The sequence below is a fragment of the Microvirga sp. 2YAF29 genome (assembly GCF_052114605.1).
Classification (GTDB): Bacteria; Pseudomonadota; Alphaproteobacteria; order Rhizobiales; family Beijerinckiaceae; genus Microvirga.
Genome location: NZ_JBFRFB010000001.1, coordinates 57,672 through 114,430, shown reverse-complemented (window position 1 = coordinate 114,430; position 56,759 = coordinate 57,672). Strand labels below are relative to the sequence as shown.

Here is a 56,759-nt window from a genome sequence, read left to right as displayed (position 1 = left end):
GCCTGACACCCGCCGCCTCCCCGCGGGCGGATCGGTGCAGCGCGTGCGGTTCGCCGCGCCTGCTCAGGCATAAGGAACGGGACATCCTGTCCATCGCCCATGTGGATTGCGATGCCTTCTTTGCGGCAGTGGAAAAGCGGGACGATCCCAGCCTCGCCGACAAACCGGTCATCATCGGCGGCGGCAAGCGCGGGGTGGTCTCCACCGCCTGCTACATGGCCCGCACGTTCGGCGTGCGCTCCGCCATGCCCATGTTCCAGGCGCTCAAGCTCTGCCCCCATGCGGTAGTGATCAAGCCGAACGGAGAAAAGTACCGGAAAGCAGGGCATGAAGTGCGCGACCTCATGCTGGAGCTGACACCGCTGGTGGAGCCGGTCTCCATCGACGAGGCTTTCCTCGATCTTACGGGCACGGAACGGCTTCATCACGGCAGCCCGGCGCTGACCCTCGCCCGCTTCGCCCATAAGGTGGAGAAGAAGATCGGGATCAGCATCTCGGTTGGCCTCTCCTACAACAAGTTCCTGGCAAAGATCGCCTCCGACTTCGAGAAGCCGCGCGGTTTCTCGATCATCGGACGCGACGAGGCCGCTGCCTTCCTGGCCAATAAGCCGGTCGGCATGATCCCAGGAATTGGCGCCTCGGCACAATCCAGGCTCGCCAAGGTCGGCGTGACGCAAATCGCGCATCTGCGCGACATCCCGCTTAAAACCTTGTTCGAAGCTCTCGGGCGGGATGCCCAGCGCCTCTCGCGCCTTGCCTGGGGTGAAGACACCCGGCAAGTGACACCGGAGCGCGAAACGAAGAGCATTTCGGCAGAAACCACCTTCGAAACGGATCTGCGCTCGTTCGACGACCTGGAGCCCATTCTGTGGCGACTGTCCGAGAAGGTGTCCCGCCGGCTCAAGATTGCGGGCCTCGCGGGCCGCAGCGTGACGCTGAAGCTGAAGGACAAGGAATTCCGTCTGCTGACGCGTACCCGGTCGGGCTTTCCGCCGACCCAACTCGCCGCCCGCCTGTTCGATCCCGCCCGCCAGCTCCTGAAAGCCGCCTGCGACGGCACCGCCTACCGCCTCATCGGCATCGGCGCGGCGGATCTCTGCGACGGGGCGGAGGCCGACCACGGCGACCTTGCTGACCAGTCGGTCGTGCGCCAGGCCCATATGGAGGCGGCCATCGACAAGATCCGCGACAAATTCGGCGCCGGCGCCCTTCAGAAAGGCATCGTGCTGAGGAAACCTCAGCGCTGACAGGCCGTGTTGGGCTGCATGCTGAGGCTCTTCAGGTCGCCCTTGAGGGCGAAATCCCCGTAATCGATCTTGAGTGCGCGGGTAATGCCGTTCTCGTAGAGCTCGAACGAGATCGTATAGATCGGGGTCCGGTCAGCGTTGCCCTCCTCGTAATAGCTGAGGGTCATGGGCCAACGGTCCATCTTGGCCAAGCCGTCCTGCTTCGCAGCCTCCTCGAGATTGGTGGCGGCACCCGGTTCGATCTTGCGCCCGATCAGGCCGAGCGTGTCATAGACTTTCTTGCCATCGTCCGAGCCGTCATAGACCTTGACCGAGAGGGTGGTCTCCCCCTTTTCGGCAGCTTCGATCAGGCGCTTCATATGTTCGGTCGGAAATATGGGCTGGCCCTTCGCCTCGAAGACCTCGTTGCGCGGCTGCTTGAACTTCACGTCGAGCGAACCGTCGGGGCGCAGCTGCGCGTCGCCATCGACCCCGTCTCGCACAAGTCCCTGCGTGGTGGAGGTGGACTTGAAGCGCATGGAGAGGCCGTTGCCTGCCTCGAAGGTCGCTGTCTGGGTATCGAGCGTGCGCGAACCCGCTTCGGTGCTGTCGAGAACAGTCACTTGGCGATATTTCATCGTGTAGCCGTCGCAGGCATCGCCGCCGAATTCCATGGCGATGCGCCCCCTCGCCGTCTCGACTCCCTTGGAGCCCGTGGAGCGAAGTAGAGAAAGATCGTAAATGGCCCTATGGGGCGTCAGCAGGATCGGTGCTTTCGCCGTTTCCGCAGCGGCGGGAACGAGCATCGAGATGAAAAGGCCGGTGGCGACGACGGTCGAGCGCATGTGTTCTCCAAGTCCCCCATCCGGCGCAAGATAGGATCGTCCTGCGGACAGGGCAATGTTCAGTCTTGCGTCCTTAAGTGGCATCAGCCACTAATCCCCACACTGTTACAAGCGGAGGACTCACCATGAGCGCAGTTGACAAGAAACTCGAAGCCCTGGGCATCACCCTTCCGACGCCCGCAGCGCCCGTAGCGAATTACGTGCCCTTCGTGCGCACCGGAAACCTGATCGTCATTTCCGGCCAGCTCTGCTTGGGGATGGACGGCAAGCTCGCCGATGCCCACAAAGGCAAGCTCGGCGCGGAAATCTCAGCCGAGGTCGGTCAGCAGGCCGCACGTCTCTGCGCCATCAACCTGCTCGCTCAGCTCAAAGCCGCCGTCGGCGACCTCGACAACGTCGTCAAATGCGTGCGCCTCGGCGGCTTTATCAATGCCGTCCCGACTTTCGCAGGCCTCGCGCCGATCATGAACGGCGCTTCGGACCTGATGGTCGAGGCTCTGGGCGATGCTGGCCGCCATGCCCGCTCCACCATCGGCGTCGCGGAACTGCCGCTCGATGCCTGCGTCGAAGTCGAAGGAATGTTTGAAGTCAAATGAGCACTCCGAGCTGGCTTATCGCGAAGCCCATCGCCCATCGCGGCCTCCACAACAAGGCAAACGGCGTCATCGAGAACACTCTCTCGGCCGCTGAAGCCGCCATCGCGCACGGTTTCCCCATCGAACTCGATGTTCAGCTGACCGCTGACAACGAAGCCATCGTGTTCCACGATTTCGAACTCGACCGGCTCACCGGCGAGACGGGCCTCGTCATTGAGCGCAACCTTTCCGCTCTCACGGGCATCGGCATTTCCGGCACCATGGGCGGCGACAAGATTCCTTCGTTGAAGGACTACCTTGCCAAGATCGCGGGGCGCACGCCGCTGGTGATCGAGATCAAGAGCAAGTTCGACGGCGACATGCGCCTGACCAAGCGGGCCATCGAGATCCTCAAGGACTATTCAGGCCCCTTCGTCGTGAAATCCTTCGATCCCGAAATCGTGGCCTATCTGCGCCAGAACGCGCCCAACATCACGCGCGGTTTCATCGGCGAGCTGGAATACGCCTCCAAGGCCGACAGCTTCCTGACGCCCGAGAAGAAGCACAGGATGGCGAACCTGCTGGATTTCGCGGAAATGCAGCCGCAGTTCCTGTCCTGGCGCGTAAAGGACCTGCCTTGCGCCTCGACCCATCTCAGCAAGCTCCTCGGTAACCTCCCGGTCATGACCTGGACCGTGCGCAGCCCCGAGGATCGCGCCAAGTCGGAGAAGCACGCGGACCAGATGGTGTTCGAAGGCTTCATGCCCTAAAGGTTGCAAGGATCTCGCCGAGCCATTAGCTCTTATGTCTAACGGCGAGATCCTCTTATCCGTGAAGCTCCAGGTCAAAATCGCCCAAGGGCTGAAAGCTGTGTCTGCCGCTGCCTGGGATGCTTGTGCCGGCGGCGCGCATTCGGGCGATGATGAGCCCCGCAATCCCTTTGTCTCCCACGCTTTTCTCTCCGCGCTGGAGGAATCCGGCTGCGTCGGCGCGAAGTCCGGCTGGGCGCCGGTGCATGTGCTGGTCGAGGATGAGCAGGAAAACCTGCTCGGCGCCGCTCCCTGCTACGTGAAATCCCACTCGCAGGGCGAATATGTATTCGACCACTCCTGGGCGGATGCCTATGAACGCGCAGGCGGTCGCTATTACCCCAAGCTCCAAGTCTCCGTGCCCTTCACGCCCGTTACCGGCCCTCGCCTGCTCGTTCCCGATGGCCCGGAGGCCGCCAACGTGCGGGCTCATCTGATCGCGGGCCTGCGCGCCCTGCGCGACCAAATCGGCGCATCCTCGATCCACGCCACCTTCGTGCAGGAAGCCGATTTAGCGGCGATGACAGCGGAAGGCTTTCTGCGCCGGGACGACCAGCAATTTCACTGGTTCAACGACGGCTACAAAAGCTTCGAGGATTTTCTCGGGGCGCTGGCCTCCCGCAAACGCAAGGCGATCCGCCGCGAGCGCCGAGACGCTTTGGCAAATGGCATCGCCATCGAATGGGTTACGGGCAAGGACATCACCGAGGCTCACTGGGACGCCTTCTTCGCGTTCTATATGGATACCGGCTCGCGCAAATGGGGCCGGCCCTACTTGAACCGCCGCTTCTTCTCGCTGATCGGAGAGCGGATGGCGGAGCGTGTGCTGCTCGTCATGGCCAAGCGCGATGGGCGCCACATTGCCGGCGCCATCAACTTCATCGGCGACAAGCGGCTCTATGGCCGGAACTGGGGCTGCATCGAGGATCACCCCTTCCTGCATTTCGAGGTCTGCTACTATCAGGCCATCGACTTCGCCATCGCCCATGGCCTCGAACGTGTCGAAGCCGGGGCTCAAGGCGAGCACAAGCTCACAAGAGGCTATAGGCCGGTCATCACCTCCTCAGCTCATGACATCGCCGACCCTGGCCTTCGGAGGGCAATCGAAGCCTATCTGGAGCAGGAGCGCCGCTATGTCTCCGAGGCCGCCGAGGAATTGTCCGAAGCCACGCCTTTTCGGCAGGAGCAGGATGTTTAGAAGCTCTGCGGGACAGGCGAGCGATACACCTTTTCGATAAAGAATTTGGCGCAGGGAGCGCCGACACAGCCCTCCTCCCCGTTGTGGGGAGGAGTTGGAGGTGGGGGTGGCGGCGGCTGACCTTGATAGGCTATCGCTCACACCCCCACCCGGCCCTCCCCACAAGGGGGAGGGAAACAGCGTCATGTTCTTGAACGGCCCAATACTCAGCTAAATCCAAAAAATAAGGGCGCGAACCGATCTGGTTCGCGCCCTTAAGAATATCATGCGTCAAGCCTCAGAGGCTGTTGGTGATCGTCTTGAAGCCATCCAGCAGGGCCTCGGGCGATGTGCCCACGGCCGCAAGCCCGATGGTCGCTAGCCAGTAACAGCCGAAGAGGATCACCGGCACGAGAATCCAGGCCAGGATTTCCTCGAACCATACGCGCTTGCGCCTCCGCACCTCGCGCTTATCGCGCCAGGACAGTTTTGCCGGTGCCTCGACGAGGCGTGTGGGTTCGAGGTGTCCCTCGTGCAGTTCAGTCGTCATGCTCTAACCAATGGAACCTTGGGAACGGTGCGGATGCCGCCGCCCCCATTACCACCGGATCCTTTCGGCTTCACGGACTTTTTTGCCTTAGAAGACGCAGACTTAGCCTTCGGCTTCCTCTTGGGCGTCGTGACGACCTTCTCGGGCTTCGGCTTGACCGGTCCTTCGACGTACTCGAAATCGAGGCTCTGCAAGCCGATTTCGTCTGTCTTGACGATCACCTTGACCGCGCCGCCATCCTTCAGGCGTCCGAACAGAACCTCATCCGCCAGAGGCGTCTTGATGGTGGACTGAATTAGACGACCCATCGGGCGGGCGCCCATGGCCTCATCATAGCCATGCTCGACCAGCCAGTCGCGCGCCTCGTCCGTGAGTTCGATTGACACGTTGCGCTCGGAAAGTTGCAGATCGAGCTGCATGATGAACTTCTCGACCACCTTCTGCACCACCTCCTTCGGCAGATGACCGAAGGAAATGATGGCATCGAGACGGTTGCGGAACTCCGGCGTGAACAGCTTGTTCACGGCCTCGGTGTCGTCACCTTCCCGCTTGGTGCGGGTGAAGCCATAGGCCGGGCGGGCCATGTCGGCGGCGCCCGCATTCGTGGTCATGATGATGATCACGTTGCGGAAATCGACCTGCTTGCCGTTGTGATCCGTCAGCTTCCCGTGGTCCATGACCTGGAGCAGGATGTTGAACAGGTCCGGGTGCGCCTTCTCGATCTCGTCGAGCAGGAGCACGCAATGCGGATGCTGGTCGACGCCGTCGGTCAGGAGACCGCCCTGGTCGAAGCCCACATAACCGGGAGGCGCACCGATCAGGCGGCTGACCGTATGGCGCTCCATGTACTCGGACATGTCGAAGCGCAGGAGTTCCACCCCAAGTGACGTCGCAAGCTGACGCGCCACTTCGGTCTTGCCGACGCCGGTCGGACCGGCGAACAAGTAGGAGCCGATTGGCTTTTCCGCATCGCGCAGGCCCGCGCGGGCGAGCTTGATGGCGGAGGACAGGGCCTCGATGGCCTTGTCTTGCCCGTAGACCACGCGCTTCAGCGTGTCCTTGAGGTGAGCGAGCACCTCCGCATCGTCCTTCGACACGGTCTTGGGCGGGATGCGGGCCATGGTGGCGATGGTGGCCTCGATCTCCTTGATGCCGATGGTCTTCTTGCGACGGCTTTCAGGCAGGAGCATCTGGGACGCGCCGGTCTCGTCGATCACGTCGATCGCCTTATCCGGCAGCTTGCGGTCATTGATGTAGCGGGCCGACAGCTCCACCGCCGCCTTGACGGCTTCGTTGGTGTATTTGAGCTTGTGGAACTCTTCGAAATACGGCTTGAGGCCCTTCACGATCTCGATGGCATCCGGCACCGACGGCTCGTTCACGTCGATTTTCTGGAAGCGGCGCACGAGGGCCCGATCCTTCTCGAAATACTGGCGGTATTCCTTGTAGGTGGTCGAGCCGATGCAGCGCAGCGTGCCTTGAGCAAGCGCGGGCTTGAGCAGGTTCGAGGCATCCATTGCACCGCCCGAGGTCGCCCCGGCGCCGATCACTGTGTGGATCTCGTCGATGAACATGATGGCGTTCGGGTGCTGCTCGATCTCCTTCATCACCTGCTTGAGACGCTCTTCGAAGTCACCACGATAGCGGGTGCCGGCGAGCAGCGTGCCCATGTCGAGGGCGAAGACGGTGGCACCCTGCAGAACCTCCGGCACCTCACCCTGAACGATCTTGCGAGCAAGACCTTCCGCGATGGCGGTCTTGCCGACGCCGGGATCGCCGACGAGAAGCGGGTTGTTCTTCTGGCGACGGCAGAGCACCTGGATCGTGCGCTGCACCTCGGACTCGCGTCCGATCAAAGGATCGATCCGGCCTTCCTTCGCCTTCTTGTTGAGGTTGACGCAGTAAGAGTCGAGCGCGTCACCCTTTTTCTTAGCACGCGCGTCGGAATCGTCCTGGGTCGGACGCTCGTTGGAGGCCTCCTCCTCGGCCCCACGCGGCGAACGGCTCTCGGTAAGGCCGGGGCGCTTGGCGATGCCGTGGCTGATATAGTTGACCGCGTCGTAGCGGGTCATGTCCTGCTCCTGCAGGAAGTAAGCCGCATGGCTTTCCCGCTCTGCGAAGATCGCGACAAGCACGTTGGCGCCTGTCACCTCATCCCGCCCCGACGACTGGACATGGATCACCGCCCGCTGAATCACGCGCTGGAAACCGGCGGTCGGCTTAGAATCCTGGCGGCCATCGGCCACGAGGTTCGCGAGCTCGCTGTCCACGTAATCCACCAGATTGCGGCGGAGAATATCGAGATCGACATTGCACGCCCGCATAACTGCGGCCGCGTCCTGGTCATCGATCAGGGCCAGGAGAAGATGTTCGAGGGTTGCGTATTCGTGACGGCGCTCGCCTGCGAGAGCGAGGGCTCGATGAAGGGCTTGTTCAAGACTGCGAGAAAAGCTCGGCAACGGCTTGTCCTTTATGAGACGGGTCTCGGCTAATTCTTTTCCATCACACATTGCAGAGGGTGCTGGTGCTGCCGGGCGAAATCCATCACCTGCGTCACCTTCGTCTCGGCAATTTCGTAAGTAAAAACTCCACATTCCCCGACACCGTTCTGGTGCACATGAAGCATGATCCTGGTCGCGTCTTCCCGGTTCTTGTTGAAGAACCGCTCCAGTACATGCACCACGAACTCCATCGGGGTGTAATCGTCGTTCAAAAGAAGAACGCGGTAAAGGTTGGGCCGTTTCGTGCGCGGCTTGGCTTTTGTGATGATCGACGTGTTGGAGCGTCCATCATCATCGCCACCAGGGGGCTGTGACCCGCCAGACGCGGATGTGGAATACCGCTTCGACGGAATCAAAGTGTCCTGAGCTAACCGCAGCATATTAAACGACCGACCTCTTCTTATTGGCCCCTGGCGCGCAGCCCACGCCAATTCCGGCCACGCACCCTGAGTCAAATGTATAGTCGCTCCATTCGGTTCGCTAGATCAACAGATGGGTGGTCGCAGGGCTTGAGAGAAGGGCGACATCTTGTTTCCCGGCATTCAGTACAAATACGGCCAAGCCGGACGGAGCGGAAAAACGCGAAACGCCCGGCTTTTGCGGCCGGGCGTTTCATTCAAAACTGAAGCTGTGTCTGACGGAACGTCAGGCCTTCGCCTTGGACAGAAGCCCTTCGAAAGGCTTGAACGTGTCCGTGGCGAGCGCCGTATAGAGCGCGCCCATCTTGGTGGACTGACCCACCAGGCTGTCATAGGCGCCCTTCACGTAGGACGATTGCAGCTCAATGGCCTTGTCGAGGGTCGTGGCGCCTGCCAGCTTCTCGACGACCGAGGAGTTGTACTCGAACGATTTGCGGGCGTAATCCGCCGACTCGGTAGCGATTGCCTGGGCATTGGCCGAAAAAGCGCCCAGAGCCTTGATGGTAGCTTCCAGGTTTTCCTGGCCAAGTTTTTGCAGATTTGCAAACGGCTGAAGCATTGTGAACCTCGACAATAAGACGTTTAATGGCAGCATGTGCCAGCGATCACTGACACAATAATATATGTGCACTGCACAATAATTGTCAACATAATTGTGCAGCGCACAATAAGACTTGCATGGGAGCCCACGTCCATTAACCCCCTCGTAACCGCATCCCCATACGGTGAAGCCATGTGTTGCGACGGCAACGGTCTCCTTCAGGAGCACCGGTCGCGGGGACCTGAGACCAAACTCAACAGGGAATTTTCAGCATGACTTCGGTACGAGTTGTACGCCGAACAGCATGGACGGTTATTGGTATTGCAACATCTATCGCGATAGCGTTTTCCTCCCCCGCCGAGGCGGCCCGCCGCAAGGTGAGCAAGGGAGGCGGTTATAATCCCCTCGCCGCCTCCATTGTCGTCGATGCAAAGACCGGCAAGGTTCTGCAGGGCGACAATATCGACGAACCCCGTATCCCGGCCTCCATCACGAAGGTCATGAGCCTCTACCTGCTGTTCGAGCAGATGGAGCGCGGGCGTATCCGTCCGGATTCCCAGCTGACCGTTTCCGAATATGCCGCGAGCCAGCCCCCGACCAAGCTCGGTGTGCGCGCCGGCTCGACCATCGAGGTCGAGGATGCCATCAAGGCCATGGTAACGCTGTCCGCCAACGACGTATCCGTGGTGGTGGCCGAGAACATCGCCGGCTCCGAGGATGCCTTCGCACGGATGATGACGCGCAAGGCGCGCGAGCTCGGCATGAGCTCGACGGCGTTCTACAACCCTCACGGCCTGCCCCATGAACCGCCGAATATCACTACGGCACGTGACCTGGCCGTGCTCGGCCGGGCGATCCAGGACCGTTTCCCCAAATACTTCGCCTATTTCCAGACCAGCTCCTTCCAGTACGGCAAGCGTACCATTCGCGGCCACAACCGGCTTCTGGGCAAGGTCAACGGCGTCGACGGCATCAAGACCGGCTATACCCGTCTTTCGGGCTTCAACCTGCTGACCTCGGTCAATACGGATACCCGCAGCGTGGTCGCCGTCGTGCTCGGCGGCCGCTCCGGCGCCTCTCGCGACCAGAAGATGGCCGGCCTGATCGCCGATCACCTGCCCCGCGCCTATGCCGGCGCCCGCATCGCGCCGCCGGTAGTCGAAGGCACCGCTCAGCCTGCCATGGTTGCCGAAGCTCCGGTTCAGCGCCCTGTCGTTCAGCCGAAGGTCGAGGCTGCGCCCGTGCAGGTCGCTTCCGCCACACCCGAAGCCGCCGTGATGCCCGCCACACCTGCGCGCAAGCCGCTTGATCTAAATACCCTGCGCCCGGTCGTGGCCTCGGCAACTGGCGCCAGCTCGACCACGACGCCTTCCTCCGGCAATATCCGCTGGCAGAAGGGACCAGAGCCGCTGCCACTGAACGCTCAGGCCTATGCAGCCCTGCAGGCTCCCACCGCAGCGCAGATCTCGGAATCCCAGAAGGCCGCTCTTCAGGCCAAGGTCGAAGCCAAAGCCGCCGAGCCCGTGAAGACGGCCTCGCTCAAGGCCGAGGCTCCGAAGGCCGAACCCAAGAAGACTGTGGACGGCTGGGTGGTTCAGCTCGGCGCCACGGACGACGAGACTAAGGCACAGGCCATGCTGGATTCAGCCCGCAGCCGCTTCGGCAAAGTCCTCAGCAAGGCCTCGCCCTATACTGAGAAGGTCACGATTGACGGCAGCACCCTGTACCGCGCCCGCTTCTCCGGCTTCTCCGAGGCGGATGCCGCTGCCAAGGCCTGCCAGCAGCTGAAGAAGAGCGGCGTGAACTGTTTCGCCTCCCGCGGCTGACGAAGTTTTAATCTCTAGCCGCTTAAATCCTACCTGCGACGGCACTTTGTGTTCGTGCCGCCGCAGTAAAAAGTAACCGGAATCGCGCGTGGAGTATCAGCGATGTCGGCCCAACAGGACTTCTCTCGCCTGATTGACGCGAGCAGCGAGATACGCCGTCCCTCCTTGATCGGGATGGAGTTTCTTGATCAGCGTCCGATGCGCATGTCGGACCTCGTCGACGCTCGCTCCAGGCTTAAGCCCCAGGATCTGGTGGGCTTCATCTTTCGTCATTACGCCCGAGTGCGTATGAGTGCGCGTCCGCGTGTCGCGATCTCCCTGAGCGTCTTCACGCCAGCCGGAAAGCCGGCGATCAAGATAAGCCTCTAGGAGGGGAATGCCCTCGGGATCGAGCATGCCGCATTCTTCATGGAGGCGGCGCAGGTTCTGAGGATCCAGGCTCGACAGGCGTCGGCCGGCGAAGGTGCCCGCCAGAACGCTGCCCTCGATGCCGCCCGTGGAATGGTCGATCTCCATTTCGATCATGGCCGACCGGATACGGGAGAAACGCCCTGCCGTTTTCTGAAAACGCCCGAAAGGCCCGGGAAGGGGAAGCCCCTTCCACCCAAGCGCCCAGGCGCCCAGACCGCCGACCATCAAGGCCGTCATGATCTGACCCTTGCCGGCGAGAAAGACCGCAGCGCCGAACGCTGCCACCCCGGCCACCACCTTGACCGCCTTGGCAATGGCAGTGCTGTCTGAGCGGGCGAAAACTTTGAGTAGCCACCAGCCCAAAGCCACGGCGGCAATTCCGTAAAGAAGCATCATGTGAGTATCCCTGTCCCAAGATGTGGGCCGGGATCGGGCAGATGTAAATCTTTAGAGCCAAAATAGACAAAAGCCGGATCTTCATGAGATCCGGCTTTGAAACCCTCAAGGCCTCAATTGACCTTAATGGAGCATTCTGGCGGCGCTGCGCTGGCTCTCGCGCTCCCAGGTCTGGATGACGATACCGTTGATGCCGGAGTCGTGAAGACGATCGCTAAGATCGATGAAGTGTTTCTCGGTCGTCTCGACTTCGATCTCGATCTGCGCGTCTTCGACATGTTCGAGTTCACTTGCCGCGTAGCGCTCGTAAGCCGCCGACATCTCAGCGTAAGCGAAGGCTACCGGCAGAGTTCGAAAGATTGTGGAGAATTCCTCGTCGAGATCACCATTGGAAAGGTCGCGCATCTGGACGAGATATCCGTCCTCATGCTCGCAGACTTCATAACGCCAGTGCCGGCCTTCGGATGCGGACAGGAGCATCGGAACCTCCACTCAACTGAACTGCTAGGCCAATGCGCATCCAGCCAGCGCGGTTCCAAGAGGGTCCACAGCAAAAAGGTCTAACGGCGGATGGAGGTTTCCACCCGAACGCCTCCGCCGATTCGCACCGTGGTTCCGTTGCCGAGATCGATGGCGCCCGGAGCCGCCTTCACGCGGTTATTTTCCGTGCGCTGCTTGACGATGCCCTGGCATTCCGTCGGTACGCGAACCTGCACGCCCGGCGGCAAATCGGGCATGCGGCACTCTTTCGCAGCGGCTGAGCCTGCCGCAAACATCAAAAGGGTGAGAAGTGCTGGGAGCCGCATGGGCACCTCCACTGATTCACATAGGTTAAAGCAGACCGAGTTCCGCCAATTGCCTTCGCATATCCTCGGGCATCGCGGCAAGGTCGCCGCCATAGGCGCCGATATCACGCGGCGCATCCTTTATCGCGAGATAACGCCAGCCTTGAAACGGCCTGTAAGGACGCGGCTCCACCGGCACGACGGTCGGCTCCAACACGAGACGGCAGCGTCCGATACCGTCACCATCGGTAAACGGGCGCACGTCCAAAAGCGTCTGTCTGGCTGCAACCTGCCCTTTGATCACCCAGAACAGCGAGCCGCCATTGAGCAGTTCCTCGACGCGCTTCGGCACCATGCGCGTCGTATGCGTCTGCTCGAAATCGCGGCCAAGACGGCGATGAAGCGCACGGTTCTCCTCGATCCATTCCTCCAGATCGGTGATGGAGTCGCAGCCGACGCAGAGCTTGATCAGATGAAGTGCCATTCCCGTGTTCAACCATGCGCAAGGTGGATGATAAATCCGGCGATGCGCCGCAGTGCTATTCCTCTTTGGCCTTCAGCGCAATGAGGCGCGCGCCCTCGGCAACCTGCGCACCCGGCTCGGCGGCGAGCTCAGCAACCTCGCCATCGGACGGGGCCACGAGCACGTGCTCCATCTTCATCGCTTCCACGATGGCAAGACGCTGCCCCTTTTCCACCTTGTCGCCCGGCTGCACGAACACGGCGATGAGCTTGCCATGCATCGGAGCCTTCACCGAGCCGCCTTGATCCATGTGCTCGAGATCGACATCGAAGGGATCGTAGAACTGCACGAGTGTCTGGCGTCCACCCTTGAGAATGTAAACGCCGTGCGGCGCATCGACTTCCTGGTCAATTCGCTCGTCGGCCCAAGGGTCGCTCTCGCCAACAGCAACCGTACTGACACCAGGGTGCTCTTCGCTGAATATCTCGCGCGCTTCCACGCGCTCACCATCGGCGAGGACCGGCATGCCGACGCTGCGCGTTCCGAGAAGCTGGAACCCATCCGGTTCCAACCACGGCGATGAAGGCTCATCGTTCCTTAAATGCTCGGACATGCGCAACTGATCGATCTTTCGAGAGGTCAAGGCAGCGGCGCCGAACGAGACAGCCACTTCGTCGAGCGGCTGCGGGCCGACACCAAGCGCGTCGAGATTACGGTCGATGAAACCCGTGTCGAACCGCCCTGCCCTGAACTCCGGCGCCTCGCACAGCCTCTTGAGAAATGCCGTGTTGGTTTTCGGTCCCGCGACAATCGTCTCGCCCAGTGCCTCGGCCAGTCTCGACAGCGCTTCATCGCGGGTTGCACCATGCGCGATCACTTTCGCGATCATCGGATCGTAATACGGCGTCACCTCGGCGCCCGTCTCCACGCCCGTGTCGATGCGAATGCCCTCGCCCTCCGGGAACTCCAAAGCCCAGAGCTTGCCGGTGGACGGCAGAAATTCCTTTTCAGGATCTTCCGCGTAAAGACGCGCCTCGACCGCGTGGCCGTCGATGATGAGATCGTCCTGAGCAAACGGCAATGTCTCGCCTGATGCAGCACGGAACTGCAGCTCCACGAGATCGAGGCCGGTAATCGCTTCCGTCACCGGATGCTCGACCTGAAGCCGGGTGTTCATCTCCATGAAATAGAACCTATCGGGACGAAGCCCCTCGCGGCCATCCGCGATGAACTCCACCGTACCGGCTCCTACATATCCGACGGCTCGCGCAGCTTCGACAGCCGCGCGTCCCATGACCTCGCGCATGTCATCCGGCATGCCAGGCGCCGGCGCTTCCTCGATTACCTTCTGGTGGCGGCGCTGGAGCGAGCAATCGCGCTCGAAGAGATGCACGACGTTGCCGTGTCCATCGGCGAAGACTTGGATTTCAATATGGCGCGGCGAGAGGATGTACTTCTCCACCAGCACGCGCGGATCGCCGAAGGCGCTCGCAGCCTCGCGCTGCGCGCTCTCGAGCGCGGCATCGAAATCCGCCGCCTTCTCCACCCGCCGCATGCCCTTGCCGCCACCGCCCGCGACGGCCTTGATGAGCACGGGATAGCCAATCTCATAGGCCTTCTGCCGCAGGAAATCGGGCTCCTGCTTCGAGCCATGGTAGCCCGGCACCACGGGCACGCCCGCCTGCTGCACGAGCGCCTTGGCCGCATCCTTCAGGCCCATCGCCTTGATGGCGGAGGCAGGCGGTCCCACGAAGACGATGCCGTTTGTGGCGCATGCCTCGGCAAATTCCGCCCGCTCGGAGAGGAAGCCGTAGCCGGGATGGATGGAGGCAGCCTTGGTTCGCCTGGCAACCTCGATGATCGCGTCGATCCTTAAGTAACTCTCGCGGGCAGGCGCCGGGCCGATGCAATGGGCCTCGTCCGCCATCCGGACGAAGAGAGAATTCGCATCCGCCTCCGAATAGACCGCGATGGTGCGCATGCCCAAACTTTTGGCCGTGCGGATGATCCGGCACGCGATCTCGCCGCGATTGGCAATGAGGACACTTTCGAGCATGGCCATCCCTTCAGATCCGAATGCGGTTCGGTTTTGTGTGAAAAGCTAGAGCAAAACTAGAGCCCCTTGTCACGCCGGAACAGTCCGCTTGGCCCCCACGCTTTCCAGGCGCCCTAGCCGATCTCGACCAAAGTCTGCCTCCAAATCCCCCTTGGCCAAGCAGCGGCAAGCCTCCTCAGTAAGCCTCCGCAATATGCCCCTTGCCGATCCGCCTTTCTCACGCTACTTTTTACTTGCAAATCGTTTGCAACTGCAGAAAGAGCCCATGGACCAGTCCGCTCCTGTCTCCCTCGTCCGCAAAGCTGCATGGCGTCACAACTCGGCCTTGCCGTCGCTACCGGAGGTCAATCGATCCATCGCGGTGCGGCCAGGGTCGACCTGGCGGCGGGCGGCGGCCTTCCTCGGACCGGGCTATCTGGTGGCCGTGGGCTATATGGACCCCGGCAACTGGGCGACATCCATTGCGGGCGGCTCGAAATACGGCTATGCCCTGCTCACGGTGGCGCTGATCTCCAATATCATGGCGATCATCCTGCAATCGCTCTGCGCCCGCCTTGCCGTCGCAACCGGCCGTGACCTCGCCCAGGCCTGCCGGGACGCCTATTCGAAGCCTGTCGCCTGGGGTCTGTGGCTTCTGGCCGAACTCGCCATCTGCGCCACCGACCTCGCGGAGGTCATCGGCACGGCTATCGGCCTCAACCTGCTCTTCGGCATTCCTCTGGAAATCGGCGTCGTCATCACGGCTCTCGACGTCTTCCTGATCCTTTATCTGCAGAACCTCGGTTTCCGCTGGGTCGAGGCTTTCATCATCACGTTGCTCGGCGTCATTGCCGTCTGCTTCGGCATTCAGATCGCAATGGCGGACCCGAATTGGGGCGCCGTGATCGCGGGCTTCGCGCCGACGACACAGATCATCACCGATCCTGACATGCTCTACCTCGCCCTCGGAATCCTCGGTGCGACGGTCATGCCGCATAACCTCTATCTCCATTCCGGCATCGTACAGACCCGCGCTTATGGCGAGACGCTACCCGAGCGGCGAGAGGCGCTTCGCTTCGCAACGCTCGACTCGACCATTGCTCTGATGTTCGCGCTCACCATCAATGCCTCCTTGCTTATCCTCGCCGCGGCCGCGTTTCACGGCACCGGAAGAAGTGAGATCGCGGAACTCGGCGAAGCGCATACTCTGCTCCAGCCGATCCTCGGCAGCGCCATCGCGCCCATGCTCTTCGGCCTGTCGCTTCTGTGCTGCGGCCTCAACTCCACCGTGACGGCGACCATGGCGGGCCAGATCGTCATGGAGGGCTTCATCAATTTCAAGATGCAGCCGTGGATGCGCCGCCTCATCACGCGCGGCATCGCCATCGTGCCTGCCGCCGCCGTCACCATCGCCTATGGCGAGAGCGGCACCGCGAGGCTGCTAATCCTGAGCCAGGTGGTCCTGAGCCTCCAGCTCCCCTTCGCTGTCATCCCGCTGGTCACGCTGACGGCCTCGCGCGAAAAGATGGGGGATCTGGTCACGCCGCGCTGGCTGACGGTGATCGCAGCCCTCATCGCGGCCATCATCGTGGCCCTGAACGTGAAGCTGCTGGTGGATTTCGCGATAGGCTAAAGGTCCGAGCGAAGTTTGAGGTCAGCGATCAGCCCATGGGGCAAAACCGATATGGCGGGAGCGGTCGGCACGCCTGCGGCATCGAGCAGGTCAGCGATCCAATGGTTGCAGACATTGAGCAGGCTGAAATGCCCCTTCGCCAGATAGAACAGGCTCGGGCCGTACAGCCCGGGTCCGAGCTCCACGTTCTGCCCCTCGGGTCCGTTCACGAAGGCCGCATCCATGCGCGCGGCGAGACGGGCGAAGCCTTCGGGCGAGAGGCGTATCTTCACGAGTCCGGCGCCTGCAAAGACCTGCTCAGGATCGCGATCCAGCCCGACGACATGAAGCACGGCGCCCTCGCCTAAACCAAGCAGCGCCTTGGCGGCGAGGCCCAGTTGAATATCCCCCGGAGCCGGCGTGCTCTGGTAGAACTCGGCATCGCCCCACCCCACTTCGACCCAGCCGTAATGCTGGAAGCGGGTCGAGACGGAGATCAACGAACGCAGGCCTTGCGTGCTCGCCTGCTCCAGCAGCGCTTTGCGCGGCACGGCAAGACCGGCGTGATAGCCGTTGCTGACGAGAACAACCTCAATCGCATCGGCCTTGGCGGGAAAGAGTTTTGAATCGCCAGAACGCGCCGTGACGACGATAGCAACGGCGCAAACAAAAAGAAGGGCCGCGAGGCCCTTCCCGATTGTTGTCAGAATGCGTCTCACGCATCCTTGAGGCGGCTCAGCGCCTCTTCCATCTTGCTCTTGCGGGCAAGTGCGTCATCGCGGCGCTCGCGCTGCTCATCGACGACCTCTTCCGGCGCGCGCTTGATGAAATCCGCGTTCCCGAGCTTCGCGTCGATCTTTCCGACGTCCACATCGAGCTTCTGGATTTCCTTGGCGAGGCGAGCGCGCTCGGCATCGAGGTCGATCACGCCCTCCAGCGGAAGGGCTGCGACCTCACCGCGAATGATGAGCTGGATCGAGCTCTTCGGAGCGGCATCCACGAACGAGATGTCGGAAATGCGCGCGAGACGCTTCACGATATCGCCCCAACGCTCCGCGCGTGCCTTGACGTCGGCAGAGGATGCGACGAGCGCGAGCGGGATCTGCGCGCCGGCTGGCACGTTCGTCTCGGAACGAGCGGAGCGGATCTCGGTGACGAGGTCCACCACCCAGCCGATCTCGGCCTCGGCCTGCGGATCGATGAGATGGTCGAGGTTCGACCAGGAACTGAGAGCAAGGATGCTCTCACGCTTCGGACCTTCCTGCCCTTTCACCTCCCACAGCTCCTCCGTGAGGAAGGGCATGATGGGATGCAGAAGCTTGCAGATTTCGTCGAGAATGAACGCAATGGTCGCGCGTGTCTCATCCTTGGCAGGCGAATCCGCGCCCTGAAGCACGGGCTTGGACAACTCCAGCGTCCAGTCGCAGAACACGTTCCACACGAAGCGATAGGCAGCATTCGCCGCCTCGTTGAACTTGTAGGCCTGGATGCCGGCGGCGACTTCGTTGATCGCCTTAGCGCATTCGCTGAGCGCCCACTTGTTGAGCGTCTCCTTCACGGCCTTCGGATCGAAGCCCGCGACACGCTTGCACTCGTTCATTTCGGCAAAGCGCGCGGCGTTCCAGATCTTGGTGGAGAAGTTGCGGTAATTCTCGACGCGCTGGACCGACAGCTTGATGTCGCGGCCTTGCGCGGCCATCGAAGTCAGCGTCATCCGCAGCGCGTCAGCGCCATATTGGTCGACCACGTCGAGCGGATCGATGACGTTGCCTTTCGACTTCGACATCTTCGCGCCCTTCTCGTCGCGGACGAGGGCGTGGATGTAGACAGTGTCGAAGGGCACTTCGTCCATGAAGTGAAGGCCCATCATCATCATCCGGGCGACCCAGAAGAAGATGATGTCGAAGCCCGTGACCAGGGTGTTGGTCGGGTAATAGCGGCCGAGTTCCGGTGTCTTCTCCGGCCAGCCGAGGGTCGAGAACGGCCACAGGGCGGAGGAGAACCACGTGTCGAGCACGTCCTCATCGCGCTTCAATGCGACATCCGCGCCATGCTTGGCGCGTGCCTGGGTCTTCGCATCCTCTTCAGAATGCGCGACGAACACGTTGCCCTGATCATCGTACCAGGCCGGGATCTGGTGACCCCACCAGAGCTGGCGCGAAATGCACCACGGCTCGATGTTCTCGAGCCACTGGAAGTAGGTCTTCTCCCAGTTCTCGGGCACGAACTTGGTCTTGCCACTGCGCACGGCAGCCAACCCGCGATCAGCCAGCGGCTTTACGTTCACATACCACTGGTCCGTGAGATACGGCTCGATGACCACGTTCGAGCGGTCGCCATGCGGCACCATGTGTACGTTCGGCTCGATCTGGACGAGGATCTCACGCTCTTCGAGCATGGCGATGATGCGCTTGCGCGCCTCGAAGCGGTCGAGACCGTCGAGAGCAAGCACCGCCTTCAGATCGTCGGACTGCGCGAGACCATTGAGGAAATCCTCATTGCCGGCGATGGCCAATTGGGCTTCCGTGCCGAAGATATTGATGAGCGGCAGCTTGTGGCGCTTGCCGACCTCGAAATCGTTGAAATCGTGCGCGGGCGTGATCTTCACCGCGCCGGTGCCTTTCTCGGGGTCGGAATATTCGTCAGCCACAATCGGGATGCGGCGGCCCACCAGCGGCAGGATTGCGAACTTGCCGATCAGGTCCTTGTAACGCTCATCCTCCGGATGGACGGCCACGGCCACGTCGCCCAGCATGGTCTCGGGGCGGGTCGTGGCGACAGTGATGGAGCGGTCAGGACTTCCCTCGATGGCGTAGCGGATATGCCAGAGATTGCCCTTGATCTCGACCTGCATGACCTCAAGGTCGGAGATCGCGGTCTGGAATTTGGGATCCCAGTTCACAAGGCGCTTGTCCTTGTAGATCAGGCCCTGATTATAAAGATCGATGAAAACCTTGAGAACGGCCTGAGACAGGCCCTCATCCATGGTGAAGCGCTCGCGCGACCAGTCGCAAGAAGCGCCAAGGCGCTGGAGCTGCGACTTGATCCGCCCACCCGATTCCTCTTTCCACGCCCAGACGCGGTTGATGAACTCCTCGCGTCCAAGCTCGCGGCGGTGGATCTGCTTTTCCATGAGCTGGCGCTCGACCACCATCTGAGTGGCGATGCCGGCATGGTCCATGCCCGGCTGCCAGAGCACATCCTTGCCGCGCATGCGCTCGAAGCGGCACAGGATGTCCTGGATCGTGTTGTTGAGAGCGTGCCCCATATGGAGCGAACCGGTTACGTTCGGCGGCGGGATTACGATGGTATAGGGCTCGGCGCCCTGGCGCTCCGGCCGTCCGGCCTTGAAGGCCTCGGCCTCTTCCCAACGGTTGGAAATGCGCGCTTCGACGGAAGCGGGATCGAACGTCTTGTCCATCATGATGAATACCGGCCTTTGGGCGCATTAAAATGCGCAAGCAAGAGGGCTACAAACCGGACACGACGGACGAAGTCAACTTCAGCTGAGCGAATCTTAAGCTCAGCCCCGGGTCACGCGCTCGATTTCCGCCTGAACCAGCCGCTCGACCAGGGTCGGAAGATTCTGATCTAGCCAGCTCTTCAGCATGGGTCGAAGCAGCTCCACCATCAGGTCCTCGACGCTCTTCGGCTGAACCGCAGACTGCGCTGATGGAGCGACCGCATTGAGCCTGCCGAAAGCCTCCGACACCGAGGCGCTGACCACGTTCGACAGCAGGCCCTCGGGATTCTTTTCACAGGACTTGGCAGACGCCTGATGCTCGGTCTCGTAATTCACCATCAGGATGGAGACGGAATGTTCCTCCTGAAAGGAATCCGCCTCGGAGACGATCGCCTCCTCCACCGGGAAGCGCTCACCGAAGCGAACCGGCGAGACATGGCTTTCCGCAATATCGAGAACGCTCTTCAAAGGAGTCGGCGCCGCGACGTGGACCTCCGGCTCATGCACCGGCTCCATGTCATCGGCGATAATACGCCGGATGGAAGCTAAAATATCTTCCATCGATGGCTCATTGACCTTCAGGTTCGGTGAACCCATAGCCCCATCCAATATATTATTTGTTTTAGAATCGCGTTCTTACGAACGTCTCAAGTATTTTACGCAACAATATGGAAAACAAGTGGGGCCGGAACCTTTCAGTTCCGGCCCCAAAACTTATCAACGACCATCAGGCGTTGAAGTGCCGATCCAAAGATCTTTGACCTGATCGTAGTGAACCTTCGGGCTGTAGTGATTGACTGCCAGGCCCAGGTTACGCGAATGGAGACGGCCCATCGCCTGCACCACGGCATAAGAGGCAACCACACGGTCGCGCTGCGCAGTGATGAGGTTCACACGAGCGTTCAGCAATTCCTGCTGCGCGTTCAACACATCCAAGGTTGTACGCTGGCCGACGCGGGCCTCTTCGCGGACGCCGTTGAGCGCGGTTTCGGCTGCGTCGATCTGGGCCTGAGCGGCCTGGATCTGCGCGCGAGCCGCCTCGAGCTGACCCCAGGACGAAACGACGGCAGCACGCACCTGGTCGCGCACCCAGTCGGCGTCCAGGCGGCGCTGGCCGACCTGTTCCTTGGCCTGACGGGTCGCCGAATAGGCTTGACCGCCTTCGTAGATCGGAACCGACAGGGTCGCGATAGCGGACGCATTCAGAGATTCGTCACCGGTTTCCCGAACATCGTAACGCTGAGCGACCGTGGCACGAACGCCGAGTGAAGGCGCGAGAGCACCTTGTTCGATCTTGACCTGCAACTCAGCCACATCAACCGCATGCTGAGCCGACTTGATGGCCGGATGCTCGCCGAAGGCGGTCTTGAGGGCGGCATCGACATTGCGCGGCACGAGCTTGTCGAGAGGGCGGCCCGGGGCCAGCTGCTGCGGCTCGACGCCAATAAACTGGCGATACTGGGCGATGCTGGAGCGAAGATTGGCCTCCGCGAGGCTGGCCTGCGAACGAGAGGCGGCAAGGCGGGATTCGGCCTGCGCCACGTCGGTACGCGTCACCTCGCCCACATTGAAGCGGTCCTGCGTTTGGCGCAGCTGCTCGTCGATCACCTCGACGTTGTTGCGCTGCAGGTCGAGAATGGCCGTATCGCGCAGCACATTCATATAGGAGGAAGCCGCATTGAACAGGGTGTCCTGCTCGTTATTGTTCAAACTCTCGCGGGAGCCGAGGACGTTCGACTCGGCTTGGCGAACAGCATTGTCCGTCCGAAACCCATTGAAGATCGATTGGTCGAGCTGAATGCCGTAGCCACGCGGCGTGGAACGGCTGATCGTCTCACCACCGCCGCCAAAAATGCTCGGCGGCTGACGGGAATCAAACTGAGAAAATTCGCGTCCGATATCGGCGCTCGCATTGACCTGCGGGCGATAGCCTGACTTGGCCTGGGCGACGGTCTCGTCCACCGCGCGGACGCCTGCACGCTGAGCATTCAGATTGGGGTTGTTGCCATAGGCCTTGGCCAAGGCGCTTTCCAAGGTCTCGGCAGAGACGCCGCCCGGGCCCGCGACCATGAACGCGGAGGCCATGACTCCAAGGAGCATGCTATACTTGCTGCTGGATTGCTTCCTGTTCACGCTCACCTGCCTTAGAGACTTCTTCGATTGAGGCCCACCCGTGATCGCTGCCGATTCACGAACTCGCTCGATTCAAAGCGCAACAATAACCATGCCACACGAGTCGGCAACAAGGCCGTGCGCCCAATTGAATTTTAGCGGAGGAGTGGCGCAAAAAAGCGACACTATTTCCGATGCAAATTAAGGATTTAGTAGGATATTCAGAACTTGAAGCCAGGCTCCTGGACGAAAGATGCCAGGAGGGGGGCGGCCGCATCGAAGAGATTACGCTCGCCAAAGACCTCACCGGACCGCACGTACAAGGTTGCGCGCGCGGAACGCCCGCGCCCCTTCACACAGACCAGGCGGCCGCCTTCGGCCAGCTGCTGCAGAAGGGTATCGGGGCGAACATCCACGGAACCGTTGATGAGAATAGCGTCGTAGGGGCCGCCGGAATGGTGGCCCTTGTCCAGGGCGCCGGCCTCAATCTTCACGCGGCTCGCGCCGGCGGCGGCCAAGCTATGCTTGGCGACGGCAGCGAGATCGGCGTCGGATTCGAGGGCCGTGACCTGAGCGCCGAGCTTGTCGAAGACGGCAGAAGCGTAGCCACGGCCGCAGGCTACATCCAGCACCTTCTCGCCGGCGTCGATCTCGAGCCCCTGAATCATACGGCCCAGGTTCATCGGGGAGAGCATGAAGCGGCGCTCAGCACCTTCGCTGACCAGGATGTCCTGGTCCATATAGGCAAGGCTCTCACGGCCAGGGAGAACGAACAGCTCTCTCGGTACGCTGTCCATGGCGTCCAGCAGGGCAATGTCGTTCACATCGAAAGTGCGCAGCTGGCTATCAACCATCATCCGGCGCGCTTGCGAGAAATCGACCATGGAGATTGCCTTTAGAATTCGACTTGGAGGCCTCGCCCGGAATCGAACCGGGGTGCAAGGATTTGCAGTCCTCTGCGTAACCACTCCGCCACGAGGCCATCCGGGGCGTGCCGCGAACGCGGCGCACGCTCCATAGCAAGCGCCCTCCCAAAGAGCAACGCCCCTTTTATGGCATCCGATGCAATCAAGGGACTTGCAACCGCCGAAACCCGTGTTATATGCCTCGCACCGTCGTCGAGGACAGCTGCTCCGGCAGCCCCGGCGAGAGAGGTTCAGCCCTCAGAGGCAGGCTTATTCCGGCGTGGCGCAGCGGTAGCGCAGCGGACTGTTAATCCGTTGGTCGTAGGTTCGAATCCTACCGCCGGAGCCAACCTCTCCCAGAAACTTCCACCTTATTGCATTCTGGCACCGCGGATGTCGCGCATCCCCTTGGCGCGCACATCCTTTCATGCTGGATAGTCTTAAGCGTGACAATTTCTGCTTTGGGAGTAATGGCCTGGCCTCCCCTGCCCTCGTTTGGTTTCGAGACGACCATCGGCTAGGCGACAACCCGGCGCTGACTGCCGCGATTGCCTCCGGACAACCCGTCCTCTGCTTTGCCATCATCGACGAAGAATCGCCGGGCCTGCGCCCCTTGGGCGGAGCGGCGCGCTGGTGGCTGCATGGTTCCTTGAAAGCCCTGAACGAATCGTTGGAGAGGCTTGGCTCCAGCCTGCTCGTATTCAGAGGAGAGGCACCCGGCATCGTCGAAACCATCGTTTCCAGGACGAATGCCTCGGCGATCTACTGGAATCGCCGCTACGCCGCCGCCGAGATCGCCGTGGACACCGCCATTAAGGAAAGGATGGCAGGGCTTGGAATCGAAGCACGGAGCTTCAACGGCAGGCTGCTTCACGAACCTTGGCAGGTCATGAATCAGGCAGGCAAACCATTTCAGGTTTTCACGCCCTACCTGAGGGCCGTGATGAAGAGGCGCATCGCCCCTCCTCTTCCGGCACCGAAAAAGCTGGTTCCCGGGGCGTGGTCCTCGGAGATTTTCGAAACCGCATTCAGCATCGACGATCTCGGTCTCCTACCAGTCTCTCCCGATTGGGCCAGTGGGATTTGCCGCACTTGGAAGCCCGGCGAGGCCGCAGCCAGAAAGAAACTGGCGGATTTTCTCGATGACAAGTTGGAATCTTACGTAGCAGGCCGGGATATTCCGTCGGGAACGGGTACCTCGCGCCTCTCGCCCCACCTGAGATTCGGCGAAATCAGCCCTGGACAAGTCTGGCACGCCGTTCAAAACCGCCTCGCCGACGATCATGGCCTCGCGCAGCACGCGGAAAAGTTTTTGAGCGAGGTGGTGTGGCGCGATTTCTGCCATCAGCTTCTCCACACTTATCCACATCTCCCGGCGAAATCTCACAGCCCTCGCTTCGAATCTTTTCCGTGGATTTCAGACAAGACCGCGCTCAAAGCCTGGCAGGAAGGCCGCACCGGTTACCCTATCGTGGATGCCGGCATGCGCCAGCTCTGGCGCACCGGATGGATGCATAATCGTGTGCGGATGATCGCGGCGTCGTTTCTGGTGAAGCACCTGCTCACGGATTGGCGGCACGGCGAAAAATGGTTCTGGGACACGCTCGTCGATGCCGATTCCGCCAACAACGCCTTCAGCTGGCAGTGGATTGCCGGCTCCGGCCCGGATTCGGCTCCCTTCCACCGAATTTTCAATCCTGTTTCCCAAGGCGAGAAATTCGATTCCAGCGGCGATTATGTGCGCACCTTCGTGCCCGAGATTGCGGGGTTGCCGGATGCCTTCATCCACAAACCGTGGGAAGCCCCCTTCGCGATTCTCTCATCCGCTGGAATCGAAATGGGAAAAACCTATCCCAGCCCCATCGTGCCGCACGCTCCAGCGCGAGAGCGTGCGCTCCAGGCATTCCGCAGCCTGCGCGGGTTTGCGCATGAGAACAATGAAGTGGCTTGACCCATCGCGGGGGAAGCGGTCAGCATCCCTATCCGTTCATGCTTTTCGGGATTGACGATGAGTGCCACCGATCTTCTCTTTCGCGATGATGCCTATGCCCAATCCTGCCGCTCCAAGGTCGTCGCCGTAATGTCTGAGGGCGGCGTCATTCTCGACCGCACGGTGTTCTATGCTCAGGGCGGCGGACAGCCGGGTGATGTGGGAACCATCCGCACGTCTGGGGGCAAAGAGTTTTCCATGTCCAACACCGTTTACGGCGCCGACCGTTCGCAGATCGTACACTTGGTCGGTCCGGAGGCCGCGGCTCATTTCTCCGTTGGTGACGAGGTTGAGTTGAAGCTCGATTGGGAGCGCCGCTTCAAGCGCATGCGCGTTCATACGGCCCTTCACCTCCTGAGCGTCGTCCTGCCTTATCCCGTGACCGGAGGTTCCATCGGCGATGGCGATGGGCGGCTGGATTTCGATATCCCCGATGCTGGTCTCGACAAGGCCGAGATCTCGGAAAAGCTCAACGCCCTGATCGCCCAGGACGCGCCGGTATCCGACCGTTGGATCACGGATGAGGAACTCGATGCCAATCCTGGTCTTGTGAAGACCATGTCGGTTCAACCGCCGCGCGGCTCGGGCCGCGTCCGCCTCGTCGAGATCGAAGGGATCGACCTGCAGCCCTGCGGCGGCACGCATGTGCGGCGCACGGGTGAGATCGGCGAGGTCGCGATTACCGATATCGAGAAAAAGGGCGAGCAGAACCGGCGCGTGCGCCTATCGCTTGCCGGCTGACGCCCTATTTCTCACCTCAACAGACTGCCAGGAGTATTTCCATGTCTCAGACCTTCGTCTCCACCGCGCGGCTGCAGCAGCACCTGGACGACCCGAATGTCGTGATCGTCGACGGCTCCTGGTATCTGCCGACGCAGAACCGCAATGCCGAGGAAGAGTTTCAGGCCGGCCACATTCCGGGCGCCGTGCGTTTCGATATCGACGCGATCAGGGACAAATCCTCGTCCCTGCCCCATATGCTGCCGTCGCCGGATGAGTTCGCGAAAATTGTCGGTGCGATGGGCATCGACGAGAACATGGCTATCGTCGTCTATGACGGCTCCGGCCTGTTCGCGGCAGCGCGAGTCCGCTGGACCTTCCGCGTGTTCGGCGCACGTAACGTCTCGATTCTAGAAGGCGGCTTCCCGGCCTGGAAAAGCGAGGGACGCCCGATCGAGGCCGGCCCTCAGCAGCCGCGAGAGCCGCGCGTGTTCAAGCCCAAATTCGACCCGTCCGTGGTCGCGGATGCATCGGCGGTCCAGACAGCTTTGAGCGCGAAGACCGCCCAGGTCGTCGATGCCCGCCCCGCCGAGCGTTTCAGGGGCGAAGCGCCCGAGCCGCGCCCGGGCCTGCGCTCCGGCCACATCCCGGGAAGCCTCAATCTTCCCTTCAACGCACTCGTCGAGAATGGCCGGTTGAAGGACAAAGCGCTTCTGGAAGAGGCATTGAAAGAAGCCGGTATCGATCCTGAGAAGCCGGTGATTACGACCTGCGGCTCCGGCGTTTCGGCGGCGCTTGTGTCGCTGGCATTGGAGACGACGGGACGGCAGGCGAAGGCCATCTATGACGGCTCATGGGCCGAATGGGGGGGCCGGAACGATCTGCCCGTTGCGACGGGGCCGGCGCAACAGAAATAGGCGCTACCCGATGTCATCACCAGCCTTGTGCCGGTGATCCCGATCCGAGAAGTCGCCGCACCAACGAAAAAGGCCCCGGCGAAACCGGGGCCTTTTGCATTCCGAAATCACACTTAATGCAGGATCTGAGACAAGAAAAGCCTGGTGCGCTCGTGCTGCGGGTTCTTGAAGAACTCGTCGGGCGTGTTCATCTCGACGATCTGTCCGTAATCCATGAAGATCACGCGGTCGGCGACCTGGCGCGCGAAGCCCATTTCGTGGGTCACGCAGAGCATGGTCATGCCCTCTTCGGCGAGGCCGACCATGGTGTCGAGCACTTCCTTCACCATCTCCGGATCGAGCGCGGAGGTGGGCTCATCGAACAGCATGATCTTGGGGCTCATGCAGAGCGAGCGGGCAATCGCCACGCGCTGCTGCTGACCGCCCGAGAGCTGGCCGGGATACTTGTTCGCCTGCTCGGGAATCTTGACCCGGGTGAGATAATGCATGGCGATCTCTTCCGCTTCCTTCTTGGGCATCTTCTTGACCCAGATCGGCGCGAGCGTGCAGTTCTCGAGGATAGTGAGATGCGGAAAGAGATTGAAGTGCTGGAACACCATGCCGACCTCGCGGCGCACTTCGTCGATGCGCTTAAGGTCGTTGGTCAGCTCGGTGCCGTCCACGATGATGCGGCCCTTCTGGTGCTCTTCCAGACGGTTGATGCAGCGGATCATCGTAGACTTGCCGGAGCCGGACGGTCCGCAGATCACGATCCGCTCGCTGCGGCTCACATTGAGGTTGATGTCGCGCAGCACGTGGAATTCGCCGTACCACTTGTGCACATCGATCAGTTGGATGGCAGCCTCCGCCTTCGGGTCGACGGCGACGGGCTGGACGGGTGAGGTTGAGAGTGTCGTTGCCATGGATGCTTACCGTTTCTGACCTGCTGCAAGGCGCCGCTCGACACCGAGCGAATAGCGCGACATGCCGAAGCAGAAGATGAAGTAGAAGAGAGCTGCGAAGGCGTAACCCGTGAGGCTGATGCTGGGAGCGGCCCAGTTGGGATCGATGCGGGATGCCTCGATGGTCTTGACGAGATCGAAGATGCCGACGATGGCCACGAGCGAGGTATCCTTGAACAGGCCGATGAAGGTGTTCACGATGCCAGGGATCACGATCCGCAGAGCCTGCGGAAGAATGATCAGGATCATCATCTGCGGATAGTTGAGGCCAAGCGACATCGCTCCCTCATACTGCCCCTTCGGCATGGCCTGGAGACCGCCACGCACCACCTCGGCCATGTAGGCGGAGGCGAAGATCGCGGTGCCGATGAGCGGCCGCAGGAGGCGATCCACCGTGATGTCGCCGGGCAGGAACAGCGGCAGCATGGTGTTGGCCATGATGAGCACCGTGATCAGCGGCACACCGCGCACGAACTCGATGAAGATCACCGACGCCATCCGCACGATCGGCAGCCTGGAACGGCGCCCGAGCGCCAGCAGGATGCCGAAAGGCAGCGAGACCACGATGCCGACCGTTGCCACCAGAAGGGTGACGAGGATGCCGCCCCATAGGGAGGTCGGCACCGGGGTCAGGCCCCAATCGATCTCCACCAGAGCAAGGGTCACGCCGATCACGCCGACAATGCCGCCGCCGAGGATAAGGGCCGGCTTCAACGGCGCCTTCAGGAGCGTTGCAACGAGAGCGAATACCGCAAGCAGCAGAGCGGAGCAGATCGCGAAGAAGATCCAGAACCCGGTGCTGAAATCCGCATCGCCGCCGGTCAGCAGGATGTAGGAGAAGACCGGGAACAGCCAGAAGAAGTAGGCTGCGCCGAAGTCGCGGCGGGGAGCCTTGAGCCAAAGGAGCCAGCCAACGCCCAGCGCCAGCAGCACGAAGAACCCATTGACCCTCCACCGCTCGGGCACCGGATAGGAGCCGTAGGTGAAGTAACCGAGCTTCTCATGGATGAAGGCCCAGCAGGCGCCGGTCTCGCTGCCGCCCATATCGGCGCGGCAGGCCGCGCGGTCCGTGCCGGTCCAGACCGCGTCGATGAAGAGGAATTTCACCAGCGGCGGAACGGACACGTAGAGCAGATAGAAGACGACGAGCGTCAGCAGGGTGTTGAACGGACCCGAGAACAGGTTCTCCCGGACCCAGGCTATAGGGCCGCGCGCGAGGTTGGGAGGCGGCAGCGCTTCCACCTGCTTAGCCTGGACGAAACGGGGCATATCGACGGTAGTGCTCATAGGATGTCCTTACCGTTCGACGATCGCCACGCGGCGATTATAGATGTTCATGATGCCGGAGGTCAGCAGGCTGATCGTGAGATAGACCGCCATGGTGATGACGACGACTTCGATAGCCTGACCGGTCTGGTTCAGAACCGTCCCCATGAAAACCTGAACCAGATCGGGATACCCGATAGCCACGGCCAGCGAAGAGTTCTTGGTGAGGTTGAGATACTGACTTGTGAGCGGCGGAACGATGACCCGCATGGCCTGTGGGATGACCACGAGACGCAGAGTCTGCCCTGCCTTCAACCCAAGCGATTCTGCGGCCTCCGACTGCCCCTTAGATACGGCGAGAATGCCGGCGCGCACGACCTCGGCGATGAAGGCCGCCGTATAGGTGGTGAGGCCGAGAAGCAGCGCCACGAACTCGGGCAGGATCTGCATGCCGCCGCGCAGGTTAAAGGTGCCCTTCTCCGGAACTTCGAAGGTAATGGGATTGGCACCCACGATTGCGAGGACGATCCAGGTCAGCACAGGCAGACCAATGACGAGCCCCAGAGTGACAAGGAAGATGGGCGATTGCTTGCCGGTGCGCACCTGCTCGGCCTTGGCCCGGCGGCGATAGATGAGGCTGCCGACGATGCCGATGGCGAGAGCGATCAAGACGGCCCAGATATCCGAAGCGTAGAGCGGACGCGGCATGAAGAGGCCGCGCGAATTGATGAAGAATCCAGCGCCCAGTTCGAGTGAGCTGCGCGGCTGCGGCAGCGGCCCGAGAACCGCGATGTACCAGAACAGCAGCTGCACCAGGAGGGGGATGTTGCGCAGGGTCTCGACATAGACCATGGCGACCTTCGCCACCATCCAGTTCTTGGACAGACGGGCAATGCCGATGAGGAAGCCGAGAATCGTCGTGAAGAAGATGCCGATGGCCGACACGATCAGTGTATTGAGCAGACCGACGATGAAGGCGTCGCCGTAGGTCGAGCCTGCCGCGCTGAACTGGATCAGCGACTGGCTGATGTCGAAGCCGGCGGTGTTTTCGAGGAAGCCGAAGCCCGATGCGATCTTCGCGCGCTGAAGATTTTCAATCGCATTCGAAGCAGCGAAATAGAAAAGTGCGACGACGAAGAAGACGAGAAGAATCTGGAAGAAAAGCCCACGAACCTTTGGATCGTAGAGAAACGATTTTTTGGGGGGTGATGTCTGACTGACAGCGGTCTGCACTGAACTGAATCCTCTGACGGCTGGCTTCTTTTTGTGTGCCGTCCTCCCATGTTCATGCAAGTGTCGGTCTGCCATGAACTGGCGGCATTTTTTATTGTTCGAGAAGGGCGCCCGAAATGTCCGGGCGCCCTGTTTTCGGTTCGCTTAGCGGATCGGGATGCCGTATTGCAGGCCGCCCTTGGTCCAGAGAGCGTTCTGGCCGCGCTTGATCTTCAGCTTGGAGCCTTCGCCGACGTTCTTCTCGAAGCTTTCGCCGTAATTGCCCACGTGCTTGACGATGCGCACGGCCCAATCGTTCGTCAGGCCGATAGCCTCGCCGTACTTGCCCTCGGTGCCGAGCAGACGCTTGATCTCCGGGTTGTCGGAGGTCTTCATCTGGTCGACATTGGCCTTCGTCACGCCGAGCTCTTCAGCGTTCAGCATGGCCATGTGCGTCCAGCGGATGATATCGCCCCACTGGTTGTCGCCGTGGCGGACTGCCGGGCCAAGCGGCTCCTTGGAGATGATTTCCGGCAGAACGATATGGTCGTCCGGAGCGGAGGCGCGCAGGCGCTCGGCATAGAGGCCCGAGGCGTCCGTGGTGAACGCGTCGCAGCGGCCGGCGTCATAAGCCTTGAAGGTTTCGTCTGAGGTCGCGAAGGCCACGACTTCGTACTTCATGTTGTTGGCACGGAAGTAGTCGGCGAGGTTGAGCTCGGTGGTGGTGCCCTGCTGAGTGCAGATCGAAGCGCCGTTCAACTCCTTGGCGGAGGAAACGCCGAGCTTCTTGCGGACCATGAAGCCCTGGCCGTCAAAGTAGTTGATAGCCGGGAAGTCGAGGCCGAGCTGCGTATCGCGCGACATCGTCATGGTCGAGTTGCGGGACAGCACGTCCACTTCGCCCGACTGGAGCGCCGTGAAGCGGTCCTTGGCGGCGAGCGGAATGTAGCGCACCTTGCTCGGATCGTCGAAGATCGCTGCAGCCACGGCGCGGCAGAGATCCACGTCGAGACCGGTCCACCCACCTTGGGCGTCAGGCAAGCCGAAGCCGGCGAGGCCGGTGTTCGAGCCGCAGGTCAGAAAGCCCTTCTGCTTGACGCTGTTCAGCGTCGCCTGGGCGGAAGCGCCTGTGGCGAGCACGCTTGCCGTCAGGCCGAAGGCAATCGCTACGAGAGCCTTTTTCATGCTGGTATATTCTCCCAATAGTACAATTCGGCCCGCTAGTTATTTTTACCCCCAGCCGAGCCACGGTCAGACCGTTCCGCGCCGCATCGGTTCGAAGCGGCATCGGGATCCATCACATTCCATGATTGATCACCGGTCAAGTCTTGATGGATGGCTTTTTGGCAGGAGGGTTGACGCCAACCTCGCTCCGGCCTCAGATCAAGGCCCCTCCAGCAAGCCCTTGAGCCCATGTCCAAACTCCCCCCGAAGCCTACCAACCTAGCGGAACGTACCCTCCTCGTTCATGCGGGCCGAGACCCTTTTGAACAGCACGGTTTCATCAACACACCGATCTATCGCGGCTCCACGGTTCTCTACCCCACGACCGACGATCTTCTGCATCGGCGCGGGCGGTATTCCTATGGAACGAAAGGGACTCCGACGACGGATTCGCTGGAAAAGGCCTGGTCGCAACTCGCCGGTGCGGCGGGAACGGTGCTGGCTCCCTCGGGGCTCGCTGCCGTTACGGTAGCTTTGATGTCCTGCCTCAAGGCGGGCGATCACCTGCTGATGACGGATTCGGTCTACCTGCCGACACGTCAGTTCTGCCACGGAATCCTCAAGAAATTTGGTGTGGAAACAACCTATTACGATCCATCCATCGGCGTTGGAATCGAGAGCCTGATGCGCTCGAACACCACTGCTGTCTTTACGGAAGCTCCCGGTTCGCAATCTCTTGAAATGCAGGACGTTCCAGCCATAGCCGAAGTGGCGCACCGTCATGGCGCGGTCGTGCTCATGGACAATACCTGGGCCACCCCCCTGCTCTTCCCGCCCCACGAGCGCGGCGTCGACATCGCTATCGAGGCCGGCACCAAATATCTCAGCGGCGGTTCGGACCTGCTGCTTGGACTGGTCTCGGCCAATGAGCGCTGCTTCAAGGACCTGCGCGCCACCTACGATGCCTATGCCATGTGCCCCGGACCGGAGGACGTGTTCCTGGGGCTGAGAGGCCTGCGCACCCTGGCGCTCCGGCTTCGGGAGCATGAGAAGCAGGCGCTGGAGATGGCCCGCTGGCTGGCGGAGCGTCCGGAAGTGGCTCAGGTTCTGCACCCGGCCCTCGAAACCTATCGCGGGCACGAGATCTGGAAGCGGGACTTCAAGGGCTCGTCGGGATTGTTCTCGGTTATCCTCAAGCCCTTCTCGAACAAGGCGCTGGCTGCCATGCTCGACGGGCTGTCCCTTTTCGGGATGGGCTATTCCTGGGGCGGATTCGAGAGCCTCGTGATCCCCTTCGACTGCTCGACCTATCGGACGGCGACGACTTGGGCGCCAGGCGGTCCATCCTTGCGCTTCCACATCGGCCTCGAGGATCTGGACGATCTCAAGCGCGACCTCGATGCGGGGTTCAGGCGCCTGCGGGAGAGCGATTAGAGCATTTTTCGGCGAAGTGGATCCGGTTCGCCGTCAAAAAATGCGGCGGCCAAGAATTTAGAGTCGATTTCATGAGTTGAAATCGACTCTAAGTCGGCAGATCAGCCTCTGCCACCCGCCGCTTCTCTTTCGCGATCAGCATGAGATTGCGAATATAGATGAAGATCGACAAGAGTTGAGGAAGGATGATGACGATGTCACGCCGGATGAATCCGTAAACCAGCGTCATCAATCCCCCCACGATGGACAGCACCCAGAAGCCCATCGGAATGACACTTTTTTCCGCTTTTTCGCTTGCGATCCATTGCACGATGAAGCGGGCACCGAAGACGAATTGCGCCAGCACGCCAAAGGCCGCCCAGATGTCGAAACGGGCAATAACGATATCGTAAAAGATCAAACCGATATCGTGGGACAGACGCATCAGCATCAGAGGGTTTCCTGAATGACGGGCAGGCGCCGGCGGCGGATCAGCCACCACACGCCGGCGAGATCGAGAATACCGACCCACAGCCGGTCGAAGAGGCCGTAATTGGACTGGCCCGCATGTCGCGGCCGGTCGACCACGTCCACATGGGCGATACGGTAGCCTTCGCGCTTGACGAGCGCCGGCATGAAGCGATGCAGGGCGTCGAAATACGGCAGGCTCATATAAACGTCGCGGCGGAAGGCCTTGAGGCCGCAGCCCGTGTCCCGCGTACCGTCCTTCAGAACACGTCCACGCACGCCATTGGCGATGCGCGACTGCCAGCGCTTGGCGGCTCCTTTGCGGGCAAGGCGCTGGCCTGCCGCGAGGCCGACGGACGGATCGTCGAGAGCGGCCACCAGTTGCGGGATGAAAGCGGGATCGTTCTGGCCATCGCCGTCCAGCGTCACGATGATGGGAGCGCGAGCAGTCTTCACGCCGCTGCGCACCGCGGCGCTCTGCCCGCAGCTCGACTGATGCCGAACGAGACGAAGCCAGGGACGCGTGGTGCGGGCATTTGCAATCTGCTCCGCCGTCGCATCTGTGGAGCCGTCGTCCACATAGATGAGTTCGAACGGCGCAAGGGGAACACAAGCGCGCTCGATCTCCTCCACAAGCGGAAGGATGTTCAAGGCTTCGTTCTTGACGGGCACCACGACGCTGATGCGCGGGACCGGAGAGAGTTCAGTCATACGTTCAGGGGCCCTGAGAGACCCACCTCTTGCAATGCAGGTTCGGCTAGACGCAACCCGAATCCATGCGGTAGACGCCGATATCGACCCGGCGCCCACTGTTGATATTAAATCCGGTGACGCGGGTCGAGAGTGAAGGATTGATTCTGCTCCGCGCAATGGCCGCCCGGAACTCGTCCTCGAAGCGCCTCTCGACGAAGACGAGGCTGCATCCGTTCCGCCTCAGATAGGCCGCCGCCTCCGCTCCGTCATTGAGCATGTCGAGATCGGTGCCGACAAGGAACACCAGGCTTGGCTCGCGATAGCCGAGGGTTGCGACGCTCTTCACGCCCGGAAAATTCTGCGCCGCTTCGGCGAGCTTCGGCGACACCTTGAGGGAGCGAAGATCCTCCTGGGCAAAGCCGAACACGCCGATGGACAGGCAGATCGCCGCCAGGAACCCGGCCCACATGGACTTGAGGACCTTGTTCCGAACGAAGAGCCACCATCCACAGAGGCCTAGCAGCGAGGCGAAAACCAAGGCCGGAAGAGCCCGGTACGGCAGCGTACCGTCGAAGTTCCAGTTCACCACCGACAGGCCGACAGCGAGCCCGATAGGGATAAACGGAATGAGGATCGTGGTCAGCTTCGCTGCGGGGCGGTGCGGCCCGACGAAATGACGGGAGATCGCCATGACGGTCAGAATCGCGACCGCCGGGAACAGCGGCATCGTGTAATGCGGCAGCTTCGTGGGAACGGCCTCGAAAACGAGCCAGGAAGGCACGATCCAGGCCAGCGCAAAGGCCACCGGCTCCTCGCGCCGGTGGATCCAGGCGAAGGGCACCGCGATGGCGGCCAGGATCGCGCCGGGCCAGAAGGTCGCGAAGAACGAGAGGAGATAGAAGCCCGGCGGCATCCAATGATACGACTGCGCCGTACCGACCTTGCCCAGCATGTCGTGGCCGACGGCCTCGGAGAAGAACGCACCGCCGCTCTTGATGGTGATGGCGACGAACCAGGGCAGCACCACGGCCAGCGTGGCGGCAAGGCCGATCCAGGGCTTGAGGGTGAGAAGCCAGCGGGCGGAACGTTCCTTATAGGACAGGATCGCAGCCGTGAGGCCGGCGAACATCAGCACCAGCGGCCCCTTGATGAGGATGCCGAGGGCAAAGCCCGTCCAGAAAATCAGGAGGGCGCGGCGCGGCAGCACTCCCGCACCTCGGCTCAGATAAGCCCTCGCAAGGCCCCCCATGACGGCGACCGAGCACGCGGTGAGCATGGCATCGGTCTTGGCCAGCCGGGCCTCGACCATAAGGATGATGCAGGTGGCCATGAGGGCCGCCGACAGGAAGGCCCCTCGTCGGGCGAAGAAAGCCAAGGCTGCCCAATAGGTCAGAAGGACCGTCGCGATGGCGCCGAACAGCGACGGCAGGCGGTAAAGGGCGATGGTGGTGTGCGCCTCGGGCACGCCCAGAGCTTCGCCAAGCGCCACCGTGGCGCTCTGCATCCAGTAGATGCCAACCGGCTTCTTGTGCCGCGCCTCGTCCTGGAAGCGGATATCCACGAAATCGCCCGACTCCAGCATCTGCTTGGAGGCCTGGGCATAACGGGGCTCGTCGCGGTCCATCGGCTGAAGGCCGGTAAAGCCCGGCAGGAAGCAGGCGAGGCACAGGAGCACGAGCACGGCGCAGAGCCGGGCGTGGCTCCGCTCGACGACGCTGGCTGCTTGCGCCAGGGAAAACCGGCGAAGGGAGAGGTGCTGCTGGGGGACGGTACCGTCCATCGATGACTCCGGAGGCGGCCGGCCCCTCCCCGGAAGCTCTCCAGGAGACGAAGCCCGCAAAGGCGCTCATGTCCTCCAAAGCCGCCTGGAAGTCAAATCAAGGATTGGTCCGTCAAGGAACAAGTACGAACGGCCTCGCGGCGTGTTTCGCCCGAGGGTGTTGGATCGAGGGAGGGCGCGAGGAGGCGTCCGGCTCGTTGTGTGTTTGTGTTGAGAACCTGACGGCTCCCCGCGCACGGCTTTTTTAGGCGTACACCGCGTCTTTCAGCGGAGGGCCTCCTGGCAGCGGGCTTGCGACGCCCACAGCAGGACCGTGCCCGATCCCACAATCACGACGCCTCGCGAGCGCGCCCCTCGGTGGATCAGGCTGGGAAGGGGTATAGCCAAGGTTAGGATCATTGTCAAGAACAAATGCAGAACACAAGGGTGCGCCGCCCTTGCCCTCTCGTGGTCATCCCGGACGGAGCGCAGCGCAGATCCGGGATCGTCATCAGAAGAGAGCGCTGTCATTCCGGGGCCGCGTAGCGGAGCCCGACCCGAAGGGCCGCGCCGTAGGCGTGGAAACCCATAACCACGGCGTTGCAAGAAAAGCTTTTAGATCTGCACAGCCTTATCCTGTACCTACGGTGTTTATGGGTTCCGGGCTCTCGCTCATGCTCGCCCCGGAATGACAGAGAAGCATGCTCGATTCTGCACGCAATCCCGGATCGGCTTGCGCCGTCCGGGATGACCGCTCGGCGCCCTCCGCCCGTCATCGCCGGGCTCGTTCCGGCGATCCCAGCCCTATGAGATGCCGCCTCTCCAATCGTGATGGCAGCATCTTATATCGCCTGGGCCTCACGCGACGATGAAGTCGGCGGCGGTCATGCTCAGCCCCTTCGGCAGCAGAGCGAACTGCACGGGAGCGGTCGTGCCGGTACCATCGGCATAGTAGGTGAGATTTCCGAGGCCTTTGTCGTAGACGACCCTGTCAGTGGAATCATGAGCTTTCGACCCTACCCAGAAGGCTGAGGTCGAGAGTTTTCCAGCGCTTCCAACCTTCGTGAAGACCGCATTCTCCAGGATGATGGTATCGTCAGCGACAGAGAAATCGCAGATGCGATCGAGGCTGCCGCTGCTCGGGCGCGTCTCGAAGACGAACGAATCCTTTCCCGCGCCGCCGACCAGGGTATCCGATCCGGTGAGGCCTGAAAGCTTGTCGCCGCCTCCTCCGCCCTTGAGCAGGTTGCCGCCCTGGTTGCCGATGATAACGTCCCCGCCCGGCCCGCCGATGGCGTTTTCGATGAGCGAACGGACGTCACCCTTGTAGAGCATCGCATTGGCGACGTTGCCGCGAGCCGGGTTCACCTCGCCGAGCATCGCCGTCTGAGTCGAAGACAGTCTGGACCATTCTCCCGGCCGCAGATCGATCCGCAGGCCAGTCGTATAGTTGGAGAGATCGTAGGTATCGACCCCGCCGCCGTCCCATATGCTCATGAAGACCCGGTTGCCGCCCGGCACATCCTGACCGATCCCATCGATGAAGGCCCGCCCGGTCGCGGAGTCCCAGCGATAGACCGTATTGCCCGCATGGGTGCCGTAATTCGCGCTGTAGAGATGCTGAAGGGCGGCGATATCGATCATCATGGGAGTTTGGGCAAAGCCCCAGTCCTCGTTCTCCAGATATTGCCCCGGCGCGCCCACATAGGACCGGTAGGTCATCACGGAATATTCCATGGAGTCGCGCCCAGACGTCATGGCTCCGAAACCGCCGGTCTCATTCCCGTGCTTGAGTCCGATGGCATGCAGGATTTCGTGCATGAAAACGTAATAAGCATAGTCGCCCTGAACCGGGTCATCGAACCACCCGCTGGAATTGCCGAACCAGCTGTCTCCTGCCTCCGCATAATCCCCCGGCAGATAGGTCCATGCGGCTTCGGGCTCGTCCGAGCGGGCCATGCGCAGGGTTGCGTGGTTGGCTTGCGTCTCCTGAATCTCGGTGAATGTAAGGTTCGTCAACGAGGAGATGACGCCCACAACCTTCCTTGCGGCCTGAGTCTGAAGCGCGGTCAGGCCCGCGAAGTTGTTCTGCGTCTCCCCCGATCCATAGGCGCTTCCCATGTGAGCGGCATCCGTCGGGAAGCTGTAGTTGAGATTCAAGCCGTTCCAGCGCGAAGCCGATAGAACGCCGTCGATATCCTGATTGCCGGTGCGTTGGACCGAAATTGTGCCGACCATACAAATCCTCGCAAGTCATCCTCTCCGTTCATACTGCACATCGCGAGCGCCGCTTTTATCCTTCTTAAGGATGAAAAAGAGATTTTTGCTGGATATTTATTCACCGCTTTGAGCATGAATACGCATGATATGGGCTTAATAACTTAACCGACCTGTTTATTGACAGATCAAGGCCGTCTATCGGACAAGCTTATCGGCATGAAATCTGTCGATCTCATCCAGACCAACGACGCAGATAAGGATCAGGGCCTCACGCACGAACACCCGCATCTAAGGTGGGCACGACGCGAAGACGATCGCATCGATCACACTCCGCGCCCATTCGCGGCGGCGATGGCCGGTCCTGGAGAGTTCGATCCGCACAAGGATTGAGAACTCTTCAGAACCGCCTGGCTCTCAAAGCCAGCCGAAATAAAGCGACCACAGGCTCGGAGAGCGAATTCCGCGCACGCGGCGAGCCGCCTCCTCCGCGCGCATGGATTCACCGCCATGGCACGAGCAGAGCACGATATGTGCATCGTGTTCGGAGATTTGGAAGAAATCGACGGCATCGCCGAACTTGTCGCTCAACAAGCCTGCTTCCCGTAGCACCGGGTCATCTAAGGCGACCGTCAAAGCCGAATTATCGGCCCGCAGCGCTCGCCGGACGGCCTTCGGTTTCCATTCGATTTCATCGAGGGTTCTAAGAACGCGCTCAGGATCGCGTTCGAGAAGTTCAGCCCATCGGTCCAGGCGTTCGCGTTTCGACAGGACGACTTTTTGCGAGGGCTTCAGATCGGCGACGTGACCCAATTCAGACAGAGGTCTATGTTCCATGCTCCCCTCCTTGGCAGAAGAGCGGCTTACGAGCACCCACCAGCTGTCAGCTCAACCGTGAAACTTAGCGAAAGTTCGCTATCGGCATGATCACATCACGCCGATATTTTAGGCAGCAAAGAAAAGGCCCCGCATGCGGGGCCTTGAATGGTATCAAGCGCTCGGTGCTTCGCTGTGGTGATTGCTGAGCCGCTCGGAGGCGACTCCCATCAATTCCGCCAGGCGATTTCGAGCCCGGTTCACACGGCTCTTGATCGTGCCGACCTTCACGCCGAGCGCTTCGGCCGCGTCCTCATAGGACATGCCTTCCGCGCCGATGAGGATGATCGCCTCGCGCTGCTCCTGGGGCAGCTTTTCCAGAGCCGTCGAGAGATCCTGCAGGGCGAGCTTGTCTTCCTGATCCGGAATCGCGACCATGCTTGCCGCATGGCTGCCGTCTCCGTCCTCGACCTCACGGCTCGTCTTGCGGTGGGTCGAGTAGAAGCCGTTGCGCAGGATGGTGAAGAGCCAGGCCTGAAGGTTCGTGCCGGACTCGAAAGTATCCTGCTTTGTCAGGGCTTTCAGCACCGTATCCTGAACCAGGTCCTCGGCCTGATCGAGCTTCCCCGTCAGGGACAAGGCGAAGGCGCGCAGGTTCGGCAGGGCATCCATGACGCCATCCACGAAAGCCTGGTCCACCGGCTCCGTATGGGCGCGGATAACCTGGGACACGCGCTCGGCGAGCTTCGCCAAGTCCCGTGGGAGCTTGCTCTCCGCGGGGTCCCCATAGAGGGCGCGGAGCTGCTTGCCGAGATGAAGCCGGACGCCCGCGCTCAGGGCCGCAGCGGGGCTGTCCGAATGAGTGATCGAAGGAGTGGATTTCAATGTATCGGGCATGCCGGATTATCTGGGGCACAGTTTTGAGATTTGAATACCTGGAGTGACAATTCGCCTATAGAAAGTGCGTCATCCGACCGCATCGAAGGTCTCACTCCCCTTGGATGCGGGGAATCACTATTCTGTGTGCGAGCGGAAGCGTTCGAGAGGCTTTCCCCATGGCAGATACATTTCCGGTCCTTCCACCCACCGGCTCAAGCTGGAAAGCGAACAGATTCCACAGGCAATGGCTTCTGGAGCAGGTTAATGACCTGTTCGATTTTTTCCAGCCAGGACTCATCAATCCCGAGGGCGGTTTCTACAATCTCGCTGATTCCGGAAAACCGCTGAACCGATCCAATCCGCTACGCCAGATCCACAGCACCACACGCATGGTGCATTGCTTCGCCATCGGCCATCTGCTGGGCAGGCCCGGCTGCGATACGATCGTCGATCACGGCATGAGCGATCTCTGGAACGGCCATCGCGATGCGCAGCACGGCGGCTATCTCTGGTCGCTCGACAACGATGGCCCGCAGGACGACACGAAACAGGCTTATGGACATGCCTTCGTCCTCCTTGCCGCTTCGAGCGCCAAGGTCGTCGGCCATCCGCTCGCCGACACGCTCCTGGCGGATATATCGCAGGTGATCGACGAGCGGTTTTGGGAGGAGCGGCATGGGGCGGTGCGTGAGGAATTCGCTCGCGACTGGTCGCCGTTGAGCGCCTATCGCGGCCAGAACTCCAACATGCACCTGACGGAAGCCTTGATGGCTGCATATGAAGCCACGGGCGAGCGCATTTATCTCGACAGGGCCGAGCGCATTGCAAGCCTCATCATCGGGCGCCACGCCGCTTCTCTCGGTTACCGCGTTGCGGAGCATTTCAACGCCGATTGGAGCCTCGACAAGGAATATCGCGGGTCCGACATGTTCCGGCCCTACGGCACGACGCCGGGCCACTGGCTCGAATGGGCGCGGCTTCTTCTTCAGCTCTGGAGTTTAGGAGGCGAGCGCCATGCCTGGATGCCGGATGCAGCAAGTGAGTTGTTCCGGCAATCCATCGAACTCGGATGGGACCGTCAGAGGGGCGGCTTCTTTTATGCGCTCGATTGGAACGATCAGCCGAGACGTCCGGAAAAACTCTGGTGGCCCTGCGCGGAGGCCATCGGCGCGGCATCGTTCCTCATCGAACACCGGCCCAGCGACTTCCATGAGCAATGGTATCGGCAGGCATGGAGCTTCGCGCAGAACCACCTCATCGATCATGTGCATGGCGGCTGGCGACCTGAATTGACGGAAGATCTCGCGCCGGCATCGACTGTCTTCACCGGCAAGCCCGATCTCTACCACGCGCTTCAGGCATGCCTCATCCCGCTCTTCCCGGCAACGGGCAGCCTCACGCGCGTCATTCCGCAGAGCCTCGCTTAAGCCCTGAGCGCTTCGTCGATAGCCGCACGCATCGGCATGCCGGCCTGCGCGCCGGATGCAAGGCATGCGAGCGATGCAGCAGAACAGGCGCGCCGCATGGCCGCATCGATCGGCAGGCTCTCCGCCAGCCCACTCGTAAGAACACCGACGAAGGTATCTCCGGCACCCGTCGTATCGACAGGGATGATGGAGCGGGTGGCTGCGTGGGTCTGCGTGCCATCGGGATCGATGGCGTAAGCGCCCCGCGCACCCGCCGTGACGATGCACGTCGTCCCGAACGAGGCGGCGATGATGCGCCCAGCCTTGAGACAATCCTCATCTACGTTTTCCCCGATCATGGCGGCGATGGACGAAGCCTCATGCTCGTTGACGACAAGCACGTCGGTCCTTGCCAGCAATTCGGCAATCGTGTCGCGTTCGGCTCCATCCGGCACGGGTGCGAAATTCCAGATGACCTTTACGCCTGCCCGTCGCGCCCGGGCCGCCGCATCGAGATTTTCCGGCAGAGGCACTTCCATCTGAAGCACCAGTACCGATGCCTTTAAAAGAAGCTCATCGGTCATATCCACGGAGCGGACGGCCATATTGGCTCCGCTCGCGACGGTGATCGCATTCTCGCCCGCGTCATCGACGGCGATAAAGGCGCATCCGGTCGGCTCGTTGCTGATCCGCACAGCGGCAATGTCGATGCCCTGATCCTTGAGGTTGGTCAGGCAGGCCTGCCCGAACGGATCGTCGCCGACGGCGGACACCATGGCGACGGGCACCCTTCCGGCACGCGCGGCCGCGACCGCTTGATTGGCGCCCTTGCCGCCGAAGAAGCTGTCGGCCCGCCGGGACAGAACCGTTTCGCCCGGGCGCGCAATGCTGCGCACCTTGGCGACGAGATCCATATTGATCGATCCGAACACGACAATCATCGCGCCTACCCTCGCCTCACCTTGTTTTCTAGCACGGTCAGTTCGCATGTCATGCCAGCCCGAAGTACTTCTGAAACAACACTGCTTCAGCGTTGCTTAGCGGAACCGATTTCGCCGCCAAGTCGTTCGTTTCCGGTCAACACAGGAGGAGTGACATGAGCCGCGGATTCCCTTCCATGACTGCCCTTCTTGGGCTTCTTGCCATTGCAGGCTATCAGAATCGTGACAAGATTTCGGAAATGCTGCGCGGCGGTCAGGCTTCTGCCGATCCCAACCTTCCCGGGCAGCCGCAACAGCAGGGTGGCCTTGGCGGCCTCGGCGGCCTTGGCGGGTTGCTAGGCGGACTTGGTGGCGCAGGCGCAGGCGCCGGTGGCCTTCTCGGCGGTGGGCTTGGGGAACTGCTCGACAGCTTCCGCCAGAGCGGTCAGGGCGATGTTGCGGATTCCTGGGTCGGCACGGGTCCCAACAAGGACATCGCACCCACGCAGCTCGAACAAGCCATCGGACCGGATGTTCTCAATACATTGACGCAACAGACCGGACTTTCGCGCGAGGAACTTCTTTCACGCCTGTCGAAGGAGCTGCCTAATGCGGTCGATCAATACACCCCGGAGGGACGCCTTCCCTCCTGAACCCTTTTGAGAGCGAGGCGGGTCTTCTCAGATCCGCCTCTTTCTTTGTCTGCGCCCCCACCAGACGACGGTTCTGCGACGAAAACGGCGGGCTATCGCCAGATCGATCGAGAGAATGATGATCCCGAGCGGAATCATCCAGAAGCCGAGGATCGGCAGGAAGCCGAGAAGTCCACCCGTCACCAGGGCGACACCGAGCGAAATCCTCAACAATCTGGAGCGGGGCAGCGGCACATGACGGCCGCCAAAACCCATCTTCGGCCTTGTCATGACTCACCCCTTCGTGACCCGATCCACAAGCTGCCAGACGCCGGTCCAGGCGCATTCACCTGATCATGCATCGAGCTTCTTGGAGGCCATGACCTGCTTGAGTGCTTCCACCAAATCCTTAGGCCTCACGGGCTTTTGCAGAAATTGAGCGCCTATCGGCAGGTCGCCCGGTTTGGGGGCAACTTTTCCGGAGATCACCAGCACGCCGACATCCGGCCAGCCTTGCCGGACGAGACGGGCGAACTCGAACCCGTCAATGGAGCCGGGCATGTTCACATCCGTGAGAACGGCACTGATATCGGGGCGACTTTTCAGGAGATCGAACGCCTCATCCGCATCCTGAGCCTCGACCACCCAGAACTCGGCATCCTTGAGGATCTCGACCTGAGTCAGCCGCACGAGAGATTCATCCTCGACAAGGAGGACGACAGGCCGATTGAGGATCTCGCGTCGCGGCTTCATTGAGCGGAAACGGGCGACCCCGATCCAGGTTCCAACAATCGTGGCCGTTACTGAAAAATGATGTGTATGGCCGGGACAAGCCCGGCCATGACGGTGCGCAAAACCTACTCGCTGCCCTTTGTCTTCGGCACGTATGGCCCGTTGCCGTCGAAGGTGTAGGCCGTCTTCACTGTGGTGTAGAACTCCTGAGCATACCGACCCTGCTCGCGCGGCCCGTAAGACGACCCCTTCCGGCCGCCAAACGGCACATGATAGTCCACGCCGGCGGTCGGCAGGTTCACCATCACCATGCCCGCTTCCGCATTGCGCTTGAAGTGGCCCGCATGCTTCAGGCTCGTGGTGCAGATGCCTGTGGACAGGCCGAACGGCGTGTCGTTGGCCAGTTCCAGCGCCTCGTCATAGTCCTTCGCCCGGATCACGGTCGCCACCGGCCCAAAGATTTCCTCTCGCGCCACCCGCATGGAATTGGCGACTTCCGTGAAAAGAGCCGGCTGCAGATAGAAGCCCGGCGCATCCCGCTTCAGCAGATCACCGCCCGCGACGAGCCTGGCGCCCTCCTCCTGGCCGATCTTGATGTATTTCAGGTCCTGGTCGAGCTGGCTCTGGTCCACCACCGGGCCGATCTGCGTGYCGCTCTTGAGGGCGTCATCCACCACCAGCTTGGCCATCCGCTCCTGCATGGCCGCCACGAAGCGGTCATGGATGCCCTCCGTCACGATCAGGCGCGAGGAGGCGGTGCAGCGCTGGCCGGTGGAGAAGAAGGCCGAGTTGATGGCGCATTCCACCGCCACGTTCAGGTCGGCATCGTCAAGCACCACCATCGGGTTCTTGCCGCCCATCTCCAGCTGTATCTTCTTCATCGGGTCAGCGGTGATGGCGCTCATGGCGACCCGACGGCCCGTGGGCACCGAGCCCGTGAAGGAAACGGCAGAAACCTTCGGGCTTTGCAGCATCGCCTCGCCGACGACCGAGCCCTTGCCCATCACCAGATTGAACACGCCCGCCGGCACGCCGGCACGGATGATGATCTCGGACAAGGCATGGGCGGAACCCGGCACCAGCTCGGCGGGCTTGAACACCACGGTGTTGCCGTAGGCCAAGGCCGGGGCGATCTTCCAGGCCGGGATGGCAATCGGGAAGTTCCAGGGAGTGATGAGCCCGACGACGCCCACCGCCTCGCGGGTGATCTCCACATCGATGGCGGGGCGGACCGAGGGCACCTTCTCGCCGGCCATCCGCAAGCACTCACCGGAGAAGAAGAGGAAGATCTGACCGGCGCGGGTGACCTCGCCGATACCCTCAGGAAGCGTCTTGCCCTCTTCGCGGGAGAGCAGGTGGCCGAGTTCGTCCTTGCGGGCGATGATCTCGTCACCGATTTTTTTGAGGATATCGTGACGGGTCTGGATGGAGGAGCGCGACCAGGCCGGGAAGGCATCGTAAGCAGCCGCGATGGCGGCCTCGGTCTCCCGGGCGGAGGCGCGGGCGAAGTCACCGATCACGTCATTGGTGTTGGATGGGTTGAGGTTCGGCGCGGCCTCGGATGCGGCGACCCATTCGCCTGCAATGTAATTCTTCGTCATCTCTCACTCCATTCCATGCACCGCCACCCGTGATCTTATCGACCGGCGGCATCGCGATGTACGTTTAAGCCAATGCGGCTGCCTTGACGAACAGCCTTCGTTTACTTCTTCCGGTTGTACACATCCAGCGAAACGGCGGCCAGGAGCACGAGGCCCTTGATGACCTGCTGGTAATCGATGCCGATGCCGAGGATCGACATGCCGTTGTTCATGACACCCATGACGAAGGCACCGATCACGGCCCCCGTGACCTTGCCGACGCCGCCTGTCGCCGAAGCCCCGCCGATGAAGACGGCGGCGATCACATCGAGCTCGAAGCCTAGACCGGCCTTCGGGGTCGCCGTGTTCAGGCGTGCGGCGAAGATGAGACCGGCGAGCCCCGCCAGGACGCCCATGTTCACGAAGGTCAGGAAGGTCAGGCGCTCGGTCTTGATGCCCGAGAGCCTTGCCGCCTTCTCGTTGCCGCCGAGCGCATAGATCCGTCTGCCGATGGTCGTTCTGTTGGTCACAAAGGCATAGAGCGCGATCAGCACCGCCATGATGATGAGAACGTTCGGCAAGCCGCGATAGGTGGCCAGCAGATAACAGAAGGCCAGCACCAGAGCCGCGAGCAGCGCGTTCTTGAACACGAACAGGCCGAACGGCGCAGTCTCGACCGCGTGCTTGAGCTGGTTCGAGCGGTTGCGGATGCTGAAATAAATCAGCACAATCATGCTGGCGGCGCCAAGGAACAGAGCCGTGTAGTTGAACCCCTGCCCGCCGAAAACGTCCGGAATGAAGCCGGAGCTGAGGCGCTGGAAGGCGACCGGGAATGGGCCGACCGACATGCCGCCGAGAAGCGCAAGCGTCAGGCCTTTGAACACGAGCATGCCGGCCAGCGTCACGATGAAGGACGGCACCTTGAAATAGGCCACCCAATACCCTTGCGCCGCGCCGATGAGGCCGCCAACGATCAGGCAGGCAATGGTCGTGGTAATTGGGTCGATACCCCATCGCACCATCATCACCGCCGCCAGACCGCCGACGAAGCCGACGATGGAGCCGACGGACAAGTCGATATGGCCCGCCACGATGACGAGCAGCATGCCCAGAGCCATGATGACGATGTAGCTGTTCTGCAGAACGAGGTTCGTGAGATTCAGCGGACGCAGCAGGGTTCCGTCCGTCACCACCTGGAAGAACAGCATGATGACGAGGAGCGACAGCATCATGCCGTAGTCGCGGAAATGCGTCTTGACGAAGTCGAGCCATGACGTCTTCTGGGGAACGTGAAGCTCGTCTGCGGTTCTCGTATCCATCTTCAGCGTCTCCCCGACTTCACGATGGCGTGCATGATCTTTTCCTGGGATGCCTCTGCGACATCGAGCTCCGCGATGAGAGAGCCCTCGTTCATGACATAGATCCGATCACACATGCCGAGCAGCTCCGGCATTTCGGACGAGATCATGAGAACGCCCTTCCCGGCATCCGCCAGTTTGTTGATGATAGTGTAGATTTCGTACTTCGCACCGACATCGATTCCTCGGGTCGGCTCATCGAGAATAAGAATTTCCGGGTCCGAGAAGAGCCACTTGCTCAAGACGACCTTCTGCTGGTTGCCGCCGGACAGGTTCACCGTCTGCTGGAAGACGTTCGAGCTTCTGATACGCAGCTTGTTGCGGAAGTCGTTGGCGACGGCCAGTTCGCGAATATCGTCGATGACAAGATATTTCGAGACTCCGTCCAGATGCGCCAGCGTCACATTCTTGCGGATGTCCTCATCGAGAACGAGGCCATAGGTCTTGCGGTCCTCGGTGGCATAGGCAATCCCGTTCGAGACGGCTTTCTCGACCGAGCTTACGTTGATCTCCTTGCCGTGCAAGGTGACCCGGCCGCTGATGTTCTGGCCGTAGCTTTTGCCGAACAGGCTCATGGCGAATTCCGTCCGCCCTGCCCCCATGAGGCCCGCGATGCCGACGATCTCGCCGCGCCGGATGTGCAGGTTGACGTTCTTGACCACCTGAACGTTGCTGTGAAGGGGATGATAAGCTGACCAGTTCTCGACCTGAAAGATCGTCTCGCCGATCTTCGGCTCTCGATGCGGGTACCGGTCCTCCATGGTGCGGCCCACCATGCCGCGAATGATGCGGTCCTCGCTCACCTCTTGCACCCGGCAATCGAGAGTTTCGACCGTGCTGCCGTCGCGAAGGACGGTAATGGAATCCGCGACCTTGGAAATCTCGTTGAGCTTGTGGGAGATCAGGATGGAGGAGATGCCTTTCGCCTTGAACTGCAACAGCAGGTTCAGGAGTGCATCGCTGTCCTTCTCGTTCAGGCTCGCCGTCGGCTCGTCGAGGATGAGGAGCTTCACCTTCTTCGAGAGGGCCTTTGCGATCTCAACGAGCTGCTGCTTGCCGACTCCCAGATTGGTGACGAGCGTCTCGGGCGATTCATTCAGCCCGACGAGTTTGAGCAATTCCTTGGTGCGCGAGAAGACGAGCGACCAGTCGATGATACCGTATTCCGCCTGCTCGTTGCCGAGGAAGATGTTCTCGGCAATCGACAGGAGCGGCACCAGGGCAAGCTCCTGGTGGATGATGATGATGCCGAGTTTTTCGCTGTCGGCGATGCCCTTGAAGCGGCGCTCCTCGCCTTCATAAACGATGGATCCGGAATAGGAGCCATGCGGATAGACGCCGCTCAGCACCTTCATCAGCGTGGACTTGCCGGCGCCGTTCTCGCCCACCAGCGCATGGATTTCGCCGGCCTTGACGGTGATGTTGACGTCGTCCAGCGCCTTCACGCCGGGGAATGTTTTGGTGATCCCTCGCATTTCAAGGATCGCATTCATCGCATGTCCTCAGGCATAGGCCTTCCAGAAATGAACGAGGACCCTGCGCTCGCGCGCAGGGTCCGCTTCCGCTATCGCTCTTACTTGAGCTGGTCTTCCTTGTAGTAGCCACTGCCGACCAGAACTTCCTTCCAGTTGGAGGCGTCCACGCTCACGGGCTTCAGCAGGTAAGACGGAACCGTCTTCATGCCGTTCTCGTAGGTCTTGGTGTCGTTCACTTCCGGCTGCTTGCCGGACAGCACGGCATCGACCATGTTCACGGTCACCTTCGCGAGCTCACGAGTGTCCTTGAAGACCGTCGATGTCTGCTCCTTGGCGAGGATCGACTTGACCGACTGCACCTCGGCGTCCTGGCCGGTGATGACCGGCATCGGCTGCTGGGCCGAACCATAGCCGACGCCCTTGAGCGAGGAGATGATGCCGATGCTCAGGCCGTCATAGGGAGACAGCACCGCATCGACGCGCTTGTCGGTGTAATAAGCGGAGAGCAGGTTATCCATGCGGGCCTGGGCGACGGCGCCGTCCCAGCGCAGGGTCGAGACCTTGTCCATGCCCATTTGGCCGCTCTGAACTTTAAGCTTGCCGCTCTTGATGTAGGGGTCGAGCACCGACATTGCGCCGTTGTAGAAGAAGAACGCGTTGTTGTCGTCCGGCGAACCGCCGAACAATTCGACATTGAAGGGGCCCTTGCCTTCCTTCAGCCCAAGCGCCTTCTCGATATAGCCGCCCTGGAGCACGCCGACCTGGAAGTTGTCGAAGGTTGCGTAGTAATCGACATTCTTGGAATTGCGGATGAGGCGATCATAGGCGATGACCTTGATGCCTTTGTCGGCGGCCTGCTGGAGCGCATCCGAGAGCGTGGTGCCGTCGATAGCCGCGATCACCAGCACTTTCGGGCCCTTCGTGATCATGTTCTCGATCTGGGCGAGCTGGTTGGGAATGTCGTCCTCGGCATATTGCAGATCGACGTTGTAGCCCTTTTCCTTGAGCACCTTGACCATGTTGTTGCCGTCGTCGATCCAGCGTGCGGACGACTTGGTAGGCATGGCGACACCAACGGTGCCTTTATCCTGGGCCTGAGCCGCGCCGATAAGGCCGACGGCTCCGAGAGCCAGGATAGCCAGAGTTGTCTTGAAATTCTTCAAGGCCGTTCTCCCTTTTTGATATGTGCATGCCCAGGCCGGTATTTGGCGTGCCCGGTGCATGACCCTCTATGCTTCTCGACAATGAACTTGTGTCAGCCGTGACCCGCTGACCAGGGCCGTTCTCATATCCTCCCGCTGGTGGGGCGATGGAGCCAGGGCACCGAAAGCGCGGGACCCTCGTTTCAGGCGATCAGCGATGGACCTCATCCACCCGACCGTCAATTAATACTATAATACTATTTTGATGCCGCAAGAGGATCCTTCGTATAAATCCTGATCTGCGGCTATGCCTTCAGGCCTTCGAGAAGGCGTGCACCTGAATGTCTGCGATGGCGCTCTCAGCCCGCTTAATCTGCACCCGCTCGGCGGCCTGAATGATCAGCGTGGACATGGCATCGCTCGCGGCTTGCGGATTGCGCGCCTTGATCGCCTCGAACACGTCCTGATGCTGGCGCATGACCCGCTTGAACTGCGCATCGCTCGAAACCGGTGAGCTGATGGTGAACGAGGTCGCCAGCGCCGCGCCGATGACGGAGCCGATGGATTGCAGGAACGGATTGCCGGAGGCTTCCAGGATGGCCTGATGGAACGCGAGATCCGCCTTGGTGAAGCCCTGCCGGTTCTTTTCGCATTGATACATCGCTTGGAGCGCGCGGTTCATGCTCTCCAGCTGCTCAGGCGTCCAGCGAAGGGCAGCGGTGGCGCAGGCCAGCGGCTCCAGGGTTTGCCTGATCTCGAACAGCCAGCCCAGGAACTGGGGATCGACACCGAGCTCGAGGTGCCAGCCGAGAATGTCGGCATCGAACATGTTCCAATTCTGGCGGTCCAGAACCTTCGTGCCGACCTTGGTCTTGGACTCGATCAGGCCCTTTGCGGCGAGGGTCTTCAAGGCTTCGCGAAGCGCCGTACGAGAGACGCCGAAATGCTCCATCAGCTCCGCATCGCCCGGCAAGGTACTGCCGATGGGGAAGCGGCCCTGCATGATGCTCTGGCCGATGCCCTGCGTCACGAGATCGTGGGCTGAACGTGCTCTGCCGGCCACTTTGAAGCTGCTACCCGAAACCATTCTACTGCCTTACGCCTGACGTGACCGAAGCGATGCTGCCGCGAGACCGCGTTGCAATACTATGAATGCGAACAAAAGCCCACCGATTGCGATTTTCGTCCACCAGGAGCTTAAGGTCCCCTCGAAGGTGATGTAAGTTTGGATCAGCCCTTGGATGAGAACGCCGATGAGCGTCCCAAAGATCGTGCCGTAGCCGCCGGTAAGTAGCGTTCCGCCGATCACGACGGCGGCGATGGTATCCAGCTCCACCCCGGTCGCGGCCAGGGAATAGCCGGCAGACGTGTAGAACGAGAACACGATGCCGGCGAGCGCCGCCAGGAAACTCGACAGCATGTAGATCTGGATCGTCGTGCGCCCCACTGGCACTCCCATCAACTCCGACGAGGTCCGGTTGCCGCCGAGGGCATAAACATTGGTGCCGAAGCGGGTGAAATGCGCCAGCACGATGCCGACCGCGAAGGTGATGAGCATGACGATGGCGATGAAGGTCAGGCGCCCTCCTCCGGGAAGCCGCATGGCGATGTCCGTGATATCGCCATAGGCTGACGCGTTGATCGGGATCGAGTCCGTCGTGAGCACGAAGCACATGCCTCGCGCCAGGAACATGCCCGCCAACGTCACGATGAAGGCTGGGATCTGGAACACGTGGATCACATAGCCCATGCCTGCGCCGAACAGGGAGGCAATCGCGAGGATGAGTATGAAGGCGAGATAGGGGTTGAGGCTGTAATGCTCGATGGCGACCGCCAGAAACACGCCCGTGAAGGCAATGACCGAGCCGACCGAGAGATCGATGCCGCCTGAGAGGATCACGAAGGTCATGCCCACGGCGACGATGCCGAGAAACGCATTGTCGGTGAGAAGATTGCCGATCACGCGCGTGGAAGCGAAGCTCGGAAACTGGGCGAGGCAGATCAGATAACCGACTATGAACACCGCAAGGGTGACGAAGACCGGGAGGTAACGCCGGATCATGCCTTGGTCCTCCAGATGGCACGGAGGCCGGCGACGACAGGCGATTGAACGAGAAGAACGGCAAGAACCACCACCGCCTTCACGATGAGGTTGTATTCCGGCCTGAAGCCGCTCAGCAGGATGCCGGTATTCATCGCCTGTATGATGAGCGCTCCGATGATCGAGAGGCCGAGGCTGAACCTTCCGCCGAACAGAGACGTTCCGCCGATCACCACCGCGAGGATGGCATCGAGCTCAAGCCAGAGGCCCGCGTTGTTGGCGTCAGCCCCGCGAATGTCGGCTGCCACGATGAGGCCAGCGACCGCAGCGCAAAGGCTGCACCACATATAGACGGCGATGGTCACCGCCTTGGTGCCGATGCCTGCATAGGCGCTGGAGCGCAGATTGGCGCCGATGGATTCGATGAAGAGACCAAGCGCCGTATGCCTGACCACGAGATGGGTTATCACGAGCATGGCGAGCGCGATCACCACGGGCATCGGCAGCATAAGGAAGGAACCGCTGCCGATGGCGGCGAGCCCCTCACTGACGAAAGTGATGATCTGGCCTTCGGTGATGAGCTGCGCGAAGCCACGGCCCGCGACCATCAGGATCAGTGTCGCCACGAAGGGCTGGATTTCGAGCACGGCGACGAGGATACCGTTCCACAAGCCGCAAAGCAGCCCGACGCCGAGCGCTGCGGCCAAGACGACCGGAAGCGAATAGCCCTCCGCCGTCAGTGACGCCGCGACCGCGCCCGCAATGGCCATGACCGCGCCAACCGACAGGTCGATGCCGCGCGTTGCGATGACGAGCGTCATGCCCAATGCCAGGATCGCGACGGGCGCTCCACGGTTGAACACGTCGATGAGACTGCCGAAGAGGCGTCCATCCTGAAGGCGCACGGCGAAGAAGTCGCGGAAGACGAGCCAGTTGACGAGAAAGACGATGAGGAGAGCGGCAACCTGCGGCAGTCCTTTGGGAAATGTACGGGGAGCGCTGGCTTGAATCATGCTGCTCATTTCAAGTGTTCGCGATAGTCGTCATGATATTATCGGCATTCACCTCCGATCCGATCAATTCCCGCACATGCCGGCGGTCGCGCAACACGACGACCCGGTCACTATAGGAGGCGATTTCCTCAAGCTCGGACGAGATGACGAGAAGCGCCATCCCCTCCTCGCACAGGCGCTCGATGAGGCGGATGATCTCCGCATGGGCGCCCACATCGATGCCGCGGGTCGGCTCGTCGAGGATGAGGAAGCGCGGTTCGGTGGCGAGCCAGCGCGCGAGCAGCGCCTTCTGCTGGTTGCCGCCGGACAGAAGCCCGATAGGCTTCTCCGCATCCGGCGTGCGGATGTCGAGAAGCTTGATGAAACGGCTGGCGATTTCCTCCTGCCTGCGCCGGGGGATCTGGTGCATCCAGCCGCGCTGCGCCTGAAGGGCGAGAATGATGTTCTCGCGGATCGACAATTCCGCGACGATGCCCTCGGTCTTGCGATCCTCGGGCGTGAACCCGAACCGCAACCGCGCGGCATCCCGGGGGGATGCGATGCGAACAGGTTTACCATCGACGAAAGCCTGCCCGCTCTCGGCCTTGTCGATACCGAAGACGAGCTTCGCCGTCTCCGTCCGCCCGGAGCCGAGCAGTCCAGCCAATCCCACTACCTCGCCCGGCCTGATCGCCAGATCGAAGGGCTCGATGAGACGGCGCTTGCCGTAATCCTTGAATGCGACCAGCGGCTCGCCGGTGACTTCCGGCCGCTGGTTGCGGTGCAGGGCTTCAGCCGCAAGCTCTCGCCCGAGCATCATGGAGACAAGCTCGATGCGCGGCAGATCCGCTGTGGGTCGAGAACCGACGAGACGACCGTTGCGCAGCACGGTGATCCTATCGCAGACCGCATAGACCTGATCGAGGAAATGCGTGACGAAGATGATGCCGATGCCGCGCTGCTTCAGGCCTCTCAGGATTCCGAAGAGCGTTTCGACCTCGTGCATATCGAGGCTCGCTGTCGGCTCGTCGAGGATCAGCACCTTTGCGGATAAATCGATTGCGCGGGCAATGGCGACGATCTGCTGAACGGCCACCGAAAAGCTGCCCAGCGGATCGGACACATCGATATCGAGGCCGTAGCCTGCGAGAATTTCAGAAGAGCGCCGCCGCATTTCGGCACCGTTCACGAGACCGAAACGGACAGGTTGGCGACCGATGAAGAGGTTTTCCGCCACCGACAGGTTCGGCAGCAAATTGACTTCCTGATAGACCGTGCCGATGCCCAGCGAGCGCGCATCGGCAGGATCGCGGGCAACGATGTCTTGCCCGTCGAGGCGGATGGTACCGTTACCGCGCTTGAAGACTCCGGTGAGCACCTTGATCAGCGTGGATTTTCCCGCGCCGTTCTCGCCGAGCAGCGCATGGATTTCGCCGCGATGCAGGGTGAAATCCACATGGTCGAGCGCCTGCACGCCCGGAAATCCCTTCGTCAGGCCCCTGATCTCAAGCAGTTGAGGCCCTTCATCCAATGACGCCATGAACTCCTCACCGACACGCCGCATAAAGAAAAACGGCGGCATGCTCCAGGAGCACGCCGCCAGTTGGGAGTATCAGTAGAGTTCCTTGCGCTTCTCGTACTCGGCCTTGGCGGTATCAGGCGTGAAGACCTTGGATTCCGTCTGAATCCACTTCTTCGGCATGGTGCCGTCCTTCTTGTAGGCCGCGAGAGCATCGAGCGCGGGACCCGCCATGTTCGGCGTCAGCTCCACGGTGACGTTGGCTTCGCCATCGCCCATGGCCTTGAAGATATCCGGCACGCCGTCGATGGAGACGATCTTGATATCCTTGCCGGGCTTCAGGCCAGCTTCCTTGATGGCCTGGATCGCGCCGATGGCCATGTCGTCATTGTGGGCATAGACGGCGCAGATATTCTTGCCGCCGCCTTCGGCCTTGATGAAGCTCTCCATCACTTCCTTACCCTTGGTGCGGGTAAAGTCGCCGGATTGAGTGCGAACGATCTTCATGCCGGGATTAGCGGCAACGACCTGATCGAAGCCTTTCTTGCGGTTGATCGCGGGGCTGGAACCAACGGTGCCCTGCAGCTCGACCACATTGCATTTGCCGCCGGTTTCCTTGGCGAGCCACTCACCAGCGACTTTGCCTTCATAGACCGTGTCCGAGGTAACAGCCGTCAGGTAGAGCGAGTCATCCTTCGTCTCGATGGAACGGTCGAGAAGAACAACAGGGATCTTCGCTTCCTTCGCTTCCTTCAGCACAGCATCCCAGCCGGTCGCCACGACCGGAGCCAGGAGAATCGCATCCACGCCCTGCGCGATGAAGGAGCGTACGGCACGAATCTGATTTTCCTGCTTCTGCTGAGCATCGGAGATCTTCAGGTCAATGCCACGCTTGTCGGCCTCGATCTTCGAGACCTTCGTTTCGGCGGCGCGCCAGCCGGATTCGGAACCGACCTGTGAGAAGCCTACCGTAATTTTATTTTGTGCATAGGCGGCGCCCGATGCCATCATCAGAGCAGCCATCCCGATCGTCGTCAGCAGATGACGAGCCTTCATCGCGTTTTCTCCCGATAAATTCATTGCATGTTGACTTTTGAGGCCTTACCAGCCCTCTTATTAATACTATTATATGCACAGAAGGCCAGGGCATTGCAACCGCTGGGTTAAGCCTGCGGTCTCCCCAAAAGGCGAAGTCTCGCCGACAAGGGTCAGGAAACGGGAATGAGCGAAGACAAGAAGCCTCAACTGCGCAGCCAGGCTTGGTTTGGCCGTCAGGACAAGATGGGATTCTATTACCGCTCCTTCCTGAAGAACAGCGGTACCCCGCAGGACCAGTTCGAGGGGCGGCCCGTCATCGGTATCTGCAACACATGGTCTGAGCTGACACCCTGTAACGCTCATTTCCGCACCATTGCCGAGCATGTGAAATACGGCGTGCTGGATGCCGGCGGCTATCCGCTCGAGTTCCCTGTCTCGTCCCTCGGCGAAGTGACCATGCGCCCGACCGCGATGCTGTTCCGCAATCTCGCGGCCATGGATGTGGAGGAAGCCATCCGCGCCCATCCGCTCGATGGCGTCGTATTGCTGATGGGCTGCGACAAGACCACCCCTGCCCTGTTGATGGGCGCAGCCTCCGCCGACCTTCCCACCATCGGCGTCTCCGGCGGGCCGCAGTTGCGCGGCGTCTATCGCGGCAAGATCATCGGGTCGGGCACCAACATCATCTCCATGAGCGAGCAGTTGCGTGCTGGCGAAGTCACGCTGCAGGAGTTCCACGAGGCGGAAGGCGCCATGAACCGCTCCGCCGGACACTGCATGACCATGGGCACCGGCTCGACCATGGCATCCATGGTGGAAGCACTCGGTGTCGGGCTGCCCGAGAACGCCGCCATCCCCGCTGCCGATGCCCGCCGCAACCACCTCGCCCGCATGGCGGGACGGCGCATCGTCGAGATGGTGAACGAAGACCTCGTGCTCTCGAAGATCATGACGCGCCATGCCTTCGAGAACGCCATCCGCACCCTTGCCGCCATCGGTGGATCGACAAATGCGGTCGTGCATCTTCTCGCCATCGCCGGGCGCATGGGCATCGAGCTTACCCTCGACGATTTCGACAATCTCGGCCGCGATATCCACTGCCTCGTGGATCTCATGCCCTCCGGCCGCTTCCTGATGGAGGATTTCTACTATGCCGGCGGCCTGCCCGTGGTGCTGCGCACGCTGGGCGAAAAGGGCCTGCTCCACAAGGACGCTCTGACTGCCAACGGCAAGCCGATCTGGGAGAACGTGAAGGACGCGCCGTGCTGGAACCGGGACGTCATCACCACCTTCGAGGAACCGTTCAAGCCAGAGGCCGGCATCGCGATCCTGCGCGGCAACCTTGCGCCGAATGGCGCCGTCATCAAACCCTCCGCCGCCTCGCCTGAGCTGATGAAGCATACCGGTCGCGCGGTGGTGTTCGAGAGCATCGAGGAGCTGCATCATCTCGTCGATGACGACAGCCTCGACATCGACGAGACCTGCATCATGGTGCTCAAGAATTGCGGCCCCAAGGGCTATCCGGGCATGGCCGAGGTCGGCAACATGCCGCTGCCGCAAAAGCTTCTGAAGAAGGGCATCCGAGACATGATCCGCATTTCCGATGCGCGCATGTCCGGCACGGCTTACGGCACTGTCGTCCTGCATGTCGCCCCCGAGGCGACCGCCGGCGGGCCGCTCGCCTTCGTCCAGAACGGAGACCTCATCACCCTGGACGTCGAGGCCCGCAGCCTGCACCTTCACGTGGAAGCCGAGGAGCTGGAGCGTCGTCGCGCGGCTTGGACACCACCGGAGCCGCATGCCACCCGTGGCTATCTAAAAATGTATCTCGATCACGTGATGCAGGCCGACAAGGGCGCCGATCTGGACTTCCTTGTCGGGAAATCCGGCGCGCCGGTGGCCCGCGACAATCATTAACGCAAACGACAAGAATCTTAGGGAGAGAATATGTCTTCGCTCGGCAGATCTTCAAATCGCCCCTATCGCGGCGTCTATCCGGTGGCTCCGACCATCTTCAGCGACAATGGAGAACTCGATCTTGAAGGCCAGAAGCGCGCCATCGATTTCATGATCGACGCCGGATCGGACGGCATCTGCATCCTCGCGAACTTTTCCGAGCAGTTCCTGCTGACGGACGCTGAGCGCGACAAGGTCATGCATGCGGTGCTCGATCACGTAGCCGGTCGCATCCCCGTCATCGTCACCACGAGCCATTTCTCGACCGCCATCTGCGCAGACCGCTCGAAGCGCGCTGAGGAAGCAGGCGCGGCCATGGTCATGATCATGCCGCCCTTCTTCGGGGCGACTTTGCGCGTCTCGGAACCCGGCATATACGAGTTTTTCCGCCGCGTGTCGGATGCCATCGGCATTCCGATCATGATTCAGGATGCGCCCATGGCGGGCACCTCCCTGTCACCGGGCTTTCTTGCCCGCATGGCGAAGGAAATCGCTAATGTGTCCTACTTCAAGATCGAGGTGGCCGGCACCGCCAACAAGCTTCGCGACCTGATTGCCCTGGGCGGCGACAGCATCGAGGGCCCTTGGGACGGCGAAGAGGCTATCACTCTCATGGCCGATCTCGATGCAGGCGCCACGGGCGCCATGACGGGCGGCGCCTACCCGGATGGAATACGCCAGATCATCGACCCATACTTCGCAGGGAACCGCGAAGAGGCGGCTGCGGCTTACGAGCGCTGGCTACCGGTGATCAATTACGAGAACCGGCAATGCGGCCTCTCGGCAGCGAAGGCTCTCATGAAGGAAGGCGGCGTCATCCGCTCCGAGGCCGTACGTCATCCTCTTCAGCCTCTCCACCCCG

52 protein-coding genes and 2 tRNA genes (2 of these 54 cut by a window edge) are annotated in these 56,759 nt (G+C 61.2%); 16 read left to right on the top strand and 38 right to left on the bottom strand.

Translation table 11 applies throughout. The features are described 5' to 3' along the window. Positions 1 to 1,247, top strand: the 3' portion of a protein-coding gene (locus tag AB4Y85_RS00520; protein ID WP_441982894.1) for a DNA polymerase IV. 28 nt of this gene lie to the left of the window's left edge; 1,247 of the gene's 1,275 nt are visible here — the last part of the coding sequence; the start codon falls outside the window, past its left edge; the stop codon is at positions 1,245 to 1,247. Here AB4Y85_RS00520 and AB4Y85_RS00515 read toward each other — a convergent pair. Continuing rightward, complete coding sequence (locus AB4Y85_RS00515; protein WP_441982893.1) at positions 1,238 to 2,071, bottom strand: cell envelope integrity EipB family protein; 834 nt, start codon at positions 2,069 to 2,071, stop codon at positions 1,238 to 1,240. The genes AB4Y85_RS00520 and AB4Y85_RS00515 overlap by 10 nt on opposite strands. Before the next feature lie 125 nt (positions 2,072 to 2,196). On the opposite strand from AB4Y85_RS00515, the gene AB4Y85_RS00510 reads away from it, so the two are divergent. The 3 genes from AB4Y85_RS00510 to AB4Y85_RS00500 are packed head-to-tail and all read left to right on the top strand — an operon-like array spanning position 2,197 to position 4,653. Beyond that, positions 2,197 to 2,667, top strand: coding sequence for a RidA family protein (locus AB4Y85_RS00510; RefSeq protein WP_441982892.1), 471 nt, complete (start codon positions 2,197 to 2,199; stop codon positions 2,665 to 2,667). Next, positions 2,664 to 3,416 (top strand): glycerophosphodiester phosphodiesterase family protein, encoded by a 753-nt coding sequence (locus AB4Y85_RS00505; protein WP_441982891.1) that lies wholly within the window; start codon positions 2,664 to 2,666, stop codon positions 3,414 to 3,416. Before AB4Y85_RS00510 ends, AB4Y85_RS00505 begins: the two co-directional genes overlap by 4 nt. A gap of 34 nt (positions 3,417 to 3,450) precedes the next feature. After that, positions 3,451 to 4,653 (top strand): GNAT family N-acetyltransferase, encoded by a 1,203-nt coding sequence (locus AB4Y85_RS00500; protein WP_441982890.1) that lies wholly within the window; start codon positions 3,451 to 3,453, stop codon positions 4,651 to 4,653. A gap of 277 nt (positions 4,654 to 4,930) precedes the next feature. On the opposite strand, the gene AB4Y85_RS00495 is transcribed toward AB4Y85_RS00500, so the two are convergent. The 4 genes from AB4Y85_RS00495 to AB4Y85_RS00480 all read right to left on the bottom strand — a co-directional run bounded on the left by AB4Y85_RS00495 (position 4,931) and on the right by AB4Y85_RS00480 (position 8,661). Next, positions 4,931 to 5,182 carry a hypothetical protein gene (locus tag AB4Y85_RS00495; protein WP_441982889.1) on the bottom strand — a complete coding sequence of 84 codons (252 nt, stop codon included), beginning with the start codon at positions 5,180 to 5,182 and terminating at the stop codon, positions 4,931 to 4,933. Next, positions 5,179 to 7,641: an ATP-dependent Clp protease ATP-binding subunit ClpA gene (gene clpA / locus AB4Y85_RS00490; RefSeq protein ID WP_441982888.1), complete on the bottom strand. Its 2,463-nt coding sequence runs from the start codon at positions 7,639 to 7,641 to the stop codon at positions 5,179 to 5,181. Before clpA ends, AB4Y85_RS00495 begins: the two co-directional genes overlap by 4 nt. Before the next feature lie 29 nt (positions 7,642 to 7,670). Further along, positions 7,671 to 8,063: an ATP-dependent Clp protease adapter ClpS gene (gene clpS, locus AB4Y85_RS00485; RefSeq protein ID WP_441982887.1), complete on the bottom strand. Its 393-nt coding sequence runs from the start codon at positions 8,061 to 8,063 to the stop codon at positions 7,671 to 7,673. A gap of 265 nt (positions 8,064 to 8,328) precedes the next feature. Further along, positions 8,329 to 8,661, bottom strand: a complete 333-nt coding sequence (locus tag AB4Y85_RS00480) for a phasin family protein (protein WP_441982886.1) — start codon at positions 8,659 to 8,661, stop codon at positions 8,329 to 8,331. Positions 8,662 to 9,020: 359 nt separating this feature from the next. Between AB4Y85_RS00480 and AB4Y85_RS00475 the strand changes: the two genes are divergently transcribed. Beyond that, positions 9,021 to 10,469: an SPOR domain-containing protein gene (locus AB4Y85_RS00475; RefSeq protein WP_441982885.1), complete on the top strand. Its 1,449-nt coding sequence runs from the start codon at positions 9,021 to 9,023 to the stop codon at positions 10,467 to 10,469. Between the two features lie 96 nt (positions 10,470 to 10,565). Here the strand turns inward: AB4Y85_RS00475 and AB4Y85_RS00470 are convergent, their stop codons facing one another. From AB4Y85_RS00470 to AB4Y85_RS00450, 5 genes are all read right to left on the bottom strand, one after another. Continuing rightward, on the bottom strand, positions 10,566 to 11,276 hold the full coding sequence (locus AB4Y85_RS00470; protein WP_441982884.1) for a DnaJ domain-containing protein: 711 nt from the start codon (positions 11,274 to 11,276) through the stop codon (positions 10,566 to 10,568). Between the two features lie 123 nt (positions 11,277 to 11,399). After that, positions 11,400 to 11,756, bottom strand: coding sequence for a hypothetical protein (locus AB4Y85_RS00465; RefSeq protein ID WP_441982883.1), 357 nt, complete (start codon positions 11,754 to 11,756; stop codon positions 11,400 to 11,402). 80 nt (positions 11,757 to 11,836) lie between these two features. Next, positions 11,837 to 12,013: a hypothetical protein gene (locus tag AB4Y85_RS00460; RefSeq protein ID WP_441982882.1), complete on the bottom strand. Its 177-nt coding sequence runs from the start codon at positions 12,011 to 12,013 to the stop codon at positions 11,837 to 11,839. Between the two features lie 94 nt (positions 12,014 to 12,107). Continuing rightward, a complete protein-coding gene (locus AB4Y85_RS00455; protein WP_441982881.1) occupies positions 12,108 to 12,545 on the bottom strand; it encodes a DUF1489 family protein in 438 nt (145 codons plus the stop codon). A gap of 55 nt (positions 12,546 to 12,600) precedes the next feature. Then, positions 12,601 to 14,580: an acetyl/propionyl/methylcrotonyl-CoA carboxylase subunit alpha gene (locus tag AB4Y85_RS00450; protein ID WP_441982880.1), complete on the bottom strand. Its 1,980-nt coding sequence runs from the start codon at positions 14,578 to 14,580 to the stop codon at positions 12,601 to 12,603. 265 nt (positions 14,581 to 14,845) lie between these two features. On the opposite strand from AB4Y85_RS00450, the gene AB4Y85_RS00445 reads away from it, so the two are divergent. Continuing rightward, entirely contained in the window at positions 14,846 to 16,192 is a 1,347-nt protein-coding gene (locus AB4Y85_RS00445; protein WP_441982879.1) for an Nramp family divalent metal transporter, read from the top strand. Here the strand turns inward: AB4Y85_RS00445 and AB4Y85_RS00440 are convergent. The 6 genes from AB4Y85_RS00440 to AB4Y85_RS00415 form a co-directional block, all read right to left on the bottom strand. Next, positions 16,189 to 16,890, bottom strand: a complete 702-nt coding sequence (locus AB4Y85_RS00440) for a DUF2459 domain-containing protein (RefSeq protein ID WP_441982878.1) — start codon at positions 16,888 to 16,890, stop codon at positions 16,189 to 16,191. The two genes, AB4Y85_RS00445 and AB4Y85_RS00440, sit on opposite strands and share 4 nt — an antisense overlap. Further along, positions 16,887 to 19,595 carry a valine--tRNA ligase gene (locus tag AB4Y85_RS00435; RefSeq protein WP_441982877.1) on the bottom strand — a complete coding sequence of 903 codons (2,709 nt, stop codon included), beginning with the start codon at positions 19,593 to 19,595 and terminating at the stop codon, positions 16,887 to 16,889. Before AB4Y85_RS00435 ends, AB4Y85_RS00440 begins: the two co-directional genes overlap by 4 nt. Before the next feature lie 99 nt (positions 19,596 to 19,694). Next, positions 19,695 to 19,973, bottom strand: coding sequence for a PopZ family protein (locus AB4Y85_RS00430; RefSeq protein ID WP_441983220.1), 279 nt, complete (start codon positions 19,971 to 19,973; stop codon positions 19,695 to 19,697). Between the two features lie 378 nt (positions 19,974 to 20,351). Next, complete coding sequence (locus AB4Y85_RS00425) at positions 20,352 to 21,734, bottom strand: TolC family outer membrane protein (RefSeq protein ID WP_441982876.1); 1,383 nt, start codon at positions 21,732 to 21,734, stop codon at positions 20,352 to 20,354. A 233-nt stretch (positions 21,735 to 21,967) separates the two neighbouring features. After that, positions 21,968 to 22,630 (bottom strand): protein-L-isoaspartate O-methyltransferase family protein, encoded by a 663-nt coding sequence (locus AB4Y85_RS00420; protein ID WP_441982875.1) that lies wholly within the window; start codon positions 22,628 to 22,630, stop codon positions 21,968 to 21,970. A gap of 24 nt (positions 22,631 to 22,654) precedes the next feature. Next, positions 22,655 to 22,728 (bottom strand) — tRNA-Cys (locus AB4Y85_RS00415). 197 nt (positions 22,729 to 22,925) lie between these two features. Here AB4Y85_RS00415 and AB4Y85_RS00410 point away from each other — a divergent pair. The 4 genes from AB4Y85_RS00410 (at position 22,926) to sseA (ending at position 26,278) form a co-directional block, all read left to right on the top strand. After that, positions 22,926 to 23,000, top strand: a tRNA-Asn gene (locus tag AB4Y85_RS00410). A 78-nt stretch (positions 23,001 to 23,078) separates the two neighbouring features. Further along, positions 23,079 to 24,602 (top strand): cryptochrome/photolyase family protein, encoded by a 1,524-nt coding sequence (locus AB4Y85_RS00405; protein WP_441982874.1) that lies wholly within the window; start codon positions 23,079 to 23,081, stop codon positions 24,600 to 24,602. Between the two features lie 57 nt (positions 24,603 to 24,659). After that, the gene (locus AB4Y85_RS00400) at positions 24,660 to 25,382 is read left to right on the top strand and encodes an alanyl-tRNA editing protein (RefSeq protein ID WP_441982873.1); all 723 of its coding nucleotides are present in this window, start codon (positions 24,660 to 24,662) and stop codon (positions 25,380 to 25,382) included. Positions 25,383 to 25,423: 41 nt separating this feature from the next. Beyond that, positions 25,424 to 26,278: a 3-mercaptopyruvate sulfurtransferase gene (gene sseA / locus AB4Y85_RS00395; RefSeq protein ID WP_441982872.1), complete on the top strand. Its 855-nt coding sequence runs from the start codon at positions 25,424 to 25,426 to the stop codon at positions 26,276 to 26,278. Positions 26,279 to 26,391: 113 nt separating this feature from the next. Here the strand turns inward: sseA and AB4Y85_RS00390 are convergent, their stop codons facing one another. The 4 genes from AB4Y85_RS00390 to AB4Y85_RS00375 form a co-directional block, all read right to left on the bottom strand. Next, positions 26,392 to 27,180, bottom strand: a complete 789-nt coding sequence (locus AB4Y85_RS00390) for an amino acid ABC transporter ATP-binding protein (RefSeq protein WP_441982871.1) — start codon at positions 27,178 to 27,180, stop codon at positions 26,392 to 26,394. Between the two features lie 6 nt (positions 27,181 to 27,186). Continuing rightward, the gene (locus AB4Y85_RS00385) at positions 27,187 to 28,506 is read right to left on the bottom strand and encodes an amino acid ABC transporter permease (RefSeq protein ID WP_441982870.1); all 1,320 of its coding nucleotides are present in this window, start codon (positions 28,504 to 28,506) and stop codon (positions 27,187 to 27,189) included. A gap of 9 nt (positions 28,507 to 28,515) precedes the next feature. Then, complete coding sequence (locus AB4Y85_RS00380; protein WP_441982869.1) at positions 28,516 to 29,718, bottom strand: amino acid ABC transporter permease; 1,203 nt, start codon at positions 29,716 to 29,718, stop codon at positions 28,516 to 28,518. A gap of 144 nt (positions 29,719 to 29,862) precedes the next feature. Beyond that, entirely contained in the window at positions 29,863 to 30,882 is a 1,020-nt protein-coding gene (locus AB4Y85_RS00375; RefSeq protein ID WP_441982868.1) for an amino acid ABC transporter substrate-binding protein, read from the bottom strand. Between the two features lie 228 nt (positions 30,883 to 31,110). On the opposite strand from AB4Y85_RS00375, the gene metC reads away from it, so the two are divergent. After that, positions 31,111 to 32,295, top strand: coding sequence for a cystathionine beta-lyase (metC, locus tag AB4Y85_RS00370; RefSeq protein WP_441982867.1), 1,185 nt, complete (start codon positions 31,111 to 31,113; stop codon positions 32,293 to 32,295). 88 nt (positions 32,296 to 32,383) lie between these two features. Here metC and AB4Y85_RS00365 read toward each other — a convergent pair whose 3' ends face one another. The 4 genes from AB4Y85_RS00365 to AB4Y85_RS00350 form a co-directional block, all read right to left on the bottom strand. Continuing rightward, complete coding sequence (locus AB4Y85_RS00365; RefSeq protein ID WP_441982866.1) at positions 32,384 to 32,725, bottom strand: lipid-A-disaccharide synthase N-terminal domain-containing protein; 342 nt, start codon at positions 32,723 to 32,725, stop codon at positions 32,384 to 32,386. Further along, the gene (locus AB4Y85_RS00360; RefSeq protein ID WP_441982865.1) at positions 32,725 to 33,453 is read right to left on the bottom strand and encodes a glycosyltransferase family 2 protein; all 729 of its coding nucleotides are present in this window, start codon (positions 33,451 to 33,453) and stop codon (positions 32,725 to 32,727) included. The genes AB4Y85_RS00365 and AB4Y85_RS00360 overlap by 1 nt, the downstream gene beginning before the upstream one ends. A 46-nt stretch (positions 33,454 to 33,499) precedes the next feature. Next, complete coding sequence (locus tag AB4Y85_RS00355) at positions 33,500 to 35,215, bottom strand: ArnT family glycosyltransferase (protein ID WP_441982864.1); 1,716 nt, start codon at positions 35,213 to 35,215, stop codon at positions 33,500 to 33,502. Positions 35,216 to 36,052: 837 nt separating this feature from the next. Next, complete coding sequence (locus AB4Y85_RS00350; protein ID WP_441982863.1) at positions 36,053 to 37,432, bottom strand: M10 family metallopeptidase; 1,380 nt, start codon at positions 37,430 to 37,432, stop codon at positions 36,053 to 36,055. Between the two features lie 198 nt (positions 37,433 to 37,630). Here AB4Y85_RS00350 and AB4Y85_RS00345 point away from each other — a divergent pair, with 198 nt between their 5' ends. Continuing rightward, entirely contained in the window at positions 37,631 to 37,804 is a 174-nt protein-coding gene (locus tag AB4Y85_RS00345) for a hypothetical protein (RefSeq protein ID WP_441982862.1), read from the top strand. A gap of 24 nt (positions 37,805 to 37,828) precedes the next feature. Here the strand turns inward: AB4Y85_RS00345 and AB4Y85_RS00340 are convergent, their stop codons facing one another. Together AB4Y85_RS00340 and AB4Y85_RS00335 are read right to left on the bottom strand one after the other, a co-directional pair. After that, positions 37,829 to 38,248: a hypothetical protein gene (locus AB4Y85_RS00340; RefSeq protein WP_441982861.1), complete on the bottom strand. Its 420-nt coding sequence runs from the start codon at positions 38,246 to 38,248 to the stop codon at positions 37,829 to 37,831. Positions 38,249 to 38,401: 153 nt separating this feature from the next. After that, complete coding sequence (locus AB4Y85_RS00335; RefSeq protein WP_441982860.1) at positions 38,402 to 39,124, bottom strand: sigma-70 family RNA polymerase sigma factor; 723 nt, start codon at positions 39,122 to 39,124, stop codon at positions 38,402 to 38,404. 158 nt (positions 39,125 to 39,282) lie between these two features. Here AB4Y85_RS00335 and AB4Y85_RS00330 point away from each other — a divergent pair, with 158 nt between their 5' ends. Beyond that, complete coding sequence (locus AB4Y85_RS00330; RefSeq protein WP_441982859.1) at positions 39,283 to 40,533, top strand: AGE family epimerase/isomerase; 1,251 nt, start codon at positions 39,283 to 39,285, stop codon at positions 40,531 to 40,533. Here AB4Y85_RS00330 and AB4Y85_RS00325 read toward each other — a convergent pair. Beyond that, positions 40,530 to 41,453: a ribokinase gene (locus AB4Y85_RS00325; protein ID WP_441982858.1), complete on the bottom strand. Its 924-nt coding sequence runs from the start codon at positions 41,451 to 41,453 to the stop codon at positions 40,530 to 40,532. The genes AB4Y85_RS00330 and AB4Y85_RS00325 overlap by 4 nt on opposite strands. A 155-nt stretch (positions 41,454 to 41,608) precedes the next feature. On the opposite strand from AB4Y85_RS00325, the gene AB4Y85_RS00320 reads away from it, so the two are divergent. After that, on the top strand, positions 41,609 to 42,085 hold the full coding sequence (locus AB4Y85_RS00320) for a YidB family protein (protein WP_441982857.1): 477 nt from the start codon (positions 41,609 to 41,611) through the stop codon (positions 42,083 to 42,085). A gap of 27 nt (positions 42,086 to 42,112) precedes the next feature. Here AB4Y85_RS00320 and AB4Y85_RS00315 read toward each other — a convergent pair whose 3' ends face one another. The 11 genes from AB4Y85_RS00315 to ytfQ all read right to left on the bottom strand — a co-directional run bounded on the left by AB4Y85_RS00315 (position 42,113) and on the right by ytfQ (position 53,959). Next, complete coding sequence (locus tag AB4Y85_RS00315; protein WP_441982856.1) at positions 42,113 to 42,355, bottom strand: hypothetical protein; 243 nt, start codon at positions 42,353 to 42,355, stop codon at positions 42,113 to 42,115. A gap of 63 nt (positions 42,356 to 42,418) precedes the next feature. Beyond that, a complete protein-coding gene (locus AB4Y85_RS00310; RefSeq protein WP_441982855.1) occupies positions 42,419 to 42,817 on the bottom strand; it encodes a response regulator in 399 nt (132 codons plus the stop codon). 104 nt (positions 42,818 to 42,921) lie between these two features. Beyond that, positions 42,922 to 44,397 (bottom strand): aldehyde dehydrogenase family protein, encoded by a 1,476-nt coding sequence (locus AB4Y85_RS00305; RefSeq protein WP_441982854.1) that lies wholly within the window; start codon positions 44,395 to 44,397, stop codon positions 42,922 to 42,924. Between the two features lie 101 nt (positions 44,398 to 44,498). Then, positions 44,499 to 45,695: a multiple monosaccharide ABC transporter permease gene (mmsB, locus tag AB4Y85_RS00300; protein WP_441982853.1), complete on the bottom strand. Its 1,197-nt coding sequence runs from the start codon at positions 45,693 to 45,695 to the stop codon at positions 44,499 to 44,501. A gap of 2 nt (positions 45,696 to 45,697) precedes the next feature. Continuing rightward, a complete protein-coding gene (mmsA, locus tag AB4Y85_RS00295) occupies positions 45,698 to 47,227 on the bottom strand; it encodes a multiple monosaccharide ABC transporter ATP-binding protein (RefSeq protein ID WP_441982852.1) in 1,530 nt (509 codons plus the stop codon). An 80-nt stretch (positions 47,228 to 47,307) separates the two neighbouring features. Next, positions 47,308 to 48,372, bottom strand: coding sequence for a multiple monosaccharide ABC transporter substrate-binding protein (chvE, locus tag AB4Y85_RS00290; protein WP_441982851.1), 1,065 nt, complete (start codon positions 48,370 to 48,372; stop codon positions 47,308 to 47,310). A 292-nt stretch (positions 48,373 to 48,664) separates the two neighbouring features. Then, entirely contained in the window at positions 48,665 to 49,414 is a 750-nt protein-coding gene (locus AB4Y85_RS00285; protein WP_441982850.1) for a FadR/GntR family transcriptional regulator, read from the bottom strand. Between the two features lie 33 nt (positions 49,415 to 49,447). Continuing rightward, positions 49,448 to 50,413: a galactofuranose ABC transporter, permease protein YjfF gene (yjfF, locus tag AB4Y85_RS00280; RefSeq protein ID WP_441982849.1), complete on the bottom strand. Its 966-nt coding sequence runs from the start codon at positions 50,411 to 50,413 to the stop codon at positions 49,448 to 49,450. Further along, complete coding sequence (ytfT, locus tag AB4Y85_RS00275) at positions 50,410 to 51,402, bottom strand: galactofuranose ABC transporter, ATP-binding protein YtfT (protein ID WP_441983219.1); 993 nt, start codon at positions 51,400 to 51,402, stop codon at positions 50,410 to 50,412. The genes yjfF and ytfT overlap by 4 nt, the downstream gene beginning before the upstream one ends. A 13-nt stretch (positions 51,403 to 51,415) precedes the next feature. Next, positions 51,416 to 52,924, bottom strand: coding sequence for a galactofuranose ABC transporter, ATP-binding protein YtfR (ytfR, locus tag AB4Y85_RS00270; RefSeq protein WP_441982848.1), 1,509 nt, complete (start codon positions 52,922 to 52,924; stop codon positions 51,416 to 51,418). Positions 52,925 to 52,996: 72 nt separating this feature from the next. After that, positions 52,997 to 53,959 carry a galactofuranose ABC transporter, galactofuranose-binding protein YtfQ gene (gene ytfQ / locus AB4Y85_RS00265; protein WP_441982847.1) on the bottom strand — a complete coding sequence of 321 codons (963 nt, stop codon included), beginning with the start codon at positions 53,957 to 53,959 and terminating at the stop codon, positions 52,997 to 52,999. 165 nt (positions 53,960 to 54,124) lie between these two features. Between ytfQ and AB4Y85_RS00260 the strand changes: the two genes are divergently transcribed. Both AB4Y85_RS00260 and AB4Y85_RS00255 read left to right on the top strand, forming a co-directional pair. Continuing rightward, entirely contained in the window at positions 54,125 to 55,858 is a 1,734-nt protein-coding gene (locus AB4Y85_RS00260; protein ID WP_441982846.1) for an IlvD/Edd family dehydratase, read from the top strand. Between the two features lie 30 nt (positions 55,859 to 55,888). Continuing rightward, positions 55,889 to 56,759: the 5' portion of a dihydrodipicolinate synthase family protein gene (locus AB4Y85_RS00255; RefSeq protein ID WP_441982845.1), read on the top strand. 68 nt of this gene lie beyond the right edge of the window; only the first 871 of its 939 coding nucleotides appear in the window; it begins with the start codon at positions 55,889 to 55,891; the stop codon falls past the right edge of the window.

Bases quoted from the DNA above. Each gene is read 5' to 3' on its own strand.
- clpS (WP_441982887.1), bottom strand. From the start codon at position 8,063: ATGCTGCGGTTAGCTCAGGACACTTTGATTCCGTCGAAGCGGTATTCC.
- AB4Y85_RS00340 (WP_441982861.1), bottom strand. From the start codon at position 38,248: ATGGAACATAGACCTCTGTCTGAATTGGGTCACGTCGCCGATCTGAAG.
- mmsA (WP_441982852.1), bottom strand. From the start codon at position 47,227: ATGAATGCGATCCTTGAAATGCGAGGGATCACCAAAACATTCCCCGGC.
- AB4Y85_RS00360 (WP_441982865.1), bottom strand. From the start codon at position 33,453: ATGACTGAACTCTCTCCGGTCCCGCGCATCAGCGTCGTGGTGCCCGTC.
- AB4Y85_RS00345 (WP_441982862.1), top strand. From the start codon at position 37,631: ATGAAATCTGTCGATCTCATCCAGACCAACGACGCAGATAAGGATCAG.
- AB4Y85_RS00325 (WP_441982858.1), bottom strand. From the start codon at position 41,453: ATGATTGTCGTGTTCGGATCGATCAATATGGATCTCGTCGCCAAGGTG.
- AB4Y85_RS00500 (WP_441982890.1), top strand. From the start codon at position 3,451: ATGTCTAACGGCGAGATCCTCTTATCCGTGAAGCTCCAGGTCAAAATC.
- AB4Y85_RS00320 (WP_441982857.1), top strand. From the start codon at position 41,609: ATGAGCCGCGGATTCCCTTCCATGACTGCCCTTCTTGGGCTTCTTGCC.
- AB4Y85_RS00315 (WP_441982856.1), bottom strand. From the start codon at position 42,355: ATGACAAGGCCGAAGATGGGTTTTGGCGGCCGTCATGTGCCGCTGCCC.
- AB4Y85_RS00335 (WP_441982860.1), bottom strand. From the start codon at position 39,124: ATGCCCGATACATTGAAATCCACTCCTTCGATCACTCATTCGGACAGC.
- ytfQ (WP_441982847.1), bottom strand. From the start codon at position 53,959: ATGAAGGCTCGTCATCTGCTGACGACGATCGGGATGGCTGCTCTGATG.
- mmsB (WP_441982853.1), bottom strand. From the start codon at position 45,695: ATGGATACGAGAACCGCAGACGAGCTTCACGTTCCCCAGAAGACGTCA.
- sseA (WP_441982872.1), top strand. From the start codon at position 25,424: ATGTCTCAGACCTTCGTCTCCACCGCGCGGCTGCAGCAGCACCTGGAC.
- AB4Y85_RS00510 (WP_441982892.1), top strand. From the start codon at position 2,197: ATGAGCGCAGTTGACAAGAAACTCGAAGCCCTGGGCATCACCCTTCCG.
- yjfF (WP_441982849.1), bottom strand. From the start codon at position 50,413: ATGATCCGGCGTTACCTCCCGGTCTTCGTCACCCTTGCGGTGTTCATA.
- AB4Y85_RS00355 (WP_441982864.1), bottom strand. From the start codon at position 35,215: ATGGACGGTACCGTCCCCCAGCAGCACCTCTCCCTTCGCCGGTTTTCC.
- AB4Y85_RS00450 (WP_441982880.1), bottom strand. From the start codon at position 14,580: ATGCTCGAAAGTGTCCTCATTGCCAATCGCGGCGAGATCGCGTGCCGG.
- AB4Y85_RS00445 (WP_441982879.1), top strand. From the start codon at position 14,846: ATGGACCAGTCCGCTCCTGTCTCCCTCGTCCGCAAAGCTGCATGGCGT.
- AB4Y85_RS00405 (WP_441982874.1), top strand. From the start codon at position 23,079: ATGCTGGATAGTCTTAAGCGTGACAATTTCTGCTTTGGGAGTAATGGC.
- AB4Y85_RS00430 (WP_441983220.1), bottom strand. From the start codon at position 19,973: ATGGTGAATTACGAGACCGAGCATCAGGCGTCTGCCAAGTCCTGTGAA.
- AB4Y85_RS00435 (WP_441982877.1), bottom strand. From the start codon at position 19,595: ATGATGGACAAGACGTTCGATCCCGCTTCCGTCGAAGCGCGCATTTCC.
- AB4Y85_RS00330 (WP_441982859.1), top strand. From the start codon at position 39,283: ATGGCAGATACATTTCCGGTCCTTCCACCCACCGGCTCAAGCTGGAAA.
- metC (WP_441982867.1), top strand. From the start codon at position 31,111: ATGTCCAAACTCCCCCCGAAGCCTACCAACCTAGCGGAACGTACCCTC.
- AB4Y85_RS00470 (WP_441982884.1), bottom strand. From the start codon at position 11,276: ATGATGCTTCTTTACGGAATTGCCGCCGTGGCTTTGGGCTGGTGGCTA.
- AB4Y85_RS00455 (WP_441982881.1), bottom strand. From the start codon at position 12,545: ATGGCACTTCATCTGATCAAGCTCTGCGTCGGCTGCGACTCCATCACC.
- AB4Y85_RS00400 (WP_441982873.1), top strand. From the start codon at position 24,660: ATGAGTGCCACCGATCTTCTCTTTCGCGATGATGCCTATGCCCAATCC.
- AB4Y85_RS00505 (WP_441982891.1), top strand. From the start codon at position 2,664: ATGAGCACTCCGAGCTGGCTTATCGCGAAGCCCATCGCCCATCGCGGC.
- AB4Y85_RS00465 (WP_441982883.1), bottom strand. From the start codon at position 11,756: ATGCTCCTGTCCGCATCCGAAGGCCGGCACTGGCGTTATGAAGTCTGC.
- AB4Y85_RS00390 (WP_441982871.1), bottom strand. From the start codon at position 27,180: ATGGCAACGACACTCTCAACCTCACCCGTCCAGCCCGTCGCCGTCGAC.
- AB4Y85_RS00420 (WP_441982875.1), bottom strand. From the start codon at position 22,630: ATGGTCGATTTCTCGCAAGCGCGCCGGATGATGGTTGATAGCCAGCTG.
- AB4Y85_RS00385 (WP_441982870.1), bottom strand. From the start codon at position 28,506: ATGAGCACTACCGTCGATATGCCCCGTTTCGTCCAGGCTAAGCAGGTG.
- AB4Y85_RS00460 (WP_441982882.1), bottom strand. From the start codon at position 12,013: ATGCCCGATTTGCCGCCGGGCGTGCAGGTTCGCGTACCGACGGAATGC.
- ytfR (WP_441982848.1), bottom strand. From the start codon at position 52,924: ATGGCGTCATTGGATGAAGGGCCTCAACTGCTTGAGATCAGGGGCCTG.
- AB4Y85_RS00260 (WP_441982846.1), top strand. From the start codon at position 54,125: ATGAGCGAAGACAAGAAGCCTCAACTGCGCAGCCAGGCTTGGTTTGGC.
- AB4Y85_RS00310 (WP_441982855.1), bottom strand. From the start codon at position 42,817: ATGAAGCCGCGACGCGAGATCCTCAATCGGCCTGTCGTCCTCCTTGTC.
- AB4Y85_RS00480 (WP_441982886.1), bottom strand. From the start codon at position 8,661: ATGCTTCAGCCGTTTGCAAATCTGCAAAAACTTGGCCAGGAAAACCTG.
- AB4Y85_RS00515 (WP_441982893.1), bottom strand. From the start codon at position 2,071: ATGCGCTCGACCGTCGTCGCCACCGGCCTTTTCATCTCGATGCTCGTT.
- AB4Y85_RS00495 (WP_441982889.1), bottom strand. From the start codon at position 5,182: ATGACGACTGAACTGCACGAGGGACACCTCGAACCCACACGCCTCGTC.
- AB4Y85_RS00365 (WP_441982866.1), bottom strand. From the start codon at position 32,725: ATGCTGATGCGTCTGTCCCACGATATCGGTTTGATCTTTTACGATATC.
- AB4Y85_RS00350 (WP_441982863.1), bottom strand. From the start codon at position 37,432: ATGGTCGGCACAATTTCGGTCCAACGCACCGGCAATCAGGATATCGAC.
- AB4Y85_RS00375 (WP_441982868.1), bottom strand. From the start codon at position 30,882: ATGAAAAAGGCTCTCGTAGCGATTGCCTTCGGCCTGACGGCAAGCGTG.
- AB4Y85_RS00425 (WP_441982876.1), bottom strand. From the start codon at position 21,734: ATGCTCCTTGGAGTCATGGCCTCCGCGTTCATGGTCGCGGGCCCGGGC.